This window comes from Burkholderia sp. Bp8984, assembly GCF_003853755.1.
GTDB lineage: Bacteria > Pseudomonadota > Gammaproteobacteria > Burkholderiales > Burkholderiaceae > Burkholderia.
Map to the genome: position 1 here is coordinate 114,824 of NZ_QTQN01000013.1, position 50,040 is coordinate 164,863.

The 50,040-nt window shown below is 64.6% G+C and carries 45 protein-coding genes (1 of these 45 running past the window's edge); 28 read left to right on the plus strand and 17 right to left on the minus strand.

Features of this window, described 5'->3' with window-relative positions:
- The 6 genes from choX to DID98_RS15820 all read left to right on the plus strand — a co-directional run.
- Positions 1-285, plus strand: the final stretch of a protein-coding gene (gene choX / locus DID98_RS15795; RefSeq protein WP_124485157.1) for a choline ABC transporter substrate-binding protein. It extends 687 nt beyond the left edge of the window; the window shows 285 of its 972 coding nt (coding positions 688-972); its start codon lies beyond the left edge, outside the window; its stop codon occupies positions 283-285.
- 256 nt (positions 286-541) lie between these two features.
- Positions 542-1,681: a porin gene (locus DID98_RS15800; protein WP_124485158.1), complete on the plus strand. Its 1,140-nt coding sequence runs from the start codon at positions 542-544 to the stop codon at positions 1,679-1,681.
- 225 nt (positions 1,682-1,906) lie between these two features.
- Positions 1,907-3,157 carry an MFS transporter gene (locus DID98_RS15805; RefSeq protein WP_124485159.1) on the plus strand — a complete coding sequence of 417 codons (1,251 nt, stop codon included), beginning with the start codon at positions 1,907-1,909 and terminating at the stop codon, positions 3,155-3,157.
- Positions 3,158-3,746: 589 nt separating this feature from the next.
- Positions 3,747-5,942 carry a TonB-dependent siderophore receptor gene (locus tag DID98_RS15810; protein ID WP_124521496.1) on the plus strand — a complete coding sequence of 732 codons (2,196 nt, stop codon included), beginning with the start codon at positions 3,747-3,749 and terminating at the stop codon, positions 5,940-5,942.
- Positions 5,943-5,988: 46 nt separating this feature from the next.
- Complete coding sequence (locus DID98_RS15815) at positions 5,989-6,672, plus strand: Fe2+-dependent dioxygenase (protein ID WP_124521498.1); 684 nt, start codon at positions 5,989-5,991, stop codon at positions 6,670-6,672.
- Positions 6,673-6,728: 56 nt separating this feature from the next.
- Positions 6,729-7,379: a PepSY-associated TM helix domain-containing protein gene (locus DID98_RS15820; RefSeq protein ID WP_409333441.1), complete on the plus strand. Its 651-nt coding sequence runs from the start codon at positions 6,729-6,731 to the stop codon at positions 7,377-7,379.
- 18 nt (positions 7,380-7,397) lie between these two features.
- Here the strand turns inward: DID98_RS15820 and DID98_RS15825 are convergent, their stop codons facing one another.
- From DID98_RS15825 to DID98_RS15845, 5 genes are all read right to left on the minus strand, one after another.
- Positions 7,398-7,766, minus strand: coding sequence for a YbjQ family protein (locus DID98_RS15825; protein WP_124485163.1), 369 nt, complete (start codon positions 7,764-7,766; stop codon positions 7,398-7,400).
- A 119-nt stretch (positions 7,767-7,885) separates the two neighbouring features.
- Positions 7,886-9,139 (minus strand): M20/M25/M40 family metallo-hydrolase, encoded by a 1,254-nt coding sequence (locus DID98_RS15830; RefSeq protein WP_124521502.1) that lies wholly within the window; start codon positions 9,137-9,139, stop codon positions 7,886-7,888.
- A gap of 76 nt (positions 9,140-9,215) precedes the next feature.
- Positions 9,216-10,928: a M36 family metallopeptidase gene (locus DID98_RS15835; protein ID WP_124521504.1), complete on the minus strand. Its 1,713-nt coding sequence runs from the start codon at positions 10,926-10,928 to the stop codon at positions 9,216-9,218.
- Between the two features lie 474 nt (positions 10,929-11,402).
- Positions 11,403-12,347: a GlxA family transcriptional regulator gene (locus DID98_RS15840; RefSeq protein ID WP_044847758.1), complete on the minus strand. Its 945-nt coding sequence runs from the start codon at positions 12,345-12,347 to the stop codon at positions 11,403-11,405.
- A gap of 137 nt (positions 12,348-12,484) precedes the next feature.
- On the minus strand, positions 12,485-13,447 hold the full coding sequence (locus DID98_RS15845) for a helix-turn-helix domain-containing protein (protein ID WP_124521506.1): 963 nt from the start codon (positions 13,445-13,447) through the stop codon (positions 12,485-12,487).
- A 241-nt stretch (positions 13,448-13,688) separates the two neighbouring features.
- Here DID98_RS15845 and DID98_RS15850 point away from each other — a divergent pair, with 241 nt between their 5' ends.
- The 7 genes from DID98_RS15850 (at position 13,689) to DID98_RS15880 (ending at position 18,163) form a co-directional block, all read left to right on the plus strand.
- Positions 13,689-14,846 (plus strand): amine dehydrogenase large subunit, encoded by a 1,158-nt coding sequence (locus tag DID98_RS15850; RefSeq protein WP_124521508.1) that lies wholly within the window; start codon positions 13,689-13,691, stop codon positions 14,844-14,846.
- A 7-nt stretch (positions 14,847-14,853) separates the two neighbouring features.
- Positions 14,854-15,411 (plus strand): MauE/DoxX family redox-associated membrane protein, encoded by a 558-nt coding sequence (locus DID98_RS15855; RefSeq protein WP_124521510.1) that lies wholly within the window; start codon positions 14,854-14,856, stop codon positions 15,409-15,411.
- On the plus strand, positions 15,408-16,043 hold the full coding sequence (mauD, locus tag DID98_RS15860) for a methylamine dehydrogenase accessory protein MauD (protein WP_124521512.1): 636 nt from the start codon (positions 15,408-15,410) through the stop codon (positions 16,041-16,043). Before DID98_RS15855 ends, mauD begins: the two co-directional genes overlap by 4 nt.
- 39 nt (positions 16,044-16,082) lie before the next feature.
- On the plus strand, positions 16,083-16,628 hold the full coding sequence (locus tag DID98_RS15865; protein WP_044847763.1) for a methylamine dehydrogenase light chain: 546 nt from the start codon (positions 16,083-16,085) through the stop codon (positions 16,626-16,628).
- On the plus strand, positions 16,625-17,128 hold the full coding sequence (locus tag DID98_RS15870) for a cytochrome c (RefSeq protein WP_124521514.1): 504 nt from the start codon (positions 16,625-16,627) through the stop codon (positions 17,126-17,128). The genes DID98_RS15865 and DID98_RS15870 overlap by 4 nt, the downstream gene beginning before the upstream one ends.
- Positions 17,129-17,169: 41 nt before the next feature.
- Entirely contained in the window at positions 17,170-17,652 is a 483-nt protein-coding gene (locus DID98_RS15875) for a cytochrome c (RefSeq protein ID WP_185500327.1), read from the plus strand.
- Between the two features lie 133 nt (positions 17,653-17,785).
- Complete coding sequence (locus tag DID98_RS15880) at positions 17,786-18,163, plus strand: RidA family protein (RefSeq protein WP_044847766.1); 378 nt, start codon at positions 17,786-17,788, stop codon at positions 18,161-18,163.
- 37 nt (positions 18,164-18,200) lie between these two features.
- Here the strand turns inward: DID98_RS15880 and DID98_RS15885 are convergent, their stop codons facing one another.
- The 6 genes from DID98_RS15885 to DID98_RS15910 form a co-directional block, all read right to left on the minus strand.
- Entirely contained in the window at positions 18,201-19,727 is a 1,527-nt protein-coding gene (locus DID98_RS15885) for a CYTH and CHAD domain-containing protein (RefSeq protein ID WP_124521517.1), read from the minus strand.
- Positions 19,728-19,752: 25 nt separating this feature from the next.
- Positions 19,753-21,540 (minus strand): SulP family inorganic anion transporter, encoded by a 1,788-nt coding sequence (locus DID98_RS15890; RefSeq protein WP_124521519.1) that lies wholly within the window; start codon positions 21,538-21,540, stop codon positions 19,753-19,755.
- 237 nt (positions 21,541-21,777) lie between these two features.
- The gene (locus tag DID98_RS15895; protein WP_124521521.1) at positions 21,778-22,752 is read right to left on the minus strand and encodes an alpha/beta fold hydrolase; all 975 of its coding nucleotides are present in this window, start codon (positions 22,750-22,752) and stop codon (positions 21,778-21,780) included.
- A gap of 82 nt (positions 22,753-22,834) precedes the next feature.
- On the minus strand, positions 22,835-23,173 hold the full coding sequence (locus DID98_RS15900; RefSeq protein WP_124521523.1) for a muconolactone Delta-isomerase family protein: 339 nt from the start codon (positions 23,171-23,173) through the stop codon (positions 22,835-22,837).
- Positions 23,174-23,216: 43 nt separating this feature from the next.
- Positions 23,217-23,693, minus strand: a complete 477-nt coding sequence (locus DID98_RS15905; RefSeq protein WP_124521525.1) for a hypothetical protein — start codon at positions 23,691-23,693, stop codon at positions 23,217-23,219.
- A 5-nt stretch (positions 23,694-23,698) separates the two neighbouring features.
- Positions 23,699-24,244: a tautomerase family protein gene (locus DID98_RS15910; protein ID WP_124521806.1), complete on the minus strand. Its 546-nt coding sequence runs from the start codon at positions 24,242-24,244 to the stop codon at positions 23,699-23,701.
- Positions 24,245-24,348: 104 nt separating this feature from the next.
- Between DID98_RS15910 and DID98_RS15915 the strand changes: the two genes are divergently transcribed.
- The 5 genes from DID98_RS15915 to DID98_RS15935 all read left to right on the plus strand — a co-directional run bounded on the left by DID98_RS15915 (position 24,349) and on the right by DID98_RS15935 (position 30,265).
- Complete coding sequence (locus DID98_RS15915) at positions 24,349-25,386, plus strand: GlxA family transcriptional regulator (RefSeq protein WP_044847771.1); 1,038 nt, start codon at positions 24,349-24,351, stop codon at positions 25,384-25,386.
- Positions 25,387-25,587: 201 nt separating this feature from the next.
- Positions 25,588-26,580: a carbon-nitrogen hydrolase family protein gene (locus DID98_RS15920; protein ID WP_044847772.1), complete on the plus strand. Its 993-nt coding sequence runs from the start codon at positions 25,588-25,590 to the stop codon at positions 26,578-26,580.
- Between the two features lie 180 nt (positions 26,581-26,760).
- Positions 26,761-28,140 (plus strand): epoxide hydrolase family protein, encoded by a 1,380-nt coding sequence (locus tag DID98_RS15925; RefSeq protein ID WP_124521562.1) that lies wholly within the window; start codon positions 26,761-26,763, stop codon positions 28,138-28,140.
- A 176-nt stretch (positions 28,141-28,316) separates the two neighbouring features.
- On the plus strand, positions 28,317-28,949 hold the full coding sequence (locus DID98_RS15930; RefSeq protein WP_124521529.1) for a LysE family translocator: 633 nt from the start codon (positions 28,317-28,319) through the stop codon (positions 28,947-28,949).
- Positions 28,950-29,137: 188 nt separating this feature from the next.
- The gene (locus tag DID98_RS15935) at positions 29,138-30,265 is read left to right on the plus strand and encodes an aminotransferase class V-fold PLP-dependent enzyme (protein WP_124521531.1); all 1,128 of its coding nucleotides are present in this window, start codon (positions 29,138-29,140) and stop codon (positions 30,263-30,265) included.
- 186 nt (positions 30,266-30,451) lie between these two features.
- Here the strand turns inward: DID98_RS15935 and DID98_RS15940 are convergent, their stop codons facing one another.
- Positions 30,452-31,264: a DNA-binding transcriptional regulator gene (locus tag DID98_RS15940; RefSeq protein ID WP_124521533.1), complete on the minus strand. Its 813-nt coding sequence runs from the start codon at positions 31,262-31,264 to the stop codon at positions 30,452-30,454.
- Positions 31,265-31,427: 163 nt separating this feature from the next.
- On the opposite strand from DID98_RS15940, the gene DID98_RS15945 reads away from it, so the two are divergent.
- Genes DID98_RS15945 through DID98_RS15975 form a run of 7 tightly spaced genes read left to right on the plus strand, consistent with a single transcriptional unit; the run spans position 31,428 to position 39,231 of the window.
- Positions 31,428-33,275: a bifunctional 3-(3-hydroxy-phenyl)propionate/3-hydroxycinnamic acid hydroxylase gene (locus tag DID98_RS15945; protein WP_124521535.1), complete on the plus strand. Its 1,848-nt coding sequence runs from the start codon at positions 31,428-31,430 to the stop codon at positions 33,273-33,275.
- 1 nt (position 33,276) lies between these two features.
- Positions 33,277-34,230 carry a 3-carboxyethylcatechol 2,3-dioxygenase gene (locus DID98_RS15950; protein ID WP_124521537.1) on the plus strand — a complete coding sequence of 318 codons (954 nt, stop codon included), beginning with the start codon at positions 33,277-33,279 and terminating at the stop codon, positions 34,228-34,230.
- A 4-nt stretch (positions 34,231-34,234) separates the two neighbouring features.
- Complete coding sequence (mhpD, locus tag DID98_RS15955; RefSeq protein ID WP_124521538.1) at positions 34,235-35,023, plus strand: 2-keto-4-pentenoate hydratase; 789 nt, start codon at positions 34,235-34,237, stop codon at positions 35,021-35,023.
- A 17-nt stretch (positions 35,024-35,040) separates the two neighbouring features.
- Positions 35,041-35,988, plus strand: coding sequence for an acetaldehyde dehydrogenase (acetylating) (locus tag DID98_RS15960; protein ID WP_124485186.1), 948 nt, complete (start codon positions 35,041-35,043; stop codon positions 35,986-35,988).
- 15 nt (positions 35,989-36,003) lie between these two features.
- A complete protein-coding gene (gene dmpG / locus DID98_RS15965) occupies positions 36,004-37,026 on the plus strand; it encodes a 4-hydroxy-2-oxovalerate aldolase (protein WP_311766323.1) in 1,023 nt (340 codons plus the stop codon).
- Between the two features lie 58 nt (positions 37,027-37,084).
- A complete protein-coding gene (gene mhpT / locus DID98_RS15970) occupies positions 37,085-38,338 on the plus strand; it encodes a 3-(3-hydroxy-phenyl)propionate transporter MhpT (RefSeq protein WP_124521542.1) in 1,254 nt (417 codons plus the stop codon).
- Positions 38,339-38,352: 14 nt separating this feature from the next.
- The gene (locus tag DID98_RS15975; RefSeq protein WP_124521544.1) at positions 38,353-39,231 is read left to right on the plus strand and encodes an alpha/beta fold hydrolase; all 879 of its coding nucleotides are present in this window, start codon (positions 38,353-38,355) and stop codon (positions 39,229-39,231) included.
- Between the two features lie 326 nt (positions 39,232-39,557).
- Here the strand turns inward: DID98_RS15975 and DID98_RS15980 are convergent, their stop codons facing one another.
- On the minus strand, positions 39,558-40,565 hold the full coding sequence (locus DID98_RS15980; protein WP_124521546.1) for a HEAT repeat domain-containing protein: 1,008 nt from the start codon (positions 40,563-40,565) through the stop codon (positions 39,558-39,560).
- Between the two features lie 145 nt (positions 40,566-40,710).
- A complete protein-coding gene (locus DID98_RS15985) occupies positions 40,711-41,376 on the minus strand; it encodes a HEAT repeat domain-containing protein (RefSeq protein WP_124521548.1) in 666 nt (221 codons plus the stop codon).
- Between the two features lie 233 nt (positions 41,377-41,609).
- On the opposite strand from DID98_RS15985, the gene DID98_RS15990 reads away from it, so the two are divergent.
- Positions 41,610-41,918 carry a hypothetical protein gene (locus DID98_RS15990; protein ID WP_124521550.1) on the plus strand — a complete coding sequence of 103 codons (309 nt, stop codon included), beginning with the start codon at positions 41,610-41,612 and terminating at the stop codon, positions 41,916-41,918.
- Between the two features lie 634 nt (positions 41,919-42,552).
- A complete protein-coding gene (locus DID98_RS15995; protein WP_124521552.1) occupies positions 42,553-42,786 on the plus strand; it encodes a hypothetical protein in 234 nt (77 codons plus the stop codon).
- 1,423 nt (positions 42,787-44,209) lie between these two features.
- Here the strand turns inward: DID98_RS15995 and DID98_RS16000 are convergent.
- From DID98_RS16000 to DID98_RS16010, 3 genes are all read right to left on the minus strand, one after another.
- On the minus strand, positions 44,210-44,767 hold the full coding sequence (locus tag DID98_RS16000) for a DUF6891 domain-containing protein (protein ID WP_124521554.1): 558 nt from the start codon (positions 44,765-44,767) through the stop codon (positions 44,210-44,212).
- A 278-nt stretch (positions 44,768-45,045) separates the two neighbouring features.
- The gene (locus DID98_RS16005; RefSeq protein WP_124521556.1) at positions 45,046-45,774 is read right to left on the minus strand and encodes a transporter substrate-binding domain-containing protein; all 729 of its coding nucleotides are present in this window, start codon (positions 45,772-45,774) and stop codon (positions 45,046-45,048) included.
- A gap of 124 nt (positions 45,775-45,898) precedes the next feature.
- Positions 45,899-48,199 (minus strand): NADP-dependent malic enzyme, encoded by a 2,301-nt coding sequence (locus tag DID98_RS16010; RefSeq protein ID WP_124521810.1) that lies wholly within the window; start codon positions 48,197-48,199, stop codon positions 45,899-45,901.
- Between the two features lie 136 nt (positions 48,200-48,335).
- Between DID98_RS16010 and DID98_RS16015 the strand changes: the two genes are divergently transcribed.
- Complete coding sequence (locus tag DID98_RS16015; RefSeq protein ID WP_124485204.1) at positions 48,336-49,307, plus strand: LysR substrate-binding domain-containing protein; 972 nt, start codon at positions 48,336-48,338, stop codon at positions 49,305-49,307.
- Positions 49,308-50,040 lie beyond the last annotated feature (733 nt).

Below are 50,040 nucleotides of genomic sequence, written 5' to 3' on the forward strand. Positions count from 1 at the left end.
TTCGGTCCGAACTACGGCGGCGCGACGGTCAACACGGTCACGCGCGCGGGCTTTGCCGGCCAGTGCGCGAACCTCGCGCGGCTGTTCAGGCAGATGACGTTCTCCGTCGACGTCGAGAACCGGATGATCGCCGACATGCTCGACCACAAGACGTCGCCCGCGCTCGCCGCGCAGCATGCGCTGAAGGCCGATCCAGCGCTCGTCGAAGCGTGGCTCGACGGCGTTACCACGGCGGCCGGCGCCCCCGCGTTGCCGGCCGTGCGCGCGGCCCTCGACGCCCGCTGACAGCCTCCGCGCGGCCGGTTTCTCGCCGCGCCGCCCGCCTCCGTGTTTTCCCGAACGGTCGCATCGAGACCATTTGGTGTCGCCTTCAGACGGGTGACCTGAAATATGGGTTTGTATTTTTCGCCAATGGCTGCGTTATTGCGGAAAACGAAATGCCGAAGCCAGCGGACGTACCGAATTCGAATCAGCCGGCGTATTGCTGTGCGCGCCAGGCCACGGTTCTTTCCATCGAAGGGTTCAGGGAGGGTGGTCGACAATGAAGCAAAAGAAAGTTGCCGTAGCCGCCGCGCTGGCATGCGCGGCCTGTATTCCCGCCATCGGCCACGCGCAGAGCAGCGTGACGCTGTACGGGATTCTCGACGCGGGCATCACATACGTGAACAACACGGGCGGTTCGCACGTGGTCAAGTTCGATGACGGCGTCTCGTACGGGAACCGCTTCGGCCTGAAAGGCACGGAAGATCTCGGCGGCGGCCTGAAGGCCGTGTTTGCGCTCGAGAGCGGTTTCCACCTCGGCAACGGCCAGCTCGGCTTCGGCGGGGCGGAGTTCGGGCGGCAGGCTTATGTCGGTCTCCAGAACGATTGGGGCACGCTGTCGTTCGGCAACCAGCTCGACATCACCAACGAGCTCGTGTCGATCTACAACATCTCGGCATGGGGCAGCGGCTACGCGATCCACCAGGGCGACTTCGACCGCTTCAACGGCGACCGCCTGCCGAACTCGGTCAAGTTCCTGTCGAACGACCTGAACGGCGTCAAGTTCGGCGCGATGTATTCGTTCGGCAACGTCGCCGGCAACTTCCACCGCAACAGCGCATGGAGCGCGGGCGCGAGCTACACGAAGGGCGACTTCTCGATCGGCGCCGCGTACACGCGCCTGAACAACCCGAACGGCATCTACGCGTTCGACCCGTACGCGATGATCGGCACGCATACGTTCCTCGGCCAGCAGACCGTGACCGTCGATCCGGCGACCGGCGCGCGCACCGACCTGTTCGCGAACACCGCGATGGACGTCGACAGCCAGGGCACGTTCGGCGTCGGCACCAGCTACACGATCGGCAAGCTGACGCTCGACGCGAACTTCTCGTACACGACGATCAAGGGTTTCGGCCAGTCGTCGCACATGCAGGTGTATGAAGGCGGCGGCTTGTACCAGTTCACGCCGGCGCTGAGCTTCATCGCGGGCTACCAGCACACGCGCTTCGAAGGCCACCACTGGAACCAGGGCACGGCCGGCCTGCACTACCTGCTGTCCAAGCGCACCGATGTGTACATCTCCGGCGATTACCTGCGCGCGTCGCAGGGCGTCGATGCGGTGGTCGGCTACAGCTTCACGCCGTCGACGACGCAGACGCAGGCCGACGTGCGGATCGGGATGCGGCATTCGTTCTGAGCGGGGTGAGGTAGTTGTTTCGACGTCTTCAGCGAGGTCTCTCTTTGGCGCGAACCGCGGTTCGCGCTTTTTTTTTGCGGCGCGATGCAACGTCGTGCGGTGTGCGCCGTCCTTGCCCGCGGCCGGCGGGCATCCGGCAAGGTTTCGTTGGTTGAAGCTATCATCGCGCTTTGGCCGCATCGCGTATCGGCGATCGCCGGCCTTCCCTCCGATGACGTCTCGCCGATGACCACCCCGTTACCCGAATCCACTTCGCCGTCGCCGTTACCCGCCAACCTGTTCCGCCACACACCGTTCCAGCGCTTCTGGGGCACGCGCGTGATGTCGTCGCTCGCTTTCCAGATCCTGTCGGTCGCGATCGGCTGGTACGTCTATGCGCTCACGCACAGCGCATTCGCGCTCGGGCTCGTCGGGCTTGCGCAGTTCGTGCCGATGTTCGCGCTGACGCTCGTCGTCGGGCAGGTGGCCGACCGCTACGACCGCCGGCGCATCGCGACGATCTGCCAGGGCGTCGAGGCGCTGGCCGCCGGCGTATTCCTGTTCGGCGCGGCGCAAGGCGGGCTCACCGCCCCGGGCGTGTATGCGCTGGCCGCGATCGTCGGCACCGCGCGTGCGTTCGAATCGCCGTCGGTGTCGTCGCTGCTGCCGGCCGTCGTGCCGCGCGGCGACCTGCCGCGCGCGACCGCGCTGTCGACGTCCGCGAACCAGGCCGCGCAGATTCTCGGGCCCGCGTTCGGCGGGGTGCTGTATGGCGTCGGCGCGCCCGCGGCGTTCGGCACGAGCGTCGTGGCGTTCGCGATCGCGGCCATCCTGAGCGGCACGATTCCGCTGCGCAGTGCGCCGCCGGCGCGCGAACCGGTCACGCTGCGGTCGGTGTTTTCCGGCATCGCGTTCATCCGGCGCGAACCGGCGATCCTCGGCGCGCTGTCGCTCGACCTGTTCGCGGTGCTGTTCGGCGGCGCGACCGCGCTGCTGCCGATCTACGCGCGCGACATCCTGCAGGTCGGCCCGTGGGGGCTCGGCGCGTTGCGCGCGGCGCCGGCGGTCGGCGCGCTCGCGGGCACGCTGTGGCTCACGCGCTTTCCGCTGAAAGGGCGGCCGGGCCGCGCGATGTTCGGCGGCGTGATCGCGTTCGGCATCGCGACGATCGTGTTCGGGCTGTCACGCAATTTCGTGGTGTCGCTCGTCGCGCTGGCGGCGCTCGGCGCATCGGACGTGGTGAGCGTCGTCGTGCGCCTGTCGCTCGTGCAGCTGCGCACGCCCGACGACATGCTCGGCCGCGTGAGCGCGGTCAACTCGCTGTTCATCGGTACGTCGAACCAGCTCGGCGAATTCGAATCCGGCGTGACGGCTGCGTGGTGGGGTGCGCCGGTGGCGATCGTCGTCGGCGGCGCGGCGACGATCGCCGTCGCGCTGACATGGATGCGGTTGTTCCCGACCTTGCGGAACATGACGTCGCTGGAGCGCGATCATTGAATCGACGTCAGCGGGGCGATGCGTTTGCCGTTCACGGGAAACCGGCCTCATTCGCCGTAACTCATTTCAAATTGCTTTCTTGTTTCAATCGAATTCCAAACGGCATTCGGGTCGGATAATCGTCTGAACAATCAATCCGGTGCTGTCGTTTCTCGCGATGCGGGGTACCGGAGCTGAAAGCGGTGCTGGCATAATCGAGCCCACCGCGGTGGGAATCCGAAAAGAGGCTGATACTTCAGTGCCTTGCTGCACAAGGCTCCCAGCCCTGAATTTGTCAGACTGAATATCCCGATCAATTACAAAAGCCATTCATATAATTACATAAAAATTTCAGTAATTTTTCGAAACATCGTGCTTTCGTATGACGAAGCGGGTATCGATTGAAACGAAAAGAAATATCTGGAATGATACCGATTCTCATTTTCATGACCGCGGCCACGACTGCGCTGCCGGTCACTCGTCAACCGTAGCCAGCTAGTGTCGCCGTCGGTCTGATCGTCGGCGGCCAGCGAGCCAGCGTATATCCGTGCCTCGTGCGCGCGTCGCCGCGCGTCCACGCGGGGCGGTTTCAAATTCCGACTGGATTTTCATGCCGAACAAGACCCCGTTCGCGAGTGCGCTCGCGCTGGCCTTTGCTTTGCCTATCGCTTCGCCTGCATTCGCGCAGGGCACGAGCGCCGAATCGGCGCCGGCCGTCACCGCGAAACCGGGCAGTGCGACGCCGGCCGCGAGCGACACGCTGCCGACGGTCAACGTGTCGGGGCAGGCCGTGCATCAGGATTTCCAGGCCGAGCGTTCGAGCGTCGGCGCGAAAACCCCCACCGCGCTGCGCGACATTCCGCAGTCGGTCACGGTGATCAACAAGGCGCTGCTGGAATCGCAGGGGCTCACGTCGTTCCAGGACGCGCTGCGCAATGCGCCGGGCATCACGATCGGCGGCGCGGAAGGCGGGCAGATCGGCAACAACATCAACCTGCGCGGCTTCACCGCGCAGAACGACATCTATCTCGACGGCTTCCGCGACCGTAACCAGTACTACCGCGACACGTTCGATCTCGATTCGGTCGAGGTGCTGTACGGCCCGTCGTCGATGCTGTTCGGGCGCGGCTCGACGGGCGGCGTGATCAACCAGGTGTCGAAGAAGGCGAACCTGAAGCCGTCCGCCGAAGTGTCGACGACGATCGGCACCGACGACCACTACCGCGCGAGCGTCGACCTGAACCGGCCGCTCGGCGCGACCTCCGCGTTCCGCATCAACGCGTTCGGCCAGTCGCTCGGCTCGACGCGCGACGTGATGAAGAACAAGGACTACGGAATCGCGCCGGAGCTGCGCTTCGGCATCGGCACGCCGACGGAGATCACGCTGTCCGCGCTGGTCCAGCACAACTACGACATGCCGGACTACGGCGTGCTCGCGCTCAACGGCCATCCGGCGCCGGTATCGAAGCACACGTTCTACGGTCTCACCGACGACCGCACGATCGAGGACGTGCAGACGGTGTCCGCGCGCATCGATCATCGAGTCAACGACGCGCTGACGATCAGCAACCGCACGTCGTTCTCGCACTCGATGACCGATGCGCGCGAGACGGCCGCGAACGCGGTGCTGACCGGGCCGCTCGCGTCGAGCACCGCGCTCGCGAACGGCAACTACACGTCGTTGCCGATGTCCGCGCTGTACGTGAAGCTCGCGAGTCACGATCGCGTGATCGAAAACCATTCGGTCGACAACGACACGATGGCGCATTTCAAGTTCGACACGGGCTTCGTGAAGCACGACCTGATCGCGGGCGTCGAGGTCGGGCACGACAGCTACACGAACCAGGCGTACACGCGCAGCGGCCTGCCGATCCTGTCGCTGATCGATCCGGCCTATCTGTCGTCGAGCGCGTCCAACGCGACGCAGACGCCGGCCAATCACGCTGAATCGGGCGCGACGACGCTCGCCGCGTACATGAACGACACGGTATCGATCGGCCGCGACTGGAAGTTCGTCGGCGGGCTGCGCTGGGATCGCTTCCAGGCGCATCTCGCGAACACGGTGAGCGCGCCGCGCTACGCGTCGCAGACCAACTACTTCACGAGCGTGCGGGCCGGCGTGATCTACCAGCCGACCGAATCGCAGTCGTACTACTTCTCGTACGGCACGTCGTTCAACCCGTCGCTCGAGACGCTGACGGTCACGAACAACACGCAGAACCTGTCGCCGGAACACACGAAGTCGTACGAGGTCGGCGCCAAGTGGGATCTGCTGAACGACAACCTGTCGGTCACGTCGGCGCTGTTCCAGCAGGAGAAGAGCAACGCGCGCACGCTGACGTCGACGGGCGAATACCTGCTCGAGGGCGACATTCGCGTGCGTGGCTTCCAGGCGAGCGTGACGGGCCACATCACGCCGAAGTGGCAGGTGTTCGGCAGCTATACGTACATGAACGGCGTGATCCTGAGCGCGCTCGACGGCACCCAGGGCAAGACGCTGGCGAACACGCCACGCAACACGTTCACGCTGTGGACCACGTATGCGTTCACGCCGCACTGGGAAATCGGCGGCGGTCCGACCTACATGTCGGGTCGCTACGCGGCGAACACGAACTACGTGCAGGTGGGCGGCTATACGCGCTGGGATGCAACGGCCGCGTATCACGCGAAGCAGTGGGACCTGCGCCTGAACCTGCTGAACCTGACCAACAAGTTCTATTACGATGCGCTGATCCAGTCGGACGGCGGCCGCGCGGTGCCGGGCGTCGGACGCACGTTCCTCGCGACGCTCGACTACCGGTTCTGACCGCACGCGTGCGATCGCCGCGTCATTCGATGAAAAAGGTGGAACGATGCTTGTACACATCCCGAACGTGCTGACACCCGAGCAGGTGCGCACGGTGCGTGACCGGCTCGACCAGGCGGGCGACGCGTGGGTCGACGGCCGCGCGACGGCCGGCTACACGGGCGTGCCGGTCAAGCGCAACCAGCAGATCGCCGAGCATGCGCCGATTGCGCGCGAACTGGGCGACGCGATCCTCGCCGCGGTCGAGCGCAATCCGCTGTTCATCAGCGCGGCGCTGCCGAACCAGGTCTATCCGCCGCTCTTCAACCGCTACGAAGGCGGGATGACGTTCGGCAGTCACGTGGACGGCGCGGTGCGCGTGCTGCCGAACGGCGTGAAGCTGCGCACCGACGTGTCGGTCACGCTGTTCCTGTCCGCGCCGGACGAATACGACGGCGGCGAACTCGTGATCGAGGACGCGTATGGCGTGCAGCAGGTCAAGCTGCCCGCGGGCGACATGATCGTCTATCCGGCGACGAGCCTGCACCAGGTCACGCCGGTCACGCGCGGCGTGCGCGTCGCGAGTTTCTTCTGGGTGCAGAGCCTCGTGCGCAGCGATGCACAGCGGGCGCTGCTGTTCGACATGGACACGGCGATCCAGCGGCTCAACGCCGGCGGCGCCGATACGCAGGCTTGCCGCAGCCTGGTCGGCTGCTACCACAATCTTCTGAGAATCTGGAGCGAGACGTGAGCGTTGCCGATCCCATCGACATCGACGCGGCATCCGCGTCCCGCATCGCGCCGGGCATGCGCCCGGCCGGCTCCGGCGGCGCGCGTTCGCGCCGCGGCACCTTCATCAAATGGCTGCGCAAGGTGCACGGCTGGATCGGCCTGTGGGGCGCGGCGCTCGGCCTGCTGTTCGGCACGACGGGCTTCCTGCTGAATCATCGTGCGCCGCCGCTGCGCATCCAGACCGGCGCGCCGCGCGTCGAGACGTTGCGGCTCGGCGTGCCCGATCCGCGGCCCGCGTCACCGCGCGAGCTCGAGCAATGGCTGCGTGCGCAACCGGATCTGCATCTGCCCGAACGCATGGGCCGCGTGCAGAAGGAGCCCGCGCATCCGGTCGCATGGGGCGACCGCGAAACCGTGCAGCCCGAGCACTGGCAACTCGTGTTCGCGTCGCCGCATGAAAACGTCGCGGTCGACTACTGGGTCGGCAGCGACACGATGACGCTCAAGCGTATCGGTAACGGCACGCTCGCGTGGCTGACGAACCTGCACAAGGGCGTCGGGACGAGCATCGGCTGGGTGCTGCTCGTCGATACGCTCGCGGGCGCGCTGGTCCTGCTGTCGCTCACCGGCGTGCTGTTGTGGACGGAGCTGAACAAGCGCAAGACGATCGGCGTGGTGCTCGTGATCGGCTCGATCGTCGCGATCGTGTGTGCGGCCGGCGCATAAGCGCATAACGGCTGACGGTCAGACGCCGGCGTCGCGCGCGACCTGTACGGCCGTGCCGTAGCAGATGACTTCCGTGACGCCGGACCCGATCTCGGTCGAGTCGTAGCGCATCGCGACGATCGCGTTCGCGCCGAGCTTGCGCGCGTCGGCGAGCATCTTGTCGAACGCCTGCTGGCGCGCCTTCTCGCACAGCGACGTATAGAGCGTGATGTTGCCGCCGAAGATGGTTTGCAGCGCCGCGCCGAACGAGCCGACGATCGAGCGCGAACGCACGATGATGCCCTGTGCGACGCCGAGCGAGCGGACGATCGTGTGGCCGGGCAAATCGAATGCGCTCGTGACGTGCTCGGGCGAGAGGGCGTCGACGGAGCGGGAGAAATCGGTCATGGCGGAGCACCGTGGTGCGGAAGTGGTCGAACGACGATTCTATCCGGAACGGGAAACGTGCTCGACCGGGCGCGCATGACGCATGCGCGCCCGGTGCGACTCGCGCCGGCCGAGGCCGGTCAGCGCTTGACGGTCGTACTGCCGTCGCCGCCGAGATCGACCGCATACGCAAGCGCCAGCTTGCCGAACTTCAGCGCGTGGTTCGCCTGCCGGTCCGAATTCTCCAGCGTGTCGTTCACGGTATGGATATAGGGACTGTCGTTCTGGTCGGCCTCGAACGGGAACGACGCCGGATAGCCTTGCGCATGCCACGACGCGTGATCCGAGCACGCATAGCCGCATTGCGACGTGCCGATCGCGAGCTCGGGCAGGTAGGTCTTCGCGAGGTTCGTCAGGTAGGTGTTCTGCGCGGCGTTCGTGTAGTCGGTGATCAGGTAGATGTCTTTCGGATCGCCCTGGTAGTTCGTCATGTCGAGCTGCAGCACGCCGACCACGTTCGCGTTCTGCGTGCGGAACTGCTTCGCGATCGCCTTCGACCCGAGCAGGCCGGCTTCCTCGGCCGCGTAGCCGACGAACTTGATCGTCCGTTTCGGCCGGTAGCCGTTCGCGAGCAGCACGCGCAGCGCTTCGGTCAGGCTGGCGATGCCGGACGCATCGTCGTCGGCGCCGGGCGAGCGCGTGTTTTCCGTCGTGCGGCCGACCGTCGAATCGAGGTGGCCGCCCAGCACGATCGTGCCCGAGGCCGGATTGCTGCCGCGGATCGTCAGGATCACGGATTTTTGCGGAAAGCCCGCATGCGTGAACTGCTCGACGGCGATGTCGGTGCGCGAACCGGCCAGTTGCCGCCACTGCAGCGCGAGCCAGTCCGACGCGGCGACGCCGTGCGACGTCGTGTAGTAGCGGTTCGTGAAGCCGGACGGCGACGTGATCGTGCCGACGATGTTGCTGGCCTGCAGCTGCTGGATCCAGGCCTTGATCTGCGGCGCGTTCGATAGCTGGTAGGCGGGCACGGCCGCCTGTTTCGCGAGTGCTGCGGGTACCGGCTGCAAAGCCTGCCGTGCGTCGTCGAACGAGTCGTGCACGATGTAGCCGGGCCCGTGGCCGCGCGCATGGTGGACAGCATGGGCGAGTTCGCCGAGTCGTGAATCGTCGATCTCGACGATATGCACGGTTTCGCGGCGCACGGCGCCGTCGGCCGTCTTGCCGGCGTCGACCACCGTGCTGTACTGCGCGGTTGCGCTCGCATCGATGCGTTGAAGCTGGCGGAACGCGGTGTCGCCGAGCGTGATCCACACCGGCGTCGCGTGCGCGGCGGCGGTCAGCAGCATGACGCCAAGCGCGGCGCTCAGGCGGGTCAATGTCAGAGTAGGCATGTTCGATCTCGTGAGGATGGCGATGTCGAGGAAGAGGGGCGTCGCAGGTCATGCGACGCCCCCGCCTGCTGCGGAATTACGACTTCTGCGGCACGGTCACGCCGTACGTGCAGCTCTTGTTGTATGCATTGCCGATCGCCGTGAGTTGCGCGCTGCTGTAGCCGAGCGCGGCGGCGGCCGTCAGCACCGCCTGGGCGGCGGCCTTCTGGTTCGTCGAGCTGTTGGTCATCGACAGCCCTTTCAGGAAGGCCTTGTCCATCGCCTGCGCGCCGATCGCGTCGCGCGCGACGAGGTTGCACGACGCCCAGTACTGGCCGGCCGTGTGGATCTCGGCGCCGCGTGCCTGCGCGTAGGTGCGTCCGACGTTCCAGTTCGTCACGCGGCCGCCCCAGTATTCGTTGTGGCCGTCCCAGTTGTAGACCCAGTGATACTGCGCGTCGGACGGGCTCCATTGATTGAAGTCGCGGCTGTACGCGGCGGCGAGATAGTCGCCCGTGCCTTCCGACAGGCCTTCCTGCTGCGACAGGCCGCCGTTGGTCACCCAGTCGTGGATGCCGTGGCCGAGCTCGTGGATCACGACGTCCGCATCTTCCGCGTCGTCGACACCGCCCTGGCCGAAGGTCAGCCGGCCGCTGCTCGACGAGTACGACGAGTTGTCGTCGCCCGATTCGCCGTGCGGGTCGTACTGCACGCCGCCCGTGTACTGGTAAGGCAGCGCCTTGATGCCGAGCGTCTGGTTCACGTAACGGAGGAACGTGTCGATGTGGTAGTACGTGTTCACCGCCTCGAAATACAGGTTGCCGCGCGTGAACTCGAACGTCGGCGTCGCCTGCGCCGGACACGCGTTGTCGCGCGGCGCATCGAAGTCGACGCACGACGCATACGGGCCCGACAGCACGTAGCGCGAGTTCGACTGCGCGAGATCCTTCAGCGTCACGCGCACGCGCGCCGCCGTGAGCTGGGTGGAATCGGCGTCGTTGCCGTCCTTGTAGCCCGTGCTGCCGTAGCTGCTCTTCGTCGACGAAAGCGGATCGGGCCGGAATACGAAGCCGGTGCCGTCGGTCGCATAGAACGCCTTGTCCTCGGCGCGCAGCACTTCGCCGCTGTCCGCGTCGATCAACAGTTCCCAGTCGCCCTTCGGGCCGTCCTGCGGGCGGCCGCGTACCTTCCATGCGGTATGCGTGCCGGCCTTGTCGACGAACGCGACGCGCTGTGCGTCGAGGTTCGTGAAGCCGCTGACGCCGAGATACGCGCGGGCGCGGTCGAGCGCCTGCTGCTGGTCGACCGCCTGTGTCTTGCGCGCGGTGACGGCCACGCCGTTGATCGTGTTGCTCGCGACGTACAGGATGCGGCCGTCCTTCGCGACCGTCACCGCGATGTCGCTGCCGTACACGGGCAGTCCGGCCGCCTGCTGCTGGAAGTGCACGACGGTGAAGTCGACATCGCTGCGCTCCGACGTCACCGCGAGGCTCGCGAGCGCGGCCGGGTCGAGCCCGAGCTGCGTCGCCTGCGACGCGACGAAATCGCGCGCGGCGGCCGCGGGCGTGGCGGCCGCCTTGTTCGCGCGATAGGCGGGGTTGTACAGCGTGACGGCGACGCCGTCTGCGCGGAATTGCCCCGCGGCGGTATCGGCCTTGGCCGCGGCCGGTGCCACGCCGCGCGTCAGGCTTTCGCGCAGGCTCGACGCCTGCGGGTTCGCGACCTTGGTATCGGCCGCGCTGCCGCCGACGATGCCGAAACCGAGCGCGAGACCCAGGGCGAGCGGCAATGCTTTGCGTGATGTCTGCATGGGTGATCCTCATCTCAACGGTTGGACACGCCCGCGCGCTCGTGGCGAGCAGGCACGACACGGCTCGCGCGCCGGCTCGATGGAACCGGTGCGGCGAAGCGGTGCTGGGAGATTCGACTGACTGAGGATAACTAAGCGTCAGGTCGAAACGCATCGGAACGGAATGGCGGCGGGGAAGCGAACGGCAGGCAGGTGCGGCGACGGTGAGGCGAGCATCGTCATGTCATACCCCTCGGAATTGATATCGGTTTGGCAGCCTGCGTGGCGCGACATGCGTCGGGCCCGGGCTCTCATCTCCTTAGGGCTGCCTATCTAATTGCGAGGTATGTTACAGAATATTTTCGGCAACTTTGCAATTTATTTTCGAAGGCCGCTTCGGTCCGTCGATCAATCGGCGGCATTGTTGAGCGAATGGCGGGAAACGCTGCCGGCGCGTGCAATGGCGCGCCGGATTGTACGCAAAAGCGGCGCCGTTCAGCGCGTCGCGCGGCGGTCGCTGCGCGGGCTCACGCCGAAACGCGAGCGATACGTGCGCGAGAAATGAGACGGCGATTCGAAGCCGCACGCAACGCACACCGACGTAATGCTCATGTCGGTCTGCTGCAGCAGCTCGCGTGCGCGATCGAGGCGCAGGTTCAGGTAGAAGCGCGTCGGCGTGTCGTTCAGCGTCGCGCTGAACAGCCGTTCGAGCTGGCGCCGCGTGATCGCCACGTCCTGCGCGAGCGCATCGGAGCCGAGCGGAGTTTCCATGTGCCGCTGCATCGTGTCGATCACCTGGATCAGCTTGCGGTTGTGCACGCCATAGCGCGCGGCGATCTCGAGCCGCTGGCTGTCCGAGCGCTGCCGGATGCGGCTCACGACGAACTGTTCGGAGATGGCCGCCGCGAGATCGGCGCCATGCCGCCGGCCGATCAGGTCGAGCATCATGTCGATCGACGCGGTGCCGCCCGCGCAGGTGATGCGCCGGTCGTCGATCTCGAACAGTTCCTGCGTCGCGTTCAGGCCCGGGTAGCGCTCGCGGAACGCGGCGAGCGCTTCCCAGTGCAGCGTCAGCGTTTGCGATGCGTCGAACAGCCCGGCTTCCGCGAGCACGAAGCTGCCGGTGTCGATGCCGCCGAGCGTCGCGCCGTGCCGGTTCTGGCGGCGCAGCCAGTCCGCGAGCGCGCGGTCGTAGCATACGAGCGGATCGAAGCCGGCGACGACGAACACCGTCTCGACCTGCGCGACGTCCGCGTACGCGGCTTCGGCCGCGACAGGAATGCCGTTGCTCGCGGCGACGGGCGTGCCGTCCGCGCTGATCACGTGCCAGCGGTACAGCTCGGTGCGAAAGCGGTTCGCGACGCGCAGCGGTTCGACCGCCGACATGAAGCCGAGCGCGGAGAAGCCGGGCAGCAACAGGAAGTGGAAATCCTCTGGCATCGGGGCGTGGGGTGGAAGCGGGTGGTCGTCACGTACTGCGTGGGCGCGGCACGGCGAGCGGGCAGGCCCGCGCACGCCGCGCCCGGCCCGCGGAAGCCGGACGTTCAACGCACGATTATCGCGGTTTTTGCCGGCGCTCAGCGCGTTTTTGCGCCGCGCACCGTCCGGCGCGCCGTCGTCGAAGGCAGTTCGCCGAACTGGGCCCTGTACGCGTTCGCGAAATGCCCGAGGTGGATGAAGCCCCAGCGCGCGGCCGCTTCGCTGATCGGCAGGTCCGACTGCCGCGTGTCGAGCAGCAGGCGTCGCACCTGCGCGAGGCGCAGCGAGCGCGTGTAGTTCAGCGGACCGGTCTGCACGACCGACTGGAAGCTGTTCTGCATCGTGCGCCGGCTCACGCGCAGCTGCGTGCACAGGCTCAGGATGTCGACGGGCGCTTCCGGGTGCCCGATCACGTAGTCGTGCACGCGCCGCACGATGTCGGCGTGGCACGCATGCGTGAGGCGGTTCGACGGCTCGGGCATCCGGTAGGTCAGGAGATCGACGAGCACGTTGGCGACCTCGCCGCGCAACTCGGACTGCGCACGCGCCGCATCGAACGTGGCGGGTGCCGACAGCACGCGTTCGAGCAGTGTCGCGAACTGCAGGCTCGCGCGTTCGCGTGCGGCGACCGGCACGTCGACGACGCCGCGCCGCAGCGCGCGCTCGTCGACCCGGACGTCGGCGGCATCCTCGATCTGCTGCATCAGCTCGGCGTCGACGACCACGCCGATCAGCGACATGTCGTCGGGTGAATGCAGTTCGAACGGCGAGCCGCCGCGCGCCATCACGATCGTGCCGCGCTCGATGCGCGCATCGCCGAAGGCGAAGGTACCCGAGCCGGTGAGCGGCATTCCGAATACCGTATGGCCAGCCGGCAGGCGCCCGCGCTGGATGACGCGCACGTTCGCCGCTTCCTGGAACAACTGCACGCCGTCGAGCTCCACGTGCTTGACCGTGCTGCGATACGAGCCGCAGCCGATCTGGTCGTAACGCTGATCCCAGCCGCGCAGCGCCTCGGCATGCCGGTCTGCGTCGTCGAACATCTGGTGAAACACGAGCACGGCGCCTCCGGCGGTCGTTCGGACCGCGCAAGATTAAACCGACCGGGCGGTCGGTGCAATACGGATGAGCGCTATTCCGGCAGGGGTTCTGGCGGGGTCGGATGGGGTGCGCCGCAGGTGGCTTTCAGGCGGTTTTCCAATATCCCGAATCGGCACGCACGCGTTGCCGGTCCGGGTGCTGAACCGATTTATTGTCGAACTACAGTCGCCCCACATTACCTGAATCCCAACTGGAGGCGACATGAGAACAAGGCGACGCACCGCGGCTTTCGCGGCGACGCTGGCGTTCGCGGCGGCGTGGGCCGGCAGCGCGGACGCGACGGAAAAGCCCGAGGAACTGGTCGTGCAGAAGATGCCGCCGTGGCATCCGCACGCGGTGTACGTCGTGGACATCGCGATGCCGACGATGACCGACGGGCGCATCTTCGTGTACGACGCCGACGCGAAGAAGCTGCTCGGCCAGATCGACGGCGGCTTCGCGCCCGGCCTCGCGATTTCGCCCGACCACAAGACGAGCTTCATTGCGACGACCTATTTCTCGCGCGGCTCGCACGGCACGCGCACCGACGTCGTCGAGATGACCGACAACACGACGCTCGATCACACCGGAGAGATCGTGATTCCGGCGAAGCACGGGCAGCACGTGCCGTCGCCGTACAACACCGCGTTCAGCGCGGACGGCAAGCGGCTGTACGTCGCGAACATCACGCCGGCCGCGTCGGTGACGGTGATCGACGCGGTGTCGAAGCAGGTGCTGTCCGAGATCGACACCGCGGCATGCGTGCTTGCGTATCCGTCGGGGAACGACCGCTTCACCGCGCTGTGCGAAAGCGGCAAGGCGCTCACGGTCACGCTCGACGCGAACGGCAAGGAGGTGAAGCGCACGATGTCCGATGCATTCATCGACGTCGACAACGATCCGGCTTTCATCAACGCGTCGCGCTACCAGGGCGGCTACCTGTTCACGACGTATCACGGCAACGTGCGCAGCGCCGATTTCGGCGGCGCCAGGCCCGCGTTCGGCAAGTCGTGGTCGCTGCTGACCGACGCCGAGCGCGCCGAAGGCTGGCGCCCGGGCGGCATGCAGCAGACGGCCGTGCAGGTCACGCAGAACCGCTACTACGTGCTGATGCACAAGGGTGGTGACGGCACGCACAAGGATCCCGGCACGCAGGTGTGGATCTACGACCTGAAGACGAAACAGCGCGTCGCGCGCTGGGATCTCGCGCAGCAGAAGGTCGATCCGCTCGTGTCGATCCAGGTCAGCGAGGACGACAAGCCGCTGTTCTACGGGCTGACGGGCACGTCCGATCTCGTCGTGATGGACGCGCACAGCGGCAAGCTGCAGCACGTCGAGAAGCAGATCGGCAGTACGCCGACGCTGCTCGTGAACCCGTGAGGTCGCGATGACGCTCGATCCCGTACTCGCCACCAGCGCGCAGGCCGGCGCGGCCGTCGTCGTGTTGCTCGGCGCCTTCGCGAAGATGCGCCGGCCGGCCGCGTTCCGCCAGGCGCTCGCCGGCTATCGCCTGCTGCCCGATGCGCTCACCGCGCCCGCCGCGTTCGCGATTCCGCTCGCCGAAGCCGTCTGCGCCTCGGCGTTGCTGTTTCCCGATACACGCATGACCGGCGCGCTCGGCCTGATCGCATTGCTGCTCGTGTTCGCGGCCGGCATGACGATCAACATCCTGCGCGGCCACACCGACATCGACTGCGGCTGTTCCGGTATTGCCGCGGCCGCGCGCACGGATGCGCCGCGCGGCATCGGCTGGCTGCATGTCGCGCGCGTGCTGCTGCTCGTCGTGCTGGCCGCAACCGCGCTCGTCGAGCCGGGCAGCCGCGCGGTCGTGTGGTTCGACTACCTGACGCTGTTCTCTTCCGTGCTGCTGATCGTCTGCGCGCTGCTCACCGTCGACGTGCTGCTCGCCAACGTACCGCGCCTTTCCCACCTGAGGAATTCATGATGCAAACCGCTCTCACCGTTTCCACCGCCTTGCTGTGGGTCGCCGTGCTCGCGCTCGGCGCGATCTGCCTCGCGCTCGTGCGCCAGATCGGCATCCTGTACGAACGCATCATGCCGGCCGGCGCACTGATGATCGACAAGGGGCCGGCGGTCGGCGCGATCGCGCCCGCCTTCGAGCTGACCGACATTCGCGGCTCGCAGGTGAAGGTCGGCGGCATCGACGCAGCGGGCAAGGCGACGCTGCTGTTCTTCCTGTCGCCGACGTGCCCGGTCTGCAAGAAGCTGCTGCCGCTGTTGCCGTCGCTGCAGGCGAGCGAGTCGACGCCGGTGAACATCGTGCTCGCGAGCGACGGCGATCCCGACGAACACGCGCGCTTCGCGCAGAAGCACGACCTCGCGCGCTTCCCGTACGTGCTGTCGCAGGAGCTCGGCCTTGCGTACCAGATCGGCAAGCTGCCGTACGCGGTGCTGCTCGACGACGCCGGCACCGTGCGCGCGAAGGGGCTCGTCAATACGCGCGAGCATCTCGAGAGCCTGTTCGAAGCGAAAGAGCGTGGCGTCGCATCGCTGCAGCAGTTCGTGCACGGCGATCACGACCACGACGGCCATCAAGAGCACGCGCAGCACGCGTGATCGGCCGACCTTCCTTCAACGTCAACGGAGAACAACGGAATGGGCCTGTTTGATTCATGGTTCGAACGGTCGGCGCGTGGCGTCGCGCAGCATAGTTCGCGGCGCAGCGCGATGGCGAAGCTCGGCAAGGTGCTGGTGGGATCGGCGATGCTGCCGCTGTTGCCCGTCGATCGAACCGCGTATGCGGCCGACGCGGCCTCGGGTGCATCGGCGGCGTCCGGTGCCGCCGCATCGGGCGCGAGCGACGATCCGATGAGCTGCGACTACTGGAAATACTGCGCGATCGACGGCTGGCTGTGCAGCTGCTGCGGTGGTACGTCGAGCAGCTGCCCGCCGGGCACCACACCGTCGCCGATCACGTGGATCGGCACCTGCCGCAATCCGCACGACGGTTCGGACTACATCGTGTCGTACAACGACTGCTGCGGCAAGACGTCTTGCGGCAAGTGCTTCTGCAACCGCAACGAGCGCGAGAAGCCGCTGTACAAGCTGTCGCTGAACAACGACATCAACTGGTGCATGGCGAACGGTAATTCGAATTACCACTGTTCGGTTTCGGTCCTGCTGGGAGCGGCAAAGCAATGAAAGTGAAGCAAGCTGGAAAGATCGTGGCCGCGTGCGTGGCGGCTGCCGCCGGGTTTCTGATGCTGCCGGACGAGGCCGGTGCGCAGCAGGCCGTTCATTACCCGGCGGGCAAGAGCCTGTTCGACGCGCAGTGCGCGGTGTGCCACCAGGCGGGCGGCAAGGGGCAGGACGGCCTCGCGCCGCCGCTGACCGAGTATCCGGGCAAGTACGCGACGGCCGACGCGGGCCGCGCGCAACTCGTCGCGACGCTGTTGCACGGGATGTTCGGCGAGATCGAGGTGCACGAAAAGCGTTACAACTTCAAGATGCCGTCGTTCGCGAGCGCGAGCGATGACGACATCGCGAACGTGCTCAACTACGTCGTGTTCGATCTCAACGACCGGCACGGCGACGCGAAGCCGTTCACGGCAGCCGACATTCGCGCGGCGCGGGCGAAGGAGATGGACGGCACGGCCGTTCACGCGCAGCGTGCGATCGTGACGAAGGGGCTGGGGCTGTGAATGCGGCCGGCATTCGGCGTCGCGGCGGGCGTACGGCGGCGTTGCGGATCGGCTCGTTCGTGACACGCCGTCTGTCTTCGGCGCTGGTGATTGCTGTCGCGACATGTGCGATTGCAGCTCCCGCGCATGCCGACGGCGCGGCCGACGCCACGCTCGCGCGGCAGCACTGGGTCCTCAACTGCATGGGCTGCCACACGGCGACGGGCGGCGGCATTCCGGGCAAGGTGCCGCCGCTCGCGAACTCGCTCGGCTATTTCACGCATCTGCCGGCCGGGCGCGAATATGTGATGCGCGTGCCCGGCGCGTCGAACTCGGCGCTGTCGGACCAGGATCTCGCCGACGTACTGAACTGGGTGCTCACGACGATGAATCGCGATGCGCTGCCGCGCGATTTCAAGCCTTATACGGCTGACGAAATCGCCGCGCGTCGACGGCCCGCGTTTTCCGATGTCGCGACGGTGCGTGCGAGGCTCGTGCGCGAATTGCACGAGCGCGGGATCGACGGTGTGTCCGAGCGCTATTGATTGGCGACGACGGGGCGACGCAGCATGTCGCGGCGCTTCGGTCGCGAACACCGGATTGGCAGCGCGCGGGTTCCGCGCTACGCTCGTCGTCATTGGCCGGCGCAGGCGCCAGGCGGATCGAACGGAGGTTCAAATGGCAATCGAATACTTCGCAGAAAGCAACCCCGTCACGCGAAACCTGCCTCGATCGTTGGCGACCAAAGCCGGCGATCTGGTATTCGTATCCGGTCAGGTGGCGAGAAACGAAGACGGCAGCATCGTTGCCGGCGGGATCGAAGCGCAGACACGTCAGACGTTGAAGAACGTCGCACACGTACTCGCGCTGGCAGGATGCACGCTCGGCGACGTCGTGAAAACCACCGTCTGGCTCGAAGACGCGCGCGACTTCGCCGAATTCAATCGCGTCTATGCGGAGTTCTTCCCCGAGAACAAGCCGTCACGCTCGACGTTGCAGGCGACGAACATGGTCGGCACCAGGATCGAGATCGAGGCGATCGCGTGCAAGCCCTGAGTGCCATCGCGCCACGTCGATGCGGCCGCGTGCCGCTTCAGTGCGGCGGCGACAGCCGTTTGAAGCGGCTCCACAGCTGCTTCAACGTCTGATGATCGGCCGCGGCGCGCGCGGCCAGAAAGCCGCGAGCAAAGCCCGCACCCGGCGCGGCGTCGGGTGACGTGCGAGGCAGCGCTTTCAGAAACTGCTCGGCGACCACGGCATCGTTACGCCAGCCCAGATCATCCTGAAGTTCGGACAGCGCGTCGACGTACGAGCGGACGGCTTGCTTGCGGCACAGCGACGCGAAAAATTCGGTGGCGTACCGGACTTTCTTCGCCGCGATGCGCGCACGGTGACGCCGGTGATCGTCGAGATCGGCCAGCCTCTTGCCGCGTTTGATCAGTTTCCGGTGCCGGCGACGCAGAACTTCGTGAGCAAACGGACTCGCCGGCTGCATGATGGCATCGCGCCGTTCGTCAGGCATCCCGTCCCGCCAGCCCTTTCGGTTCACCCATGACGCGAGCTGTAACGCGAGCCGCGTGTAGCGAACCGATCCGACTGCGGAAGCCGCGCGCTGGCGATTGAGGGCGGCAATGCGCTTGCAGGCGTTCCGCACTGGACGGATCTCGTCCGGATTGCCGTTCGTGCCGGCATGGTCGAGCGTCGCTCCGGCAAGTACTTCCCAGTCGCGCGCGGCGCCGAGCTCGCCGGCGATCCAGCGCAGTTCGTCGTCAAGGCCGGGATACGCGGGAATCACTTTCGCGAACAGGTCGAGCGCCGAACGCAGGCGACGCAGCCCCACCCGCATCTGATGCACGCTCGACGGATCATGGCCGGACTCGACACCGCGTTCGTTGGCGCGGATCTGGTCCAGGCAGTTGCGCACGATCCGGCAGAACGCGTCTTCGATCGAATCGCGCTTCTTCAACTGCACCGGTCGCGCCTTGACGGCCGGCTGGTGCTCGGCGACGAGCAGCCCGTACCCGAGATCGGCCTTGCTCTCGTGATCGATGCGCAATGGCGCGATGTCGAGCAATTCCAGTGCGATGCCGTACAGGTTTTCGGGGCGGCCGCGTTTCAGTTCCAGTTCGATCGCGGCGATCGGGACCGACTTCGAATCCGCGTCGACCGTCCCCTTGTCGAGCGCGACCTCGACTTCGTCGCCGGAAGGCAGGCGCAGCGGTAGAACCCGCCGCTTGATCCGCGTGACGAACACGGGCTGAAGATCCGGTGCCGTGGCCTGGTCGCGAACCAGGCGGCCACACTCGGTGTCATCGGGGAGCGTGTCCCGCAGCCGTGTCAGATCGGGGACGTCGCCGTCGACGGGCGTCTCGAATTCGTCCCGCTCGAACAGGCCGGCCCGGGCCGATCCTTCCAGTTTCAACGTCTGGACTCTGTGGTTGCCGGCCGCACGCACCCGCAGGGAAGCCGCGCACCGGTGAAATGCGAGCGTGGCAGTGTCGAAGTACGTGCTCGTCAGCTGTTGAGTCGCACCGGCGCCGTTGGACGGCGCAAGCAACGGCGCGTGGCGCAACTTGTCGAGGTTCTTTGCGGAAACCCGCAGCTTCAGCTCTCGTTCCATACCGCCTCCGATATGTTGCCGACCATCAGTTCCCCGCCGATCCCCGGGAGTCTTCCCAGTCGTGCCACTCGATTCGATGCATGTCCACATAACGGCTTACCGCTGCGCCGATCGTCGGAAAGAAGTTGTCGTCGCCGAACATGCTGTACATGCCGTAATGTTTGAGGCTGTCCTTGACGGGGCCTTTCAGCTCCGCGAAGACCAGCTTGACCTGCCGCGCGGCAAGTTCAAGATGCAGCCGTTCGAGGACATCGGCAGCCGTGAGGTCGATGTCGGTCACGGGCTCCGCCGCGATGACGATCCAGCGTGCCGGCTCCGGCGATTCATCGACCGCGCGCAACACCCGTTCCCGAAAGATTTCGCCATTCGCGAAAAAGAGCGGCGCATCCCAGCGCAGCAGCACGAGCCCGGGCACGCGCCGCGCGTCCGGATGGCGCGACACGTCGTGATAGCCCTTCGTGCCGTCGACCCGCCCGAGCACGGCATCGTAAGGCCGCCACGCGCGCCATAGAAACGACAGCACGGTGAGCAGCAGTGCCAGCGCAATGCCGTTCACGACCCCGACGGCTGCAACGCCGACGAAGCACGCCACCGCCTGCACGAACTCGCTTTTGCGGAGCCGATAAAGCCGCACGACGCCGCGCACCTCGATCATGTTCACGCATGCCGCGATCACGACGGCGGCCAGCGCGGATTGTGGCGTGTGCGCAAGCGCGCGCGGCGCGAACAGCAGCAGTGCGGCAACGACCGCGGCAGCCACCACGCCCGTCGCCTGCGTCTTCGCGCCCGCCGCTTCCGCGACGGGCGTGCGTGAGCCGCTCGCGCTCACCGCGAACCCTTGCATCAGGCCGGCGGCGAGGTTCGACAGCCCGAGCGCGATGCATTCGTGATTCCGGTCCACGCTGGTGTCGTTGCGCAGTTCGTAGGTGCGGGACAGCACGCTGATATCCGTGAACGAAACGAGCGCGATCGCCGCTGCGCTGCCCGCGAGATGCAGCCAGTCGTCGAAGCTCACGTCGGGGATGCGCGGCACCGGCAGGCCTTGCGGGACCGCACCGACGGTTGCAACGCCGGCGCGCGTCGACAGATCGAACCACATCACCACCGCCGTCGCGCCCGCCACGGCGAGCAGCACACCCGGCATCCTGGGCCAGAGCCGTTTGCACGCGAGTATCAGCGCGAGCGCGGCGACACCGAGTGCGAACGACGTTGCGTTCACCTTCGATGCCGCGATGCCGGCGACCACGTCGCGCACCTGCTCGATGAACGATTCGCCGTTGCCCTTGTAGCCGAGGAGCTTGGGCAATTGTCCGATGCTGATCGTCAGCATGATGCCGTTCAGAAAACCGTACCGGATGGGTAGCGACAGCAGCTCGGTGACGAATCCGAGCCTGAGCACCCCGACCGCGATGCAGATCGCGCCCGCGAGTATCGCGAGCGCGCCGGCAAGGGCCAGCGCATGCGCGGCATCGCCGTGAGCAAGCGGCGTGATGCTTGCGGCAATCAGCGCAACCAGCGCGGAGTCGGGGCCGAGCACGAGGATGCGGCTGGGGCCGAAGAGCGCGTACGCGAGCATCGCGGCAAGCGACGCATAGAGCCCGTTGACGGCGGGCAGGCCCGCTGCGTTCGCGTACGCCATGCCGGCGGGCACGAGCACGGCACTGAGCGTGACGCCGGCAAGCAGATCGTGCGGCAGCCAATGCAATCGATACGTGCGCGCCGCGGCGAGTCCGTTGATCCACCGCAGCAGGCCGGCATCGGGCTTGCGGGGCGGGCGGGCCGTGTGCTGGTGGGCACGGCTTTTGATGTTCATCGCAGGACGTCAGGGAACCCGGGCGGAATCGTTCGTTACGTCCGCCGGTATCGTTAAAGATTATGTTCCCGTGCCCTCGGAGCGCAAGCCCGGTTTCACGATGTTGCGTTTCGACGCGTCGGCCTGACGGTCCGGCTACTTCGCCGAATGCCGGTCCGATCCCGGCTGGCGATGGCCGAAGTGATCGGCGGTGCGATTGAATCGCCCGGCGGGAGCGGAGTCGTCCCCCGTTGTCCGCTACTTGGTCGCGCGATCGCTCGCCTCGCCGAACGAAGCCCGAACTTCGTTCGCCGTCCGGGCGGGCGCCTGCAGATGCGGAAAGTGGCCCAGTTCCGGAAGAATCGAAATGTTCACCCCGTTTCGGTCCGCGTACTCGATGCCCATTTCCTTCTTGATATAGATGTCCTTCCCGCCCCACACAACCTTAACGGGGACTTTCAGCTTTGCCATATTGGCTTCGAAGTAGTCCTGATCCCGGGTGAAGCATGCGTAGTAGTGGAAAAAGGCGTCGGCCGCGGTCAAGTCACCGTCCCATCCCTTCGCCACGTCGTCCATGAATTCCTCGGGCAACGTGTAGCGCTCGTCATCCTCCATGCCCCGGAAGAACGTGTTTGCGAGGATTTCGTCGCGATTCCTGTTCATGGCGGCGCGCACGATATCCGATGAAGGCTTCGACTTCAGGCCTTGCAGGCTTTCGTACATATATTGCGGCCGGTTGAACGGGGCAAAGTCGCCAACGATGATTTCCCGCGCGATATCCGGTTGTTCCAACGCTGCCAGCAGCGCCGGAAGCGCACCGATATCCGTCGCATAAATCAACAGTCTCGAACCATCGATGCCCGACGTACGGATGTAGTCTCGCAGCACACGGGCATAGTCGCTCGGCGCGTACGAAAAGCGATCGGCGCGCGGACGCGACGATTGCCCGTAGCCTGGCCAGTCGAACGCATGCACCTCGTAGTCGGAGGACAGTGATTCGGCAATCGGCTTCCACGCATACATCGTCTCGGGGAAGCCGTGCAGGAACAGCACGATGCCCTTCGATCGTGCGGGGCGGTAGACCATGCGGCGCAGCGTGATGTCGGCATCGACCTGCACGTCGCCGACATCGACCGTGGGTTCCGGCGACGATGGCGCCGGCACGGTCGGGCACGTTGAAGAACCCGCAGCGGCGGCGGGAGAGGCGGGTGTTTTCGTTACGGGTCGAGTCATGATCGAGGATCTCGTTCGGTGCGACATCGCGCGGCACACGGTGCGCTTCGCTGTTTCGAAAGATGGCGGGGTGCAGGGGTTTCTACTGAGCCGCCGGAGGATTCAAGAGCTTGCTCAATGGCTTGAGCGGGCCGATCGGGAGCAGCGTGAACGTCATGAGGTGAGCCTTCCCCAACGGGAGTCGTTCCAGCATTTCATGCGCTTCACCCGTGTCCGTCACGTTCAGGACGAACGCGACCGCGGGCCGGTCCTGCAGGGAATACCACTGATCGATCTTGCCCGCGAGATACAGCTGTGTCGTCTCGCGGACTTCGGTCGGAAGAATGGTCTGGACGTGCTGCATGTCCGTGCCGGGAGGAAACGTACCGATCGCCAGTATCTTCGTGATGGGCGTGGTCGGCAACGCAGCGGAATGTGCCATGGAGACTCCTGCGAAAGCGAGCAGCAAGCAAGCTGCCGTCAAATCAAGAAGAAGGCGTTTCATCCTGCGGCCCCGGGCCCGGTGGCGGGACGGCTGCCGCATTGAGCGCGGCGGCTTCCCGTTCCGATAGATAACACGCGCGAAAGCGCTCGTCCACGCGCTCGCGCATCAATTGCGAGAAGAGTAGTGCGGCATCGAGCGGTCGATGATTGATGACGACGGAATCCGTATCGCCTTGCTCGTTCATATGGGCGACGACCACCGTCTCGATCGGCACGCCATTGATACGTGAACGATAGGATTCCAGATAAAGTTCGTTGCCGATCATGCCTTTGTAAGCATGCTGCTGGAACTCGTAGAGCGAGACCGCGTGCTTGATCACCGAGAGAATGTCGGCTCGCCCGTCGATCGGGCGCTTCAGCACGGTGGCTTCCAGCGTCGCGTTTTCGGCCAGGCGCGCCAGCCACCGCGGTGGACCGTCGGCTGGTGCCATCATCGGGGCCGTGTCGTTGAATTTCATGGCGGTTACTCCTTGCACGCGTTGCGCGTGACACCTGCGTTTGCGGCATCGAGCGCTGCCGCGAGCGCAACGCGTGCCTTTTCTCGGCGCCGTCGCGCAAGGCGCTCGGCGCCCGCGTCGCGCTCCGGTTCGCCCGCGAGCAGCGCGTGGATATCGGGCAGCGTCCAGATCGCGCCGCGCGTTCCCCACGCACCGTCCGGTATCTCGGTCGGAAAGATCCAGACGCGCGGTGCGACATCGTCGAACGGCCGGCCTTCCGCGCGTGCCACGGCTTCCGTGACGCGTCGGACGAGCGAGCGGCGCGATTCGTCGGTGTATTGCCCTTCGGGAACCGAAGGAATGATCCGGTAGCGCACCGTATCGGTACGTTCGCCGCCGATGTAGATCGCGGCCGGCCGGTGCAGATGGAATACGGTCACGCGCTGAACGACCGGGCTCGCGGGATCGTACCCTTCTGCTTCGATGAGGATATCGGTCAGTTCCCTGATGAGGCGGGCTTCAGCATCGGGCGTCAGTGCGTGGTCGGGCCACATCGCATCGATCATCGGCATGGGATGCTCCTGTTTTCGGTTGATCGGATGGCGCCATCGTCGCGGTTTACGCGGGCGCAGGAAAGTGGCAGCATCGCCACTATTCAAGGAAATTCGGACACGCAATGGCGATCATCCGCATCTGGGTCTATGACGGAATCCTGGCGTCCGGCGTCGCGGGCCCGGTCGATGTCTTCAGCGCTGCAAATCAGTTTCATGCGCGCCGGGCGGAACCGGGCGCGTCGTCCGCGCCGTTGTTCGCATGGCGCGTGGAGTCGCTCGACGGGCAACCGGTGAAGGCGGCGTCAGGTCAGATCATTCCGGTCGACGGCAAGATCGACCCGCGCAAACGAGCCGACGCCGTGCTGCTGACGGCGCCTTTCTTTTCGCGGATCGACGAGTTCCTCGGGCATCGCGAGCAGTTGAGCGAACTGACTTCCGCACTGCGGCGTCAACACAAGGCAGGCGCGATGCTCGCCGCGTATTGCACGGCGAATTACCTGCTTGCCGAGGCGGGCCTGCTGGATGGCCGCGTCGCGACGACGCACTGGGCGAGAGCAGCGGATTTCGCGCGCCGCTATCCGCGTGTCGAAGTCCGCGCGAACGAGCTGCTGCTCGCGCAAGACGGGATCATCTCGGGCGGCTCCGTCACGTCCTATCTGAACCTCGCCGTGCATCTCGTCGAAGCCTGCGCCGGCGGAGAACTCGCGACGATGACCGCGAAGGCGCTGTTGATCGACATGAACCGGACGTCGCAGGCCTCCTTTGCCACGCTTCTCGACGAACACGGGCATACCGACACGCTCGTGGCGCGCGCTCAGCAGCGGATGGAAGCGACATTGCAGCAAGGATTCCGGCTCGGCGATCTGGCGGCATCGCTTGCCGTCAGCGAACGTACGCTCAATCGTCGCTTCAAGGAAGCGGTCGGCCTCGCGCCGTTGACGTATCTGCAGAATCTGCGGGTCGAGGTTGCGAAACGTCTGCTGGAAACACGGCCGATCGGGCTCGAGGACGTGAGTCAGCGCGTCGGTTACAGCGATGTCAGTACGTTCCGGCAACTGTTCAAGCGCAAGACGGGGTTGTCGCCGAGCGAATATCAAGTGCAGTTCTCGCGTGCTGCGGCAAAGAGCGTGCAAGCCGAACCACGCGATCGGCGCGATTGAGCGTCGCGACGTCGCGTTGCCGATCGCAATGGAATCGCGCCGCTCCTGGTGCTCCATTTGTATCCCGAAGTATCTGCAACAGACGCGGATACGTACGCATACACATCGCCGACTTTCCGACAAGAACGGGATACGTTCGCCTGCTCCAATGCGCCAGTCGCGAGCGGAGTGCCGCACCGCGCATTGTCCAAGGAGTGTGTCATGAAAGTCGTCAAGGCCGCCGCTGTCCAGTTCAGCCCGGTGCTCTACAGTCGTGAAGCCACCGTCGCCAAGGTCGTGGAGAAGATCCACGACCTTGGCCGGCAAGGTGTGCAATTCGCCACTTTTCCCGAAACGGTCGTCCCCTATTACCCGTATTTCGCGGCCGTTCAGACGGGCATCGAACTGCTGTCCGGTACCGAGCATCTTCGGCTGCTGGAACAGGCCGTCACCGTGCCGTCCGCCGCGACCGATGCGATCGGCGAAGCAGCACGCAAGGCCGGCATGGTCGTGTCCATCGGCGTCAACGAGCGCGACGGCGGCACGCTGTACAACGCGCAATTGCTGTTCGACGCGGACGGGCAACTGATCCAGCGCCGTCGCAAGATCACGCCGACGCACTTCGAGCGCATGGTTTGGGGGCAGGGCGACGGATCGGGGCTGCGGGCGGTCGACAGCGCCGTCGGCCGTATCGGGCAGCTCGCGTGTTTCGAGCACAACAATCCGCTCGCGCGCTACGCGATGATCGCCGACGGCGAGCAGATTCATTCGGCGATGTATCCGGGTTCGGCCTTCGGGGAAGGCTTCGCGCAGCGCATGGAGATCAACATCCGGCAGCATGCGCTCGAGTCCGGCGCGTTCGTCGTCAATGCAACGGCGTGGCTGGATGCCGACCAGCAGGCGCAAATCATGAAGGACACCGGCTGCGCGATCGGCCCGATCTCGGGCGGCTGCTTCACGACGATCGTGTCGCCCGACGGCATGTTGATGGCCGAGCCGCTTCGATCGGGCGAGGGCGAGGTCATCGTCGATCTGGACTTCTCGCTGATCGACCGTCGCAAGATGCTGATGGACGCGGCCGGTCACTATAACCGCTCGGAATTGCTGAGCCTGATGATCGACCGTACGCCGACCGCGCATGTTCACGAACGCGTCGCGCAGCCGGTGGCCGGATATGACGCGGGCGCGGACGATTGGCGTGCCGCGGCTGCGTGATGCGCGGGCTTGCCCGGCCGTTGCCGAACATTCGGCTTGCCGATCGGGGCCGGCAGTCGTCGCATGAACGCGCATTTTCTTGATCGCAACATGTGCATATGCATGTAAGGGTGCGATGAAATCTTTCCTTGAAAGGTGTGTGATATGAAAACGAACGCTGCCGATGATCGGCCGCTCCTGATGTCGGGCGCCGAAAGCGCGCCTGCCGGTGCCGGTCGCAACGTGACGACGTCGTTGTCGCGCCGGCGCTTTGTCGGTATCGCGGCCGCCGCACTGGCGGCCGGCTCGCTGAGCCGCCTGGCGCTCGCGCAGACCAGCCCGGCAATCGGCACCGCGGAACCCGCACGCGGCGACAGATCGGCGATCCGGCCATTCCGGGTGCATGTGCCCGACGCGCAGCTCGCCGACATGCGGCAGCGCATCAACGCGACGCGTTGGCCGGACCGCGAGACCGTGGCCGACGAGTCGCAGGGCATTCAGCTTGCGACCATTCAGGCGCTCGCGCGGTATTGGGCGAGCGACTACGACTGGCGCAAGTGCGAAGCGACGCTGAATGCGTACCCGCAATTCGTGACCGAAATCGATGGCCTCGACATCCACTTCATCCATGTGCGTTCGAAGCACGAGAATGCGATGCCGTTGATCGTGACCCACGGCTGGCCCGGCTCGATCATCGAGCAGTTCAAGATCATCGCGCCGCTCGTCGATCCGACTGCGTACGGCGCGCCGGCGTCGGATGCGTTCCATCTCGTGATTCCGTCGCTGCCCGGCTATGGTTTTTCGGCGCGACCCACGACGACGGGATGGGGGCCGGAGCGCACGGCGCGCGCATGGGTGACGCTGATGAAACGGCTCGGCTACGCGCGCTTTGCTTCGCAGGGCGGGGACCTCGGCGGCATCGTCACGAACATCATGGCGAAACAGGCGCCGCCTGAGTTGATGGGCATTCATGTGAATTTCCCGGCGTCCGTGCCGGCGGAAATTCTGAAGTCGCTGACGGCCGGCGATCCCGCACCTGCCGGCTTGTCGGACGAAGAGCGGCACGCATATGAACAGCTGAGCGCCAATTTCAAGAGGAAGCGCGGTTACGCGATTGAAATGGGTACGCGCCCGCAGACGTTGTACGGACTCGCCGATTCGCCCGTCGCGCTGGCTTCGTGGCTGCTCGACCACGGAGACGGTTACGGCCAGCCGGCGGCAGCGCTGAGCGCGGCCGTGCAGGGTCGCCCGGTCAACGGCCACTCGGCCGGCGCGCTGACACGGGACGACGTGCTCGACGACATCACGCTTTACTGGCTCACGAACACGGGCGTCTCGGCGGCGCGTTTCTACTGGGAATCGCATGCGAACTTCTTCCTAGCGGCCGACGTCGGCGTGCCGGCGGCGGTGAGCGCGTTTCCGGGGGAAAACTACCAGGCGCCGCGGAGCTGGACCGAGAGGGCTTATCACAATCTGATTTACTTCAACAAACCGGCAACAGGCGGGCACTTCGCGGCATGGGAAGAACCGATGATCTTCGCGAATGAAGTGCGTGCCGGGTTGAGACCGTTGCGCGCGTGACGGGCGACGCGCTCCGCCTCGTTTGCGGCGGAGCGCGTCGACAACGGCGCGGTAGCGTGCATCGATGCGGTCTCGCCGGCTTGTCCGAAATTCAACGGAAGATGGCGATATTGCCTCTTTCGCCGGCTGCGCCTGTGTCCGATCATCCGGCCACTTTTCGTTGCGGAATCCAGAACATGACGGCCAATGCCCACCTCGCGACCGACCTGCTGTTTGCCTATGCAATCTATTTCGTCGGTACCGCGAGCCCCGGACCGAGCAATCTCGCCATCATGTCCATCGCGGCGAATCACGGCCGAAAGGCGGCATTGACGTTCTCGCTTGGCGTCCTGTCGAGTTCGATGTTGTGGGCGAGTGTGGCCGTGCTGGGCGTATCGGCTGCGCTGATCGCGTATGCCCCGTTCATCGTCGCGATCAGGATTTTCGGCGGACTGTATCTCTTGTGGCTTGCATTCAAGTCGGCGCGCAATGCGCTCGGACGGGTGCCGCCCGCCGTATCCGAAACGGCGCGAACGCCGACGTTGACCAGCATCTATTGCCGCGGTGCGATGCTTCATCTCATCAATCCGAAGGCGATCCTCGTGTGGGTTTCGATCGTTGCGCTGTCGTCCGGCGGCACCCGGCAGTCACAAGGTGCACTGGTCGTGGGTTGTGCGGCCATTGGGTGCGGCGTGTTCGCCGGTTATGCATGGCTGTTTTCCATGGAGCCGGTTCGAAGGATCTACATGCGAACCCACAAGGCACTGGACGGGTGTCTGGCCGTCGTATTCGGGGTCGCTGGGATCAGGTTGCTGGCATCGCGTCCATAGCGCGGCTACCCGTCGCGCGCACGACACCGGATGTGCCGTGCATGAGACAAGCGCCGAAATTTCCAACGAGCGGACAGCTTTCGTTAGAATCGTTCGTCTATCAGAGAAAAGCAGCGTTGCATCGGCGCAGCGGCATCCGCTCATGAACACCGCTCGCGCTCATCCCATGTCCTTTACCGGAGGCGAACGTGCCAGGATTACTTCCCGATGTCGACCGCGACGGGCTTCTCGAATACTCGGTCGTGTACACCGACCGGTCGATCAATCACATGTCGCAGCGCTTCCAGGGCGTGATGCGCGACATTTCCGCTGCGCTGAAGAAGGTCTACAACGCGAAGGCGGTCGCAATCGTCCCGGGCAGCGGGACGTTCGGCATGGAAGCCGTGGCCCGGCAGTTCGCGACGAACAGGAAGTGCCTCGTCATCCGCAACGGCTGGTTCAGTTTCCGCTGGTCGCAGATTTTCGACATGGGCAGCATTCCGTCCGAGTCGATCGTGCTGAAGGCGCGTCCGGTCGAAGCGGGCAGACAGGCCGCCTTTGCGCCGGCGCCGATCGATGAAGTCGTTGCGGCGATTCGCGAGCACAAGCCGGATCTGGTGTTCGCGCCGCACGTCGAAACCGCGTCGGGGATGATGCTGCCCGATGCGTATCTGCGTGCGGTCGCCGACGCCGTGCATGCGGTCGGCGGCATGTTCGTGCTCGATTGCATCGCGTCCGGCACGATCTGGGTCGACATGGAGGCGAGCGGTGTCGACGTGCTGATCAGCGCACCGCAAAAGGGCTGGAGCGCGTCGCCCGGCTGTGCGCTGGTGATGCTCGGTGCGCTCGCCCGCGAGCGCATCGATGCGACGACGAGCACCAGTTTCGCGTGCGATCTGCGCAAGTGGCTGCAGATCATGGAAGCGTACGAAAACGGCGGGTTCGCGTATCACGCGACGATGCCCACGGACAGCCTCGCGACGCTGCGCGACGTGATCAAGGAAACGGACGCGTACGGCTTCGACAAGGTGAGGGCGGAACAACTGGAGCTCGGCACGCGGATTCGTGCGTTGCTCGCCGAGAAGGGGTTCCGGAGTGTCGCGGCCGAAGGCTTCGAGGCACCGGGCGTCGTCGTCTGTTATACCGATGACGACGATATCCGGTCCGGCAAGAAATTCGCCGATGTCGGCATGCAGATCGCGGCCGGCGTGCCGTTGCAATGCGATGAGCCGGCGGATTTCAAGACTTTCCGGATCGGCTTGTTCGGGCTGGACAAGCTGAATGATGTCGATGCGGCGGTTGCGCGGTTCGCGAGTGCGCTGGAGCGGGTGCTGTAGCGCGTTCTGTAGCGCGTCGCCGATCCAGGCATGAATTGCGGCGCATGACGTGACGAGATCGATCCGATCACGGGTCACCGATGCGCCGCGTTTTCCGAATGCCGCCGCGATTGTCCGGCGCGGTCGGCACATAGTCATTTGCGTGACCGTTCGGCTCCGTTCACGACATTCAGCCGGTCCAGGTGCCTACGTTGATGCACGGGGACGCGTTGCTGGTTCCTGCCTCAATGCTTCGGCGATATCCAATGCTGCTTTTTGCAGCTCGGGCACATAGCGGCGAGTGGCATCTTCGAGACTTACCGCGCGCGACAGGAAGACGACATTGAGACTGGCGATCACGCGTTCGTCCGCGCTGATCGCGACTGCCACCGCGCCGATTTTCGCCTGCGCGGTCCAGTCGCCGTGATTCGATCCGAAACCATCCTCGCGCACACGCCGGATCAGCTTGCGCACGAGCGTATCGTTTCTCGCGAGCGCCTGTTGTTCTTCACCGCCCGCGCCGGAGCGCAACAGGTCCAGAATATCCTCGCGCTCCTCATCGGGGCACATGGCGAAGTAGGCGCGGCCCGCAGCCGTCAGCAACATCGGCAAACGCCGCCCTACCATCGCGCGATGAAACGACAGCCGGCTGAAGCGGTGCGTCGTCTCGCGGATGATCATCGCGTCGCCATCGGGCGTGGTCAGATCGGATGGCCACGCGACGCGCTGCAGCAGCTGCCCCATGATCGGCGGCGCCACGGTGGCGATGCGCTCGGTATCGGTGAAGCCTTCGCTCAAGGAACGCACGGCGAGCGTCAGGCGGAAGCTGTCGTCCGATGTGCTGCGGCGCACGAATCCTTCCTCCATCAACGTTTCGAGCAGGCGGCGCACCGTAGTGCGATGCAGGCCGGTCAGATCGGCGATCTGCTGACTCGTCGCGCGTCCGTTTTCCATCGCATTCAGAGCCCGCAGTACCTGGAGGCCGCGCGCCAGTCCGCGCACGTTCGTGTAGGTCGTCACGGAAAAATCCCATTGAAATCAATAATGTGCATTCTATGCACATTCCGGAGATTTTGTTGAGGGTGTTTTCCGCCGTCCATAAACTGCGCTCATAAGCTGAACGATCGAGAGCCAGGCGCTTCGTCGGTTCAGCACATCGGACAAGCCCAGTCAGGAGACAAGCATGCGCCCCGCCTTTGAACCGGCGGCCGGCAACGGCCGCGCTCATCCTCACGAAACGACACATCGTTCGATCGACGCAGATGTCGCCATCATCGGCGCGGGCCCGGTCGGCCTGATGATCGCGAACATTCTCGGCCTGCAGGGCGTGCGCGTCGTCGTTATCGAGAAGCTCGCGCAGATCATCGACTATCCGCGCGCCATCGGCCTCGACGACGAAGCACTGCGCGTATTCCAGTCGGTCGGCCTTGTCGACGAGCTGCTGCCGCACACCACGCCGAATCACTGGATGCGCTTCACGCTGAAAGGGAAGTGCTTCGCGTCGATCGAGCCGCGCACCGACGAGTTCGGCTGGCCACGCCGCAATGCCTTCATCCAGCCGCTCGCCGATCAGATTCTGTACCGCGGTCTCGGGCGTTTCGGGAATGTATCGACGCTGCTTGGCCACAGCGTCGACAGCTTCGCGCAGGACGAGAGCGGGGTGACCCTCGACGTGACAGACGCGAACGGTGCGAAGACAACGATTCGCGCCGCGTACATGGTCGGCGCGGACGGCGGCAACAGTTTTGTGCGCCGCGCGCTCGACGTGCCGTTCGAAGGCCGCACGAAGCCGAATCAATGGATCGTGATCGACGTGCGCAACGACCCGATCGGCTCTCCGCATGTCTATCTGCATTGCGACGCGCGGCGTCCCTACGTTTCGGCGGCGCTGCCGCACGGCATCCGGCGCTTCGAATTCATGGTGATGCCGGGCGAGACGGAGGAGGAACTGTCGAAGCCGGAGAACATGGCGGCGTTGGTGCGCGGGGTCGTCGACGATCCTGACAAGGTCGACTACATTCGCCGGCGGGTCTATACGCACAACGCGCGGCTCGCGAGCACGTTCCGCGTCAAGCGCATCCTGCTCGCGGGGGACGCAGCGCACATCATGCCGGTGTGGCAGGGGCAGGGCTACAACAGCGGCATTCGCGACGCGAGCAATCTCGGCTGGAAGCTTGCGATGGTCGTGAAAGGCACCGCGCACGACGCGCTGCTCGGTACCTACACGACGGAGCGGCGTGCCCATGCGCGCTCGATGATCCACCTGTCGGAAGTCGCGGGCGATATCTTCGCGCCGACGAGCTTCTTCGGATCGAAAGTGCGTGACGCGTTCGTGCGCTGCTTCGATGTGCTGCCCTCCATGAAGCGCTATTTCGTCGAGATGCGCTTCAAGCCGATGCCGCGCTATGAAGAGGGCGTCGTGCTTCTGGCGCGACGCACGCGGTCCGAAGGGCTGCTCTCGCGCATGATCGCGAAGCGCGGACACGGCGCGTTCGGCAGGCTGGTCGGTTTGATGAGCGAGAAACGTGAATCGCTGATCGGGCGGATGGTGCACGGCCGCGATGCGCAGGCTGGCACTCCTGTGGGTCGCATGTTCATCCAGCCACGCGTGCGTCTGGTGGATGGCAGCATCGTCCGGCTCGACGATGCGATCGGCAACCGCTTCGCGATCGTGGGGTGGGGCACGGACCCGACCTTCGGCCTGACTCCCGAGGCACGCCGCATCTGGAACGCGCTTGGGGGGTGTTTCGTGATCGCGAAGCCCGACCCGCAGCTCGCTTTCCACGACGACGTGCCCGACGACGTGATCGCCGTTGGCGATGTCGACTCACGCCTGCGCGACTGGTTCGCGCGCGTGCCCGAATCGGTCGTGCTGTTGCGGCCCGACCGCTTCGTGGCCGGCATGTGCTCGCCGCAATGTGTATCGGGTTGCGTGTCGCAGCTTGCGCAACGGCTGTCGCTTGTGATGGCAACGGGCGCGACGGCCAATGGCGCGACGTTCGCGCACGCCGCCGACCTGGTAGGGGCCTGAGATGCCGATTCATCTCGAATGCATGTCGCACACGCCCTTGCACGGGTATTTCGACCCCAGTCCGGAAGTCGTCGCGGAAGTCGAACTGGTGCAGCGCGCGGCGCGCGAGCGGGTCGATGCGTTCGATCCGGAGCTGGTGATCGTGTTCGCGCCGGACCACTACAACGGATTTTTCTACGACGTGATGCCGCAGTTCTGCATCGGCGTGAGTGCGACGGCCATCGGCGATTTCGGCAGCGCGGCCGGCCCGTTGCCCGTCGCGCGCGATGTGGCGCTCGCGCTCGCCGATGCCGCACTCGCGAGCGATATCGACGTAGCCGTTTCGTATCGCATGCAGGTCGATCACGGCTGCGCGCAGGCGCTCGAGGTACTCACCGGTGGCATCGACCGTTATCCAGTGGTGCCCGTTTTCATCAACTCGGTTGCGCCGCCGATGGCGTCGTGCCGCCGCGCCCGGCTGCTCGGCGATGCGATCGGCCGTGCCGTCGCGCGCATGCCGCGGCGCGTGTTGCTGATCGGCTCGGGCGGTATTTCGCATGAGCCGCCGGTGCCGGAAATCTCGGGCGCGGACGATGTCGTCGCGGAACGGTTGATCGCGGGGCGCAACCCGTCGCCGGAGTCGCGCAATGCGCGGCAGTCGCGCACCGTCGCGGCGGCCAAGGCATTCGCGGCGGGTGACAGCCGGCTGCATCCGCTCAATCCCGCATGGGACCAGAAATTTCTCGAACTGCTCGAACGCGGTGAACTCACCGCCGCCGATGGCTTCATGAACGAAGCGATCACGCGTGAGGCAGGCAAGTCCGCACATGAGATCCGCACGTGGGTTGCGGCATTCGGTGCGCTTGCGGCGAGCGGTCGTTACGAGGCATCGATCGATTACTACCGTGCGATTCCGGAATGGATCGCGGGCTTCGGCGCGATGCACGCGCGAGAACGGACTCTTTCCAGGAGATAGAACCATGTCGGATGACAGCAACATTCTTTCGATGGCCGCGCGCCTGCGTGAGGCGCAGTCCTTGCGTCGGACGATCGCGCCACTGCGCGATACGTGTCCCGAAGGCGATCCGGCACTCGCGTACGCGATCCAGCAAATCAACAACGACTTGCGCGCGGCGAACGGCGAGCGCATCGTCGGCAGGAAGATCGGCCTGACTTCGCCCGCGGTGCAGAAGCAACTCGGCGTCGATCAGCCCGACTTCGGCGCGTTGTTCGCGTCGATGGCTTACGGCGACAGCCAGCCGATGCCGCTCGCATCGTTGATTCAGCCGAAGGTCGAAGCGGAGATCGCACTCGTGCTCGAACGCGACCTGACCGCCGAGAAACACACCTTCGCGGATCTGATCTCGGCGACCGCGTATGCGGTGGCCGCGATCGAGGTCGTCGACAGTCGCATTCGCGACTGGGATATCCGGTTTTTCGACACCGTCGCGGACAACGCGTCGAGCGCGCTGTTCGTGCTCGGTAGCCGGCCGGTGCTGCTGCGCGATATCGAGCTGAGCGCGTGTGCCATGACGCTCACGCAGGACGGCGAAGTGCTTTCACGCGGCAATGGAAGTGCGTGCCTCGGCAATCCACTGAATGCGGCTGCGTGGCTCGCGGATCGGATGGTTCGACTCGGCACGCCGCTGCGCGCCGGCGACATCGTGCTGACGGGTGCGCTCGGCCCGATGGTCGCGGTGAACGCGGCCGGCACTTATACGGCACACATCGAAGGGCTCGGCGGTGTGCGCGCCAGTTTCAGCGAATGACGGACGGAGACATTTCCATGGCAGCAGACAACACCAAGTGCAAAGCCGCGATCATCGGATCGGGCAACATCGGCACCGACCTGATGATAAAGATCATGCGTCGCAGCCGGCATCTCGAGGTCGCGGCGATGGTCGGCATCGATCCGGCCTCGGACGGTCTCGCGCGCGCGGCGAAGCTCGGCGTGGCGACGACGCATGACGGCGTGGAAGGGCTTGCGCGCCTGCCCGTGTTCGACCAGATCGACTTCGTTTTCGATGCGACGTCTGCCGGCGCACATGTGGCGAACGACGCGTTCCTGCGCACGCTCAAGCCAGGCATCCGCATGATCGATCTGACGCCCGCTGCCATCGGCCCGTACTGCGTGCCGGTGGTGAACCTCGACGCGCAACTCGATGCGCCGAACGTGAACATGGTCACGTGCGGCGGACAGGCGACGATCCCGATGGTCGCGGCAGTGTCGCGGGTCGCGAAGGTGCATTACGCGGAGATCGTCGCGTCGATCAGCAGCAAGTCGGCGGGACCTGGCACGCGCGCCAACATCGACGAGTTCACCGAGACGACGTCGAAGGCGATCGAAGCGGTCGGCGGTGCCGGCAAGGGCAAGGCGATCATCGTGCTCAACCCGGCCGAGCCTCCGCTCATGATGCGCGACACGGTCTATGTGCTGTCCGAAGCGGCAGACCGGACGCTGATCGAAACGTCCGTCGATCAGATGGCCGCGGCGGTCCAGGCCTATGTGCCCGGCTATCGCCTGAAGCAATCCGTGCAGTTCGACGACATCCCCTCCGCTGCGCCGTTGCATATTCCCGGACTCGGCCGTTTCAGCGGACTGAAGACCTCGATCTTCATCGAAGTGGAAGGCGCGGCCCATTATCTGCCGGCCTACGCGGGCAATCTCGACATCATGACTTCCGCCGCGCTGGCAACGGCCGAACGCATGGCTGCGTCGCTCGTGAACGCCTGAAGCAAGGAGCACTCGATCATGGACAAAAAACTCTATATCTCCGATGTGACGCTGCGCGACGGCATGCACGCGATCCGTCATCAGTATTCGATTCAGAACGTGCAGGACATTGCCCGCGCGCTGGATGAAGCGAAGGTCGACAGCATCGAGGTCGCACATGGCGACGGCCTGCAGGGTTCGAGCTTCAACTACGGCTTCGGCGCCCACAGTGATCTGGAATGGATCGAGGCGGTAGCCGATGTGGTGAAGCACGCGAAAATCGCGACGCTGCTGCTGCCCGGCATCGGCACGATTCACGACCTGAAGGCCGCGTACGACGCGGGCGCGCGTGTCGTACGTGTCGCGACCCATTGCACGGAAGCGGACATTTCCAAGCAGCACATCGAATATGCGCGCAGCCTCGGCATGGATACCGTCGGCTTTCTGATGATGAGCCACATGACCGCGCCCGACCACCTCGCTATCGAGGCGAAGAAGATGGAAAGCTACGGCGCGACCTGCGTGTACGTGGTCGATTCCGGCGGCGCGATGAACATGAACGACATCCGTGCGCGCTTCAGGGCGCTCAAGGCCGTCCTTCGCCCCGAGACCCACACGGGCATGCATGCCCATCACAACCTGAGCCTCGGCGTGGCCAACTCGATCGTTGCGGTCGAGGAGGGGTGCGACCGCATCGATGCGAGCCTGGCGGGCATGGGTGCGGGAGCGGGCAATGCCCCGCTCGAAGTGTTCATCGCGGCGGCCGAGCGCCTTGGCTGGCATCACGGCACCGATCTCTATCGCCTGCTCGATGCGGCCGACGATATCGTCCGCCCGTTGCAGGACCGACCGGTGCGGGTGGACCGCGAAACGCTCGCGCTCGGCTATGCGGGCGTGTATTCGAGCTTCCTGCGGCATTCTGAAATCGCGGCGAAGAAGTACGGCCTGAAAGCCGTCGACATTCTCGTCGAGCTCGGCAAGCGACGCATGGTGGGCGGTCAGGAAGACATGATCGTCGACGTCGCGCTCGATCTGAAGAAGCGCGAAGCACGCGCCTGAACCATTCGGTATGCCACGCGCCATGAAGAGCGCTGCATCGTTCAACCTGGAGACATCAATGAAAACGTCAACGGCTTCCCCCCCGCGCGCCGGCGGCGCCATCACCATCGGCCTGTGCTTCGCAGTCGCGCTCCTCGAAGGGCTCGATCTGCAATCCACCGGCATCGCCGCACCGCGCATGGCACGCGAGTTTCATCTCGCTGCCGCGCAGCTCGGCTGGGCATTCGGCATCGGCGCGCTCGGTCTGTTGCCGGGCGCGGCGATTGGCGGCAGGCTCGCGGATCGCATCGGCCGCAAGCGCGTGCTGATGATGTCGGTCGCACTGTTCGGGATATTCTCGATCGCAACGACCCAGGTGTGGGATCTGCAGAGCCTGCTCGTCGCGCGCTTTCTCACGGGCCTCGGTCTCGGCGCTGCGATGCCGAACCTGATCGCGCTGTGTGCGGAGGCGGCGGCGCCCGGACAACGCAGCACGGCGGTCGGCGCGATGTACTGCGGCATGCCCTTCGGAGCGGCGCTCGCGGCGGTAATCGGCATCGTCAGCCCGAGCGTCGAGGCCTGGCGGCATATCTTCTATGTCGGCGGGATCGGCCCGCTGCTGACCTTGCCGCTGCTGGCGCTTTTCATTAAGGAGTCGACGCACTTCGTCGCGGCTGGCCAGGGTGCGACCCATGAGTCGAAGGACGGCATCGTGCGCGCGCTCTTCAGTGACGGGCGTGCGGTGACGACCATCGCGCTGTGGATCAGCTATCTGGGGACGCTGATCGTGCTGTACTTCTTGATGAACTGGTTGCCGTCGATGGTGCTCTCGCGCGGCCTCACGCCGGTACAGGCAAGCATCGTGCAGATGATGTTCAACATCGGCGGCGGCGTCGGTGCGATCGTGATCGCCGGCCTGATGGATCGCATCGGCAAGCGGGTGGTCGTGGTCGGCATGTATACCGGCATCGCGACTGCGTTGCTTGCGCTCGCCAGCGCGAACGGCAGCACGTCGATGGCATTGGGCGGCCTGCTGGCGGGCCTGTTTCTCGTCGGCACGCAGTCAGTGCTGTACGCGCTCGCCGGTGCAACGTATCCGACGCGGGTTCGAGGCACGGGCGTCGGCGCGGCGGTGGCCGTCGGCCGCGTCGGCTCGATGGTAGGCCCGCTGATCGCCGGGCAACTGTTTGCGCTCGGCCAGAGCGCGTCGATGCTCGTGATCTCCAGCATTCCGCTCATCGTGATCGCGGCGCTCGGCGCGCTCGCGGTGGTCGGGAAATTTCCGCGCGAGTCGGCCGACGGCTCGCGCACGTTTGGAACCGAATCAATCTGACGAAGGATCTCGACATGACTGACACTGTGACTCATAGCGAAGCCGCGACCAGCAAGTACGTGAACGTGGTGGAAGGCGGCACGGAACTGCGCGTGCACTACAACGACACCGGCGCGGGCAAGGAAACGCTCGTTCTGCTGCACGGCTCCGGCCCGGGCGCGAGCGGCTGGGCGAACTTCCATCGCAATGTGGACGCGTTCGCGAACGCGGGTTATCGCGTGATCCTCGTCGACTGTCCCGGCTGGGGCAAGAGCGATTCGATCGTCTGCACCGGCTCGCGCTCCGACCTCAACGCGCGCGTGCTGAAAGGCGTGCTGGATACGCTCGGCATCGAACGCGCGCATCTCGTCGGCAACTCGATGGGCGGGCATAGCGCGGTGGCCTTCGCGTTGTCGTATCCGGAGCGCGTCGGCAAGCTGGTGCTGATGGGCGGCGGCACGGGCGGTCCGAGCCAGTTTGTGCCGATGCCGACCGAAGGCATCAAGCTGCTGCAAGGGCTGTATCGCAACCCTACGCTCGAGAACCTGAAGAAGATGCTCAATGTGTTCGTCTACGATGCGAGCACGATGACGGAAGAGCTGATGCAGACGCGGCTCGATAATATGCTGGCGCGGCGCGATCATCTCGAGAACTTCGTGAAGAGTCTGGCGGCCAATCCGAAGCAATTTCCAGACTACGGTCACCGGCTGAACGAAATCAAGGCGCCCGCGCTCGTGATTTGGGGGCGCGATGACCGTTTCGTGCCGATGGATGTCGGCCTGCGGCTCGTTTGGGGTATGCCGAACGCCGATCTGCATGTGTTCGGGCGCTGCGGGCACTGGGCGCAATGGGAGCACGCGGAGCGATTCAACCGGATGGTGCTGGAGTTCCTGCGCCAACAACAAGCCGTTTAGTCTGCTTTCCGCGATCCCTCCGTCGGGCGGCTTCTGTGCTTCGAAAGCGGCCGTCGACGGGCACCGGCGTCGTACGACCGAGATGGGTCGGTGACGGTCGACCGCGTGCGGCGTTAGCCGGCCACCAGCTGACATTTGGCGTCTGAAGTCGAAATGCTGGCTTCTCGGCTATCTCCGGCCGCTCCTGATATGAGACCCTCCCGGACAAGCGCACGTCTGCTGCCGAGCAAGCGAGCAGACTATTTCCCCGCCGACAGATCCGGGAGAGACAGGAAACGAGGGCATTCGCCTCCAAGGAAGAGGCCGACTATCAAACTCAAACTCGACTACGTTGGCGCGTCGTTGCGAATACCGATCACGTAACGCGCATTGCGCGCCACGGACGGGTCGGGATCGGTGGCCAGCCGGGCAAGCAGGGCCGACGCCGTGCCATTGAATTCGGCGAGCGCCTGACAAACACGTACACGGGTCTGGACATCGGCTCGACCGTCCGAGATCGCTGCTTCAAAGCGCTCCACAATTTGCCTTGCGATCGCGGGGTCTTCCGCCAAATCGGCTAACGCATCGGCCGCCTCGACATCGTGAGTCCCGCCAAGGACCTGCTCGATCAGCAGGGGAATGGCGTCGCGTATCCCCCATCCGCCCAGCACCCGCGCGGCGCGATACCGCACGCGCTCCGCGGGGTCGAGGAGCGAGCCACGCAAGGTCTCCACCGCATCGGAACCGCCGAGTTTCGCCAGCGCGAGCACGGCCCGTTCGCGTACTGCCGGATCGGGCTGTTGAAGCGCCGCGCCAAGTACGCTGGCGCCGCTGCCTACGGTTCTTCCCAGCGCCCAGTGCAGCGCACCTGCGACATTCGGCTCCTGTTCCTGGAGCAGTGCGTGGGCGATGAGTGCTGCAAGCGGGGCATCGCTGGACGCCGCGTCAAACGCAGCACGCTGTCTCTCAGGCGCATGCGTCGACTCCAGTCCTTTCAACAGATGCACGACCTCAAGCACTGCTGACCAATCCTCGGGAGAGGTGGCGGACACAGAAGTCAGCCGGCAAAGCAACGCTTGCTCTGCGGCCAGCCGCTCGCGGCTGCGAACCATCAGCGCGTCAATGAGCACATCGGGGTGAGGCGCCTGTTGGCTGAGCGCCTGACGCACCTCGGCCAGCCCAAGGCCCAGCGAACGCAGGCTCTCCACCTGGAACAGGCGCAAGGCATCGGCTTGCGAATACTCGCGGTATCCCGCTTCCGTACGTCCCGATGGGCTGACCAGTCCGATCGCGTCGTAGTGCCGCAGCATGCGCGCGCTGACGCCGGAACGATTGGCCAACTCGCTGATGCGCATCACTTGTCTCCGGTGTCATCTGGTTCACGCCGCGTCGTGTCTCGGCCTTGGCTCCCATCGAGCCTCGAAAATTCTAACAAACCGCCAACGGCTTCCATCACCTCGGCCAAAACGTGGCTCATCACATCGATCGCCGTCAACCCGCCTATTCATCGGCGTAGGGCAACGGTGCACTTGCGCGCCACGCATCGGCTGGATCGAGCACAAACGCACTCTCCGGGTCCGCAATGAGCCTGAGGCTCGCGCAGGCATGAACGCGAACCGCCGGGTTCGTGTGTCGGGCCGCCGCATCGAGCGGGGCCATGGCGTCGTCTCCAAGCATGAGTAAGGCCCGGCTCAGACTGCGCTTGAGGTCCTTGTCGCCGCGGCCCAGCTCGCGAACCAGTTCGCGTGCCAGGGCGGCTCGTCGCCAGGTCGGCACCAGCCCCGCCGCGGTGCGCCACGCAGTTCGTGCCACCTCCGGATCGGGGTCATGTAGGTGCCCGCTCGTGATCGCTGACCAGGTTGCGGGGTCGCCGATCTTCGAGAGCGTATGCAGCGCCTGGCTACGCGCTTGCGCCAACGGCGAGCGCAGCTCGTCAAGCAGCAATGGCAATGTCAGGTCCTGCGCATGCCGGGTGAGCGCCCAGGTGAGCATGTCGCGAACGAAGAAATCCGGTTCGACACCGCAACGCTTCACCAGTAGCGTGATCTGGCCTGGATCGGGAGCCGTGCCGGCACCCAGCGCAGCCGCAAGGCGGAGCGAAGCGTCCGGATGCTCGAGTGCCGTGGTCAGTGCGTGACGGGAAGTCGGGGGATAGTGATGGGTCATGAACGCCTCCTCGCCCGACAGTGGACGCCTTGTCACTGTGACAAGGTCAAGTGTTTTCGGACGAGGGGCGAATTGCACGCCCAGACTGCCGTTCGTGGGGCCGATCATCGCTTCCTCCGCGGGTGAGGGGGCGGCGGGTGGCCATGAGCAGTCGGTCGACGTCGACGGCTAGATCATTGACAATTGCTGTGCCGGTCCATCGATGGCTTGGCGCGGGCAGGAGGAAAGGTGCGATGGGGCAAAAATTGGCCGATACCGAGTTAGCGCTTTACAGGAGATTGGATGAGGTTCTGTACTACGTATGGGACCCAATCGGCGTCGCATCCAGCCCCGCGGCACGCGACGAATATCAAGGGTATCTGCCCAAGGTTTTCGCCATGTTGCAGGAGGGATTGGACGCGTCGTCCATTGCAGCATACCTCGACAATGTTGCGACTGAGAGCATGGGTCTGGGCACGAATCCAGGACATTCCAGACGCGTCGCGGAATTGCTGCTCGACTGGAAGACCGAGATTTATGGGGTTCGGCATCGACAAACTTGATCCATTCGACGGAAGTCTCAGTTCGATGGCGGTCCCGATCAGCTTCCCGAATCGGCCATGACCAGCCTCACAGTCGGTGCTCTGATAAGTTGATCGTTTGCAACCGGGGTATGGGTTGGCTCTATGGTTAGCCCGTGGGTGATTTATCCGTCGCTTGGGAATTAATGATAGAGGGGAAGAATGATGTTGAAGATCTTCCGTGACTCGTGGCCGACGCCGCCGAAATTGTCAAGATCTCAGTATCGGAGACATCGCCTCCGGTGTCTTGTGTTTCTGTTGACATGGGTTTCTTTTGGCGTGGGTTTGTATTTGATATGGGGGCACCTAAATCTTATGCTGCAGATCATCTTGATTCTCGTCGGTGCGGCATTTAGTCCGGGTGTGGATATGGTTGAGCGGTTATTTGTGCCGTACGAGAAATATGAAAAGGAGGGGCCAGATTAATAGCGATAAATTTTAGAAACCAAAGTGCGACATATCCGGAGGCTGCGTCGATGCGCCCGAAGCGAGACACATTTGCAGCAAGAGTAACTGTCCGTGATGCCCCTCAGTCTACGGGCCAGTTCCGAGCTTCGTCTAAAATAGATGTTTGAAAGCTGCATCAAAGTTATTGGAAGAAAAGTTTTGAGGAGTCATGGGTCATCCTGTATACAAACTGCTCGAAACACTGGATGCCAAACGACTTTATTACGCACTTTCGCGACATCGCAGTGACGCCATATTGGTTTCGGTAACGCTCGTAGGAATGCGCGTTGAGGTCGATGTTTTTGACGATGGGCGAATGGATGTTTGCTGCTTCTGCGGCGATGAAAGTGTCGAAGGATTTGAAGATCTGATCTACACACTTGTCGCGGAATACGGAAAATAATGGTACCCGCGGCGGTGTTGCCGCCATCGAGCAGCAACGCAAAATCCGCAATCGTCAACAATGCGAGACCGACTGACACGACGAATGTCGGCTTTCGGCAAGTGATAGCGGCTGCTTCGGGTCGGGGGCGGCCGATCGCGTCGGGCAGGTGTCGGCCAAGAAGGGCCGTTCAACGGCACCTGGTAGATCGTCAACAATCTGTGCGTTATAAACTGTGGCATTACAATCGCAACCGACTACGAAGTGAATGCCACAACGCTAGGCGGATTTTCTAATAGGCGCTGAGCCGCAGACAACCGAGAGTCCCTATGTACGCTCCTGGTGATTCTATATTGCTAGCATTTTTCTGGTGTTGGGTATGGTTCTCCACCGTTTTTGTGAGCCTGACCACAATCTCTTTTGTGGGGGCGCACCGGGATGAGAGTTGGTTAAATCGGTCCCCGCTATGGTGGGCAATACGGATACTGATAATAGTATTGTCGGGTGGTGGAATGCTTGGCGTGGCCCGTGTCTCATATATCTTACGGGCCGCCAATGCGTTACACATGCTAAGTTGGATGTTCGGTATCGTCGTCGGAGTTGGTCTATTTATTGCGCTGCGGAATCCTCGGAGTAGAAAGGATAACCCTGGCACCAATTAAGTGGTCATCGTCCCTAGAGTCCCAATAAATCTCGGCAGACGTCCGCTTCGGAGAACTCGGAACGTCCCTTGCGGGTCGGCCTGAGGCGATGGTCGTCGGCCCGGGTTCAGCCATGAAGGGACGGTCGCCCCCTCACGTCATCGTCGGCAGTCAGCGCACTTCATGAGCCGGGATTCTCGCTGGATCTGTCTAGACTCAAACATGCGAAATGACCCAAAGCTCGTTACTGAAAGGGGCGCTTGGATCTATCAATAGCAATGCCAATTATTAAACTAATGCCGGCTATCCAGAACAAGCCATTCAAGGAGCGGAATTCATTCTTATTAAGGTAGGCGATCTGGCCATGGACGTCATGCATATAGACTCTGCCTTGGGAAGGATCAGGCACCTTCGAGCGCGAATTGACAAAGTCATAAGACAAGTAGATTGCCGAACAAAATGATATTACCGAAATTGCAAGAACAATTGCCTCGCACTGTCTCCAGAATTTCATAAAATCACCCTTTCGTCTCGACGACCGACCGATGCGAGCGGCGCGCGCAGCACCTTGCCAATTATGCATGAGACGATCGGCGAGTTCTATGATGGCACTGGCCGCCACCTCGTTAGTTTTCCGAGCCGGGATTGCAGGCAGCCCCGGTGCGCCACTGTCTATGTCCGCTATGGATTGCCATGACAGTCAGCTGTGGGTCGATCACCACCATTGGCGACGAACGATCGTATTATCCGAGACCCAATCTGACGTTGACCGACCAGTCAGATCCCGGCCTATACACCCGATGCTACCGATGACGTCTTTTCCAGTCGAACGATGGAAGCTCGATACGACTGGCGACAGACCCGTTCCAGGACGTTTCGAACCCGGCCCGCGCAAGCGCTTCCGCGACCTGGCGGCCCACTACCGAACCGCGCGCGTCGTCGCCGGCGAGGTCGCCGAAGGCGAGCGTGAGGCCGTGTCCATCCAGCGCTCTTTCGACATCCTGTCCGTGATAAAAGCAGTACCCGTGATAGCGCCCTTGCGGCGCGTCCTGCACGGCTTCCGAAACGTCCGAGTGGCCATCCGACATCGTGTATCCGGCGTTCGACAGCGCGCAGATGCCGTCGTCGTCCAGTTCATCGAACACGCGGTCCAGCCGATCGCAATCCGTCTCCCGAGGCCAGGACCGTTCTGCCGCAGCCTTGCGTTCGAATTCCGACTCGATGAAACCTTCCAGCCGATCCGCGTCGCAGTCCGGCTCCAGGATGTCCTCCATCATTTCCCGCACATCATCGGGGTCGTTAAAGCCCGACCACACCCATTTGGTGATGCACTCCATCACGTATTTTTCGGTGTCCGTCACGTCATGGCCTCCAGGTGTCGTCTTCGACGTTCAACGCCGCTGCCGGCCGTTACCCGTCAGCGACAGTCCTGCTCGACAGTTCGCACCGGCGTATTGAAACCGTGTCGAGCGGCGAACATCCCTCCGGAAAACGGTTCGGCGTCTCGACGCGCGCCAGCGGCGCCGCCCGTTTTCGCGAGCACTAGCACCAGCACAAGCGTGCGCGATGCGCAGCTTCCAGCATCACCATGTCGAATGCGCTTTCTCCAGTTGCCGGTGCTCATCGTCGCGGCACCGTTTCAGCGGAGGGCAGGATCGATTTCGGCACTGCTCAATCCGAATCCCGCCATGCGCGCGCGATGCTCCGGCGAGCCCAGATACGAGCGCAGCTGCCGGTTGACTGCATCGAGCAACGCGCTGTTTTGTCGATTGAACGAGAAGGCACCCAACGGCGGCAGGCGGTGTATCCGGTCCGCTACCGGTTCGTGCGCGACGGCCTCGAGCAATGCGCCGCCCATCCGCTTCGCCACGATCCGAAGTCCGAGCGCAGTACTGGCGTACGCGTCGACCGCGCCGGCGCGCACCGCGTCGATTGCATCGGCTTGCCGGTCGAACAGGGTGATCTGATGCTCGCTCACGCCCGCGGCTTTCGCCGAGTCGTGCTGTACCTGTCCGGTTATGATGCCAAGACGTGCATCGGGACGCGCGGCAAGCGACGCATAGCCGGTCAGTTGCTTCGGGTTTCCGGCACGAACGAGAAAGCCGTCCGCGATTCCCCACACGGGTACGCTGAACGCGACCATGGCGGCGCGTTCCGGCGTAACGAAGAGCGGAACGTTCATGTCCCAGCGGCCTGCGGCGACACCGGGCAGCAGTTCACTGAACGTCGTCAGGTGAGGTTCGATCCGCGTGACACCGATCGCCCGAAGGATCTCGCCGGCGAGATCGAGGTCGGCACCGGTTGCCGTGCCATCCGGTTCCGTCCATCCAAATGGCGGTTCGTCGAGGTATGCAATCGTTACCTTCATCGCGTCTTCTCGCGAGCAGGGACGGCCGCCGAATCGGCAGCCGATTGCCGACGATTCTAATACTTCGCTCGCAGGACAGGGCCGGCCGCAGCCGGCCCCGATCATGCGACTACCTGGGCCAAACTCAACCCGCCACGTTCCGATTCGCTTCGATCACGGTCAACGCCGTCATGTTCACGATCCGTCGCACGGTCGCGCTCGACGTGAGGATGTTCACCGGCGCATTGACCCCCAGCAGGAACGGCCCGACCGCGACGTTGCTGCCGGCTTCCGTCTTGAGCAGGTTGTAAGCGATGTTCCCCGCATCGACGTTCGGGCACACGAGCAGGTTCGCCGCGCCCTTCAGCGGCGACATCGGCAGCAGCCGCGCACGCAGCGCCTCATCGAGCGCGCAGTCGCCATGCATCTCGCCATCGGCTTCGATATCCGGCGCGTGCGCGCGGATGATCTCGAGCGCCTTGCGCATCTTCACGCCCGACGCCGCGCTGCCCGACCCGAAGTTCGACCGCGACAGCAGCGCAGCCTTCGGCGTGAGGTTCAGCCACTCCATCTGCCGCGCGGCCGCGATCGTGAATTCCGCGATCTGCTCGGCATCCGGGTTGTCGTTCACGTGCGTATCCACGAGCGCGACCGTCCGCTGATTGAGCAGCAGAATATTCATCGCCGCGTAGGTCGATGCATCGGGCTTCTTGCCGATCACTTCATCGACGAAGCGCAGGTGGTTGTGATACTCGCCGACCGTCCCGCAGATCATCCCGTCCGCATCGCCGAGCCGCACCATCATCGCGCCGATCAGCGTCAGGCGCCGGCGCATTTCGACGCGCGCCATTTCCTTCGAGATGCCGTCGCGGCAGCGCAGTTCCCAATACGTGGTCCAGTATTGCGGGAAGCGCTCGTCGTATTCCGGATTGGTCACCTCGACGTCCTGACCGAGACGCAGGCGCAGGCCGAACCGCTCGATCCGCGCGAGCAGCACCTCCGGCCGGCCGACCAGGATCGGGCGCGCGAGCTTCTCGTCGACGATCACCTGCACCGCGCGGAGCACGCGCTCGTCCTCGCCTTCGGTGAACACGATGCGTGCCTTGCCGCCGTCGCGCACGAGCTGGCGTGCGGTCGCGAACAGCGGCTTCATGAACGCGCCCGAGTGGTAGACGAACTGCTGCAGCTGCTCGACATACGCGTCGAGATCCGCGAGCGGGCGCGTCGCCACGCCGCCTTCGATCGCCGCCTTGGCGACGGCCGGCGCGATACGCACGATCAGGCGCGGATCGAACGGCTTCGGAATCAGGTATTGCGGACCGAACGACACTTCATCGCCGCCGTAGGCCGCGGCGACGATGTCGTTCTGCTCTTCCTGCGCGAGGCCGGCGATCGCGTGAACCGCGGCGATTTCCATTTCGCGGGTGATCGTCGTCGCGCCCACATCCAGCGCGCCGCGGAAGATGTACGGGAAGCAGAGAACGTTATTGACCTGGTTCGGGAAATCCGAGCGGCCGGTCGCGATCACGACGTCGTCGCGCGTCGCGTGCGCGAGTTCGGGGAAGATCTCCGGCGTCGGGTTGGCGAGCGCGAGAATCAGCGGCCGCGCGGCCATCGCCTTCAGCATCTCCGGCTTCAGGATGCCGCCGACCGACAACCCGAGGAACACGTCCGCGTCGCCGATTACTTCGGACAGCGTGCGCGCATCGGTTTCCTGCGCGAAGCGTTCCTTGGCCGGATCCATCAGCGTGGTGCGGCCGCGATAGACGACGCCTTCGATATCCGTCGCCCAGATGTTCGCGACCGGCAGCCCGAGGTCGACGAGCAGGTCCAGGCAGGCCAGCGCCGCCGCGCCGGCACCCGACGTCACGACCTTCACTTCCTTGATCGACTTCCCGACCACCTTCAGCCCGTTGATGAACGCGGCGGCGACGGTGATGGCGGTGCCGTGCTGGTCGTCGTGAAAGACGGGAATCTTCATGCGCTCGCGCAGCTTGCGCTCGACGGTGAAGCACTCCGGCGCCTTGATGTCCTCGAGGTTGATCCCGCCGAAGGTGGGCTCGAGCCCGGCGATGATGTCGACGAGCTTGTCCGGGTCGGTTTCGTTGATCTCGATGTCGAACACGTCGATCCCCGCGAACTTCTTGAACAGCACGGCCTTGCCTTCCATGACCGGCTTGGACGCGAGCGCGCCGATGTTGCCCAGACCCAGCACGGCGGTGCCGTTGGTGATCACGCCCACCAGATTCCCGCGGCTCGTGAAGCGGTGCGCGTTCAGCGGCTCGGCGGCGATCGACTCGCACACGCTGGCGACGCCGGGCGTGTAGGCGAGCGCGAGATCGCGCTGCGTCACGAGCGGCTTGCTGGCGACGACGGAGATCTTCCCCGGGGTCGGAAACTCGTGATAGTCGTACGCGGCCTGCTGCTGGGTCTCTGTCTGTTTCATGTTGTCGGGTCCGGGCGTGCGCGTCAGGCCAGTCCCGACGCGATCCATGGAGGTGATTCTAGGGATCAGCCATAAGGAGATGATTCTGTTTTAATATCGGTCCATCACTTTTTCATGATGGCGTGGCGGTACGGCAATGACATTCGACGCGAACGACGTGGTCAGGCGGCTTGGCGCGCGCCTGAAGATGCGGCACCTGATGCTGTTGCTGCAGATCCAGCAGCACGGATCGCTGACGCGCGTCGCGGAGCACATGGCCAGCAGCCAGCCCGCCGTGACGAATGCGCTGTCCGAGCTGGAAAGCATGTTCGGCACGCCGCTGTTCGAGCGCTCGTCGCGCGGGATGCGGCCGACCGCGCTCGGTTCGGTCGTGCTCGAGCGCGCCAAGGCGATGCTGAAGGATCTCGACCATCTCGCCCGCGAGATGGAGGCGGTTGCCGCCGGCCATGCGGCGCACCTGCATATCGGCGTGATTCCGTTTATTTCGGGCCAGATGCTGTCGGCGGCGCTCAAGCGCCTGCAGTCCCGGATGGAACGGCGCCTGACCGTGACGATCCACGAGGGCACCAGCGATCAGCTGCTGTTGCAGCTCAAGGACCACAGCGTCGATCTCGTGATCGGGCGGGCATCGTCGGCGATCGATCTGGGGCAGGTCTCCTTCGAAGTCCTGTACCAGCAGCAGCCCCGCATGATCGCGAGCCGGCGGCTCGCCGCGAAACTGGCCCGCACGAAACTCGACTGGGAGAAGCTGCACGCGCTGGACTGGATTCTCGGCGCGCCCCACACGCCGATGCGGGAGCAGGTGACCGACCTGTTTCTGTCGGCGGGCATCGCGCCGCCCGTGCCGATCGTCGAAAGCTACTCGTCGAAGCTGATCGGCGAAATGATCGCGTCGAGCGACGACGCGGTGTCGATCGTGCCGGCCGATATCGCGGAAGAAATGGTGCGCATCGCCGGCGTGGCGATCGTGCCTTACTCGCTGGTCTGGACGTTGCCGCCCATCGCGCTGTTTACCCGCGCTGCCGAATCGCATGCGCCGACGCGGGATGTGCTCGTGCAGGCGCTGCGCGAGATCTGCAGGGAAACCTACGTCGAAGCGCCGCGATAAGCCTTCGGTTGCCGGCCGGTACGTGCGCGGCCGGCAACCGCGTCATTCCCGCTTTTCATCGTCCGCCGATTCACATGGCGTGCTGTGGCGGGCGTGTTGCAATTGCATGGATCGTCATCGTCAACTGCGTCGTCAACCATTACTGGAGCGTCACGGCGCATGGCCGGCAACAGAGGCGACAAGTCCGATGCTGGCACGACTCGATTTCGTCATCAAGAAACGAGCGGCATGGGTGAATTTCCAAATAGTGGTTGTTCATTGCGCGGCGCTTGTCCTACCCTCATAACCGGTCCACAAGGAAGGCTCGCGGCGGCCGCGTACCGTATCGATTCCATCGTCTTTGTCGCTTGTTCCGTCGCAGTTCGGCGGATTATCAACGTCAGACGCGTGCTTGTCGATTCGTATGGTGTGCGTTGCATCATCGCTGCCGTGACGGCATGGGTTGCCGGCCAACGATAATGCGCCGGCGTGTGCGGTGCGATCGGCAAGCAGCCGTTTGCAGGAAGGGTATCGGGATGTCGGGCAACCTGCTCGCGCCTGGCGCGGCGAGGGCCCGGATGTTTTTTCGATCGATTGCGGACACAACGTGCGCGCTCGCGAGGCATGCAGCGGGCGATCGAGACGTGGAGGGGCGAGCTTGATTTTGCGACTCACATTCAAACATTTCGCATCGCTGATCGTGGCCGCCGCACCGGCGGCCGCGTTCGCGCAGACGAGCGTGACGCTGTACGGC

Coding starts and splice junctions, on each gene's coding strand:
- DID98_RS15800 (WP_124485158.1), top strand. CDS start 542: ATGAAGCAAAAGAAAGTTGCCGTAGCCGCCGCGCTGGCATGCGCGGCC.
- DID98_RS15805 (WP_124485159.1), top strand. CDS start 1,907: ATGACCACCCCGTTACCCGAATCCACTTCGCCGTCGCCGTTACCCGCC.
- DID98_RS15810 (WP_124521496.1), top strand. CDS start 3,747: ATGCCGAACAAGACCCCGTTCGCGAGTGCGCTCGCGCTGGCCTTTGCT.
- DID98_RS15815 (WP_124521498.1), top strand. CDS start 5,989: ATGCTTGTACACATCCCGAACGTGCTGACACCCGAGCAGGTGCGCACG.
- DID98_RS15820 (WP_409333441.1), top strand. CDS start 6,729: ATGCGCCCGGCCGGCTCCGGCGGCGCGCGTTCGCGCCGCGGCACCTTC.
- DID98_RS15825 (WP_124485163.1), bottom strand. CDS start 7,766: ATGACCGATTTCTCCCGCTCCGTCGACGCCCTCTCGCCCGAGCACGTC.
- DID98_RS15830 (WP_124521502.1), bottom strand. CDS start 9,139: ATGCCTACTCTGACATTGACCCGCCTGAGCGCCGCGCTTGGCGTCATG.
- DID98_RS15835 (WP_124521504.1), bottom strand. CDS start 10,928: ATGCAGACATCACGCAAAGCATTGCCGCTCGCCCTGGGTCTCGCGCTC.
- DID98_RS15840 (WP_044847758.1), bottom strand. CDS start 12,347: ATGCCAGAGGATTTCCACTTCCTGTTGCTGCCCGGCTTCTCCGCGCTC.
- DID98_RS15850 (WP_124521508.1), top strand. CDS start 13,689: ATGAGAACAAGGCGACGCACCGCGGCTTTCGCGGCGACGCTGGCGTTC.
- DID98_RS15855 (WP_124521510.1), top strand. CDS start 14,854: ATGACGCTCGATCCCGTACTCGCCACCAGCGCGCAGGCCGGCGCGGCC.
- mauD (WP_124521512.1), top strand. CDS start 15,408: ATGATGCAAACCGCTCTCACCGTTTCCACCGCCTTGCTGTGGGTCGCC.
- DID98_RS15865 (WP_044847763.1), top strand. CDS start 16,083: ATGGGCCTGTTTGATTCATGGTTCGAACGGTCGGCGCGTGGCGTCGCG.
- DID98_RS15870 (WP_124521514.1), top strand. CDS start 16,625: ATGAAAGTGAAGCAAGCTGGAAAGATCGTGGCCGCGTGCGTGGCGGCT.
- DID98_RS15880 (WP_044847766.1), top strand. CDS start 17,786: ATGGCAATCGAATACTTCGCAGAAAGCAACCCCGTCACGCGAAACCTG.
- DID98_RS15885 (WP_124521517.1), bottom strand. CDS start 19,727: ATGGAACGAGAGCTGAAGCTGCGGGTTTCCGCAAAGAACCTCGACAAG.
- DID98_RS15890 (WP_124521519.1), bottom strand. CDS start 21,540: ATGAACATCAAAAGCCGTGCCCACCAGCACACGGCCCGCCCGCCCCGC.
- DID98_RS15895 (WP_124521521.1), bottom strand. CDS start 22,752: ATGACTCGACCCGTAACGAAAACACCCGCCTCTCCCGCCGCCGCTGCG.
- DID98_RS15900 (WP_124521523.1), bottom strand. CDS start 23,173: ATGGCACATTCCGCTGCGTTGCCGACCACGCCCATCACGAAGATACTG.
- DID98_RS15905 (WP_124521525.1), bottom strand. CDS start 23,693: ATGAAATTCAACGACACGGCCCCGATGATGGCACCAGCCGACGGTCCA.
- DID98_RS15910 (WP_124521806.1), bottom strand. CDS start 24,244: ATGCCGATGATCGATGCGATGTGGCCCGACCACGCACTGACGCCCGAT.
- DID98_RS15915 (WP_044847771.1), top strand. CDS start 24,349: ATGGCGATCATCCGCATCTGGGTCTATGACGGAATCCTGGCGTCCGGC.
- DID98_RS15920 (WP_044847772.1), top strand. CDS start 25,588: ATGAAAGTCGTCAAGGCCGCCGCTGTCCAGTTCAGCCCGGTGCTCTAC.
- DID98_RS15925 (WP_124521562.1), top strand. CDS start 26,761: ATGTCGGGCGCCGAAAGCGCGCCTGCCGGTGCCGGTCGCAACGTGACG.
- DID98_RS15930 (WP_124521529.1), top strand. CDS start 28,317: ATGACGGCCAATGCCCACCTCGCGACCGACCTGCTGTTTGCCTATGCA.
- DID98_RS15945 (WP_124521535.1), top strand. CDS start 31,428: ATGCGCCCCGCCTTTGAACCGGCGGCCGGCAACGGCCGCGCTCATCCT.
- DID98_RS15950 (WP_124521537.1), top strand. CDS start 33,277: ATGCCGATTCATCTCGAATGCATGTCGCACACGCCCTTGCACGGGTAT.
- mhpD (WP_124521538.1), top strand. CDS start 34,235: ATGTCGGATGACAGCAACATTCTTTCGATGGCCGCGCGCCTGCGTGAG.
- DID98_RS15960 (WP_124485186.1), top strand. CDS start 35,041: ATGGCAGCAGACAACACCAAGTGCAAAGCCGCGATCATCGGATCGGGC.
- mhpT (WP_124521542.1), top strand. CDS start 37,085: ATGAAAACGTCAACGGCTTCCCCCCCGCGCGCCGGCGGCGCCATCACC.
- DID98_RS15975 (WP_124521544.1), top strand. CDS start 38,353: ATGACTGACACTGTGACTCATAGCGAAGCCGCGACCAGCAAGTACGTG.
- DID98_RS15980 (WP_124521546.1), bottom strand. CDS start 40,565: ATGCGCATCAGCGAGTTGGCCAATCGTTCCGGCGTCAGCGCGCGCATG.
- DID98_RS15985 (WP_124521548.1), bottom strand. CDS start 41,376: ATGACCCATCACTATCCCCCGACTTCCCGTCACGCACTGACCACGGCA.
- DID98_RS15990 (WP_124521550.1), top strand. CDS start 41,610: ATGGGGCAAAAATTGGCCGATACCGAGTTAGCGCTTTACAGGAGATTG.
- DID98_RS15995 (WP_124521552.1), top strand. CDS start 42,553: ATGGGTCATCCTGTATACAAACTGCTCGAAACACTGGATGCCAAACGA.
- DID98_RS16005 (WP_124521556.1), bottom strand. CDS start 45,774: ATGAAGGTAACGATTGCATACCTCGACGAACCGCCATTTGGATGGACG.
- DID98_RS16010 (WP_124521810.1), bottom strand. CDS start 48,199: ATGAAACAGACAGAGACCCAGCAGCAGGCCGCGTACGACTATCACGAG.
- DID98_RS16015 (WP_124485204.1), top strand. CDS start 48,336: ATGACATTCGACGCGAACGACGTGGTCAGGCGGCTTGGCGCGCGCCTG.